The sequence below is a fragment of the Aestuariicoccus sp. MJ-SS9 genome (genome assembly GCF_032586235.1).
GTDB lineage: Bacteria > Pseudomonadota > Alphaproteobacteria > Rhodobacterales > Rhodobacteraceae > Aestuariicoccus.
Genome location: NZ_JAWHTD010000010.1, coordinates 54,785 through 110,242, shown reverse-complemented (window position 1 = coordinate 110,242; position 55,458 = coordinate 54,785). Strand labels below are relative to the sequence as shown.

Annotated in this window: 56 protein-coding genes and 1 pseudogene (1 of these 57 running past the window's edge); 29 read left to right on the top strand and 28 right to left on the bottom strand. The window is 66.4% G+C overall.

Features of this window, described 5'->3' with window-relative positions; genetic code table 11:
- Positions 1-159 precede the first annotated feature (159 nt).
- Positions 160-612 (bottom strand): iron-sulfur cluster assembly scaffold protein, encoded by a 453-nt coding sequence (locus RXV88_RS09795; protein WP_316292386.1) that lies wholly within the window; start codon positions 610-612, stop codon positions 160-162.
- 67 nt (positions 613-679) lie between these two features.
- Between RXV88_RS09795 and hisI the strand changes: the two genes are divergently transcribed.
- On the top strand, positions 680-1,045 hold the full coding sequence (hisI, locus tag RXV88_RS09790) for a phosphoribosyl-AMP cyclohydrolase (protein WP_316292385.1): 366 nt from the start codon (positions 680-682) through the stop codon (positions 1,043-1,045).
- On the opposite strand, the gene gluQRS is transcribed toward hisI, so the two are convergent.
- From gluQRS to RXV88_RS09770, 4 genes are read right to left on the bottom strand one after another with little or no spacing between them, the layout of a single operon-like run.
- Complete coding sequence (gluQRS, locus tag RXV88_RS09785; RefSeq protein WP_316292383.1) at positions 1,040-1,888, bottom strand: tRNA glutamyl-Q(34) synthetase GluQRS; 849 nt, start codon at positions 1,886-1,888, stop codon at positions 1,040-1,042. The two genes, hisI and gluQRS, sit on opposite strands and share 6 nt — an antisense overlap.
- Complete coding sequence (locus RXV88_RS09780; RefSeq protein ID WP_316292381.1) at positions 1,885-2,490, bottom strand: class I SAM-dependent DNA methyltransferase; 606 nt, start codon at positions 2,488-2,490, stop codon at positions 1,885-1,887. Before RXV88_RS09780 ends, gluQRS begins: the two co-directional genes overlap by 4 nt.
- Positions 2,491-2,503: 13 nt before the next feature.
- Positions 2,504-3,868 (bottom strand): methylenetetrahydrofolate--tRNA-(uracil(54)-C(5))-methyltransferase (FADH(2)-oxidizing) TrmFO, encoded by a 1,365-nt coding sequence (gene trmFO / locus RXV88_RS09775; protein ID WP_316292379.1) that lies wholly within the window; start codon positions 3,866-3,868, stop codon positions 2,504-2,506.
- A 42-nt stretch (positions 3,869-3,910) separates the two neighbouring features.
- A complete protein-coding gene (locus RXV88_RS09770) occupies positions 3,911-4,762 on the bottom strand; it encodes an enoyl-CoA hydratase (protein WP_316292411.1) in 852 nt (283 codons plus the stop codon).
- Between RXV88_RS09770 and RXV88_RS09765 the strand changes: the two genes are divergently transcribed.
- Positions 4,753-5,172 (top strand): PaaI family thioesterase, encoded by a 420-nt coding sequence (locus RXV88_RS09765; RefSeq protein ID WP_316292378.1) that lies wholly within the window; start codon positions 4,753-4,755, stop codon positions 5,170-5,172. The two genes, RXV88_RS09770 and RXV88_RS09765, sit on opposite strands and share 10 nt — an antisense overlap.
- 62 nt (positions 5,173-5,234) lie before the next feature.
- On the opposite strand, the gene RXV88_RS09760 is transcribed toward RXV88_RS09765, so the two are convergent.
- Entirely contained in the window at positions 5,235-5,459 is a 225-nt protein-coding gene (locus RXV88_RS09760) for a DUF1127 domain-containing protein (RefSeq protein WP_316292377.1), read from the bottom strand.
- Between the two features lie 98 nt (positions 5,460-5,557).
- Here RXV88_RS09760 and RXV88_RS09755 point away from each other — a divergent pair, with 98 nt between their 5' ends.
- The 4 genes from RXV88_RS09755 (at position 5,558) to RXV88_RS09740 (ending at position 8,808) form a co-directional block, all read left to right on the top strand.
- A complete protein-coding gene (locus RXV88_RS09755) occupies positions 5,558-6,967 on the top strand; it encodes a PLP-dependent aminotransferase family protein (protein ID WP_316292376.1) in 1,410 nt (469 codons plus the stop codon).
- 163 nt (positions 6,968-7,130) lie between these two features.
- Positions 7,131-7,589, top strand: coding sequence for a 50S ribosomal protein L13 (gene rplM, locus RXV88_RS09750; protein ID WP_316292374.1), 459 nt, complete (start codon positions 7,131-7,133; stop codon positions 7,587-7,589).
- 2 nt (positions 7,590-7,591) lie between these two features.
- On the top strand, positions 7,592-8,080 hold the full coding sequence (gene rpsI, locus RXV88_RS09745) for a 30S ribosomal protein S9 (RefSeq protein WP_316292373.1): 489 nt from the start codon (positions 7,592-7,594) through the stop codon (positions 8,078-8,080).
- A 71-nt stretch (positions 8,081-8,151) separates the two neighbouring features.
- The gene (locus RXV88_RS09740) at positions 8,152-8,808 is read left to right on the top strand and encodes a sulfotransferase family 2 domain-containing protein (protein ID WP_316292372.1); all 657 of its coding nucleotides are present in this window, start codon (positions 8,152-8,154) and stop codon (positions 8,806-8,808) included.
- Here RXV88_RS09740 and RXV88_RS09735 read toward each other — a convergent pair.
- The 8 genes from RXV88_RS09735 to guaA all read right to left on the bottom strand — a co-directional run bounded on the left by RXV88_RS09735 (position 8,805) and on the right by guaA (position 17,368).
- Positions 8,805-9,422 carry a TetR/AcrR family transcriptional regulator gene (locus tag RXV88_RS09735; RefSeq protein ID WP_316292371.1) on the bottom strand — a complete coding sequence of 206 codons (618 nt, stop codon included), beginning with the start codon at positions 9,420-9,422 and terminating at the stop codon, positions 8,805-8,807. The genes RXV88_RS09740 and RXV88_RS09735 overlap by 4 nt on opposite strands.
- Positions 9,415-10,284, bottom strand: coding sequence for a polyphosphate kinase 2 (gene ppk2, locus RXV88_RS09730; protein ID WP_316292370.1), 870 nt, complete (start codon positions 10,282-10,284; stop codon positions 9,415-9,417). Before ppk2 ends, RXV88_RS09735 begins: the two co-directional genes overlap by 8 nt.
- Before the next feature lie 119 nt (positions 10,285-10,403).
- The gene (locus RXV88_RS09725) at positions 10,404-11,366 is read right to left on the bottom strand and encodes an alpha/beta fold hydrolase (RefSeq protein WP_316292368.1); all 963 of its coding nucleotides are present in this window, start codon (positions 11,364-11,366) and stop codon (positions 10,404-10,406) included.
- Positions 11,367-11,393: 27 nt separating this feature from the next.
- Complete coding sequence (gene metA / locus RXV88_RS09720; RefSeq protein ID WP_316292366.1) at positions 11,394-12,335, bottom strand: homoserine O-acetyltransferase/O-succinyltransferase family protein; 942 nt, start codon at positions 12,333-12,335, stop codon at positions 11,394-11,396.
- A 141-nt stretch (positions 12,336-12,476) separates the two neighbouring features.
- Positions 12,477-13,331, bottom strand: a complete 855-nt coding sequence (locus RXV88_RS09715; RefSeq protein WP_316292365.1) for an ATPase — start codon at positions 13,329-13,331, stop codon at positions 12,477-12,479.
- A gap of 246 nt (positions 13,332-13,577) precedes the next feature.
- Positions 13,578-14,735, bottom strand: a complete 1,158-nt coding sequence (locus RXV88_RS09710) for an OmpP1/FadL family transporter (RefSeq protein WP_316292364.1) — start codon at positions 14,733-14,735, stop codon at positions 13,578-13,580.
- A gap of 109 nt (positions 14,736-14,844) precedes the next feature.
- Positions 14,845-15,720: a DMT family transporter gene (locus RXV88_RS09705; RefSeq protein WP_316292363.1), complete on the bottom strand. Its 876-nt coding sequence runs from the start codon at positions 15,718-15,720 to the stop codon at positions 14,845-14,847.
- 82 nt (positions 15,721-15,802) lie between these two features.
- The gene (gene guaA, locus RXV88_RS09700) at positions 15,803-17,368 is read right to left on the bottom strand and encodes a glutamine-hydrolyzing GMP synthase (protein WP_316292361.1); all 1,566 of its coding nucleotides are present in this window, start codon (positions 17,366-17,368) and stop codon (positions 15,803-15,805) included.
- Between the two features lie 50 nt (positions 17,369-17,418).
- On the opposite strand from guaA, the gene RXV88_RS09695 reads away from it, so the two are divergent.
- Both RXV88_RS09695 and RXV88_RS09690 read left to right on the top strand, forming a co-directional pair.
- Complete coding sequence (locus tag RXV88_RS09695; protein WP_316292360.1) at positions 17,419-17,760, top strand: Lin0512 family protein; 342 nt, start codon at positions 17,419-17,421, stop codon at positions 17,758-17,760.
- A complete protein-coding gene (locus RXV88_RS09690; protein WP_316292359.1) occupies positions 17,760-18,101 on the top strand; it encodes a Lin0512 family protein in 342 nt (113 codons plus the stop codon). Before RXV88_RS09695 ends, RXV88_RS09690 begins: the two co-directional genes overlap by 1 nt.
- Positions 18,102-18,105: 4 nt before the next feature.
- Here RXV88_RS09690 and RXV88_RS09685 read toward each other — a convergent pair whose 3' ends face one another.
- A complete protein-coding gene (locus RXV88_RS09685) occupies positions 18,106-18,276 on the bottom strand; it encodes a hypothetical protein (RefSeq protein WP_316292357.1) in 171 nt (56 codons plus the stop codon).
- Between the two features lie 79 nt (positions 18,277-18,355).
- Positions 18,356-18,541, bottom strand: a complete 186-nt coding sequence (locus RXV88_RS09680; RefSeq protein ID WP_316292355.1) for a hypothetical protein — start codon at positions 18,539-18,541, stop codon at positions 18,356-18,358.
- 199 nt (positions 18,542-18,740) lie between these two features.
- Between RXV88_RS09680 and RXV88_RS09675 the strand changes: the two genes are divergently transcribed.
- Positions 18,741-19,877: an alpha/beta fold hydrolase gene (locus RXV88_RS09675; protein ID WP_316292353.1), complete on the top strand. Its 1,137-nt coding sequence runs from the start codon at positions 18,741-18,743 to the stop codon at positions 19,875-19,877.
- 114 nt (positions 19,878-19,991) lie between these two features.
- Complete coding sequence (locus RXV88_RS09670) at positions 19,992-21,536, top strand: trimethylamine methyltransferase family protein (protein WP_316292409.1); 1,545 nt, start codon at positions 19,992-19,994, stop codon at positions 21,534-21,536.
- A gap of 39 nt (positions 21,537-21,575) precedes the next feature.
- On the opposite strand, the gene RXV88_RS09665 is transcribed toward RXV88_RS09670, so the two are convergent.
- Positions 21,576-21,866 carry a DUF6477 family protein gene (locus RXV88_RS09665; protein WP_316292352.1) on the bottom strand — a complete coding sequence of 97 codons (291 nt, stop codon included), beginning with the start codon at positions 21,864-21,866 and terminating at the stop codon, positions 21,576-21,578.
- 230 nt (positions 21,867-22,096) lie between these two features.
- Between RXV88_RS09665 and RXV88_RS09660 the strand changes: the two genes are divergently transcribed.
- Positions 22,097-23,215, top strand: a complete 1,119-nt coding sequence (locus tag RXV88_RS09660) for a DUF6456 domain-containing protein (RefSeq protein ID WP_410468813.1) — start codon at positions 22,097-22,099, stop codon at positions 23,213-23,215.
- A gap of 205 nt (positions 23,216-23,420) precedes the next feature.
- On the top strand, positions 23,421-24,371 hold the full coding sequence (lipA, locus tag RXV88_RS09655; RefSeq protein ID WP_316292348.1) for a lipoyl synthase: 951 nt from the start codon (positions 23,421-23,423) through the stop codon (positions 24,369-24,371).
- Between the two features lie 90 nt (positions 24,372-24,461).
- Here the strand turns inward: lipA and RXV88_RS09650 are convergent, their stop codons facing one another.
- Together RXV88_RS09650 and RXV88_RS09645 are read right to left on the bottom strand one after the other, a co-directional pair.
- Positions 24,462-25,349: a cytochrome c gene (locus RXV88_RS09650; RefSeq protein ID WP_316292346.1), complete on the bottom strand. Its 888-nt coding sequence runs from the start codon at positions 25,347-25,349 to the stop codon at positions 24,462-24,464.
- A gap of 9 nt (positions 25,350-25,358) precedes the next feature.
- Entirely contained in the window at positions 25,359-25,817 is a 459-nt protein-coding gene (locus RXV88_RS09645; RefSeq protein WP_316292344.1) for a cytochrome c, read from the bottom strand.
- A gap of 93 nt (positions 25,818-25,910) precedes the next feature.
- Between RXV88_RS09645 and RXV88_RS09640 the strand changes: the two genes are divergently transcribed.
- Positions 25,911-26,774 (top strand): LysR family transcriptional regulator, encoded by an 864-nt coding sequence (locus tag RXV88_RS09640; protein ID WP_316292343.1) that lies wholly within the window; start codon positions 25,911-25,913, stop codon positions 26,772-26,774.
- Here the strand turns inward: RXV88_RS09640 and RXV88_RS09635 are convergent.
- Both RXV88_RS09635 and hpt read right to left on the bottom strand, forming a co-directional pair.
- The gene (locus tag RXV88_RS09635; protein WP_316292341.1) at positions 26,764-26,949 is read right to left on the bottom strand and encodes a hypothetical protein; all 186 of its coding nucleotides are present in this window, start codon (positions 26,947-26,949) and stop codon (positions 26,764-26,766) included. The genes RXV88_RS09640 and RXV88_RS09635 overlap by 11 nt on opposite strands.
- Positions 26,946-27,488, bottom strand: a complete 543-nt coding sequence (hpt, locus tag RXV88_RS09630; RefSeq protein ID WP_316292340.1) for a hypoxanthine phosphoribosyltransferase — start codon at positions 27,486-27,488, stop codon at positions 26,946-26,948. Before hpt ends, RXV88_RS09635 begins: the two co-directional genes overlap by 4 nt.
- A gap of 69 nt (positions 27,489-27,557) precedes the next feature.
- Here hpt and RXV88_RS09625 point away from each other — a divergent pair, with 69 nt between their 5' ends.
- Positions 27,558-28,013, top strand: coding sequence for a type II toxin-antitoxin system RatA family toxin (locus RXV88_RS09625; RefSeq protein ID WP_316292339.1), 456 nt, complete (start codon positions 27,558-27,560; stop codon positions 28,011-28,013).
- A 242-nt stretch (positions 28,014-28,255) separates the two neighbouring features.
- On the opposite strand, the gene RXV88_RS09620 is transcribed toward RXV88_RS09625, so the two are convergent.
- The 4 genes from RXV88_RS09620 to RXV88_RS09605 form a co-directional block, all read right to left on the bottom strand.
- Positions 28,256-29,434 (bottom strand): ammonium transporter, encoded by a 1,179-nt coding sequence (locus RXV88_RS09620; protein WP_316292338.1) that lies wholly within the window; start codon positions 29,432-29,434, stop codon positions 28,256-28,258.
- Positions 29,435-29,590: 156 nt separating this feature from the next.
- Complete coding sequence (locus tag RXV88_RS09615; RefSeq protein ID WP_316292337.1) at positions 29,591-30,070, bottom strand: CinA family protein; 480 nt, start codon at positions 30,068-30,070, stop codon at positions 29,591-29,593.
- Complete coding sequence (locus tag RXV88_RS09610; protein WP_316292335.1) at positions 30,067-30,552, bottom strand: phosphatidylglycerophosphatase A; 486 nt, start codon at positions 30,550-30,552, stop codon at positions 30,067-30,069. The genes RXV88_RS09615 and RXV88_RS09610 overlap by 4 nt, the downstream gene beginning before the upstream one ends.
- Positions 30,549-31,679 (bottom strand): bifunctional 2-C-methyl-D-erythritol 4-phosphate cytidylyltransferase/2-C-methyl-D-erythritol 2,4-cyclodiphosphate synthase, encoded by a 1,131-nt coding sequence (locus RXV88_RS09605; protein WP_316292333.1) that lies wholly within the window; start codon positions 31,677-31,679, stop codon positions 30,549-30,551. The genes RXV88_RS09610 and RXV88_RS09605 overlap by 4 nt, the downstream gene beginning before the upstream one ends.
- Positions 31,680-31,853: 174 nt before the next feature.
- Here RXV88_RS09605 and dusB point away from each other — a divergent pair, with 174 nt between their 5' ends.
- The 9 genes from dusB to hflX all read left to right on the top strand — a co-directional run bounded on the left by dusB (position 31,854) and on the right by hflX (position 43,696).
- A complete protein-coding gene (gene dusB / locus RXV88_RS09600) occupies positions 31,854-32,837 on the top strand; it encodes a tRNA dihydrouridine synthase DusB (RefSeq protein WP_316292331.1) in 984 nt (327 codons plus the stop codon).
- Positions 32,834-33,919, top strand: coding sequence for a two-component system sensor histidine kinase NtrB (locus RXV88_RS09595; RefSeq protein ID WP_316292330.1), 1,086 nt, complete (start codon positions 32,834-32,836; stop codon positions 33,917-33,919). Before dusB ends, RXV88_RS09595 begins: the two co-directional genes overlap by 4 nt.
- Positions 33,919-35,289, top strand: a complete 1,371-nt coding sequence (locus tag RXV88_RS09590) for a response regulator (RefSeq protein ID WP_316292328.1) — start codon at positions 33,919-33,921, stop codon at positions 35,287-35,289. The genes RXV88_RS09595 and RXV88_RS09590 overlap by 1 nt, the downstream gene beginning before the upstream one ends.
- A gap of 85 nt (positions 35,290-35,374) precedes the next feature.
- Complete coding sequence (locus RXV88_RS09585) at positions 35,375-37,672, top strand: PAS domain-containing sensor histidine kinase (RefSeq protein ID WP_316292326.1); 2,298 nt, start codon at positions 35,375-35,377, stop codon at positions 37,670-37,672.
- Positions 37,665-39,080, top strand: coding sequence for a sigma-54 dependent transcriptional regulator (locus RXV88_RS09580; protein WP_316292325.1), 1,416 nt, complete (start codon positions 37,665-37,667; stop codon positions 39,078-39,080). Before RXV88_RS09585 ends, RXV88_RS09580 begins: the two co-directional genes overlap by 8 nt.
- Positions 39,081-39,159: 79 nt before the next feature.
- Complete coding sequence (trkA, locus tag RXV88_RS09575; protein WP_316292324.1) at positions 39,160-40,536, top strand: Trk system potassium transporter TrkA; 1,377 nt, start codon at positions 39,160-39,162, stop codon at positions 40,534-40,536.
- Positions 40,537-40,539: 3 nt separating this feature from the next.
- Positions 40,540-42,057, top strand: a complete 1,518-nt coding sequence (locus tag RXV88_RS09570; RefSeq protein ID WP_316292322.1) for a TrkH family potassium uptake protein — start codon at positions 40,540-40,542, stop codon at positions 42,055-42,057.
- A gap of 128 nt (positions 42,058-42,185) precedes the next feature.
- Positions 42,186-42,425 (top strand): RNA chaperone Hfq, encoded by a 240-nt coding sequence (hfq, locus tag RXV88_RS09565; RefSeq protein WP_316292320.1) that lies wholly within the window; start codon positions 42,186-42,188, stop codon positions 42,423-42,425.
- A 17-nt stretch (positions 42,426-42,442) separates the two neighbouring features.
- Positions 42,443-43,696, top strand: coding sequence for a GTPase HflX (hflX, locus tag RXV88_RS09560; protein ID WP_316292408.1), 1,254 nt, complete (start codon positions 42,443-42,445; stop codon positions 43,694-43,696).
- A 67-nt stretch (positions 43,697-43,763) separates the two neighbouring features.
- On the opposite strand, the gene RXV88_RS09555 is transcribed toward hflX, so the two are convergent.
- Positions 43,764-46,223 carry a penicillin acylase family protein gene (locus RXV88_RS09555; RefSeq protein WP_316292319.1) on the bottom strand — a complete coding sequence of 820 codons (2,460 nt, stop codon included), beginning with the start codon at positions 46,221-46,223 and terminating at the stop codon, positions 43,764-43,766.
- On the opposite strand from RXV88_RS09555, the gene RXV88_RS09550 reads away from it, so the two are divergent.
- Both RXV88_RS09550 and RXV88_RS09545 read left to right on the top strand, forming a co-directional pair.
- On the top strand, positions 46,113-47,216 hold the full coding sequence (locus RXV88_RS09550) for an NAD(P)-dependent oxidoreductase (RefSeq protein ID WP_410468814.1): 1,104 nt from the start codon (positions 46,113-46,115) through the stop codon (positions 47,214-47,216). The genes RXV88_RS09555 and RXV88_RS09550 overlap by 111 nt on opposite strands.
- A 451-nt stretch (positions 47,217-47,667) precedes the next feature.
- A complete protein-coding gene (locus tag RXV88_RS09545) occupies positions 47,668-50,460 on the top strand; it encodes a ribonuclease E/G (protein ID WP_316292316.1) in 2,793 nt (930 codons plus the stop codon).
- Positions 50,461-50,518: 58 nt separating this feature from the next.
- Here the strand turns inward: RXV88_RS09545 and RXV88_RS09540 are convergent, their stop codons facing one another.
- Positions 50,519-50,740 carry a sulfurtransferase TusA family protein gene (locus tag RXV88_RS09540; RefSeq protein ID WP_316292314.1) on the bottom strand — a complete coding sequence of 74 codons (222 nt, stop codon included), beginning with the start codon at positions 50,738-50,740 and terminating at the stop codon, positions 50,519-50,521.
- Positions 50,741-50,833: 93 nt separating this feature from the next.
- Here RXV88_RS09540 and RXV88_RS09535 point away from each other — a divergent pair, with 93 nt between their 5' ends.
- From RXV88_RS09535 to RXV88_RS09520, 4 genes are all read left to right on the top strand, one after another.
- On the top strand, positions 50,834-51,586 hold the full coding sequence (locus RXV88_RS09535) for a cytochrome c biogenesis CcdA family protein (RefSeq protein WP_316292313.1): 753 nt from the start codon (positions 50,834-50,836) through the stop codon (positions 51,584-51,586).
- Positions 51,587-51,659: 73 nt separating this feature from the next.
- Positions 51,660-52,889 carry a hypothetical protein gene (locus RXV88_RS09530; RefSeq protein WP_316292311.1) on the top strand — a complete coding sequence of 410 codons (1,230 nt, stop codon included), beginning with the start codon at positions 51,660-51,662 and terminating at the stop codon, positions 52,887-52,889.
- Entirely contained in the window at positions 52,886-54,256 is a 1,371-nt protein-coding gene (locus RXV88_RS09525) for a cytochrome P450 (RefSeq protein ID WP_316292310.1), read from the top strand. Before RXV88_RS09530 ends, RXV88_RS09525 begins: the two co-directional genes overlap by 4 nt.
- Positions 54,257-54,344: 88 nt before the next feature.
- The gene (locus RXV88_RS09520) at positions 54,345-55,247 is read left to right on the top strand and encodes a fructose bisphosphate aldolase (protein ID WP_316292309.1); all 903 of its coding nucleotides are present in this window, start codon (positions 54,345-54,347) and stop codon (positions 55,245-55,247) included.
- A 65-nt stretch (positions 55,248-55,312) separates the two neighbouring features.
- On the opposite strand, the pseudogene RXV88_RS09515 reads toward RXV88_RS09520, so the two are convergent.
- Positions 55,313-55,458 (bottom strand): annotated as a pseudogene (locus RXV88_RS09515) (transcriptional repressor); its annotated part runs 31 nt beyond the window's last position; the annotation flags it as partial.

Here is a 55,458-nt window from a genome sequence, read left to right as displayed (position 1 = left end):
CACGGGTCCGCTTGCGCATCACTGTCCCGATGCGTTTCGACCGACACTGCCTGTTCCGTCCCGTCCGGCCTGCCTGATCCCGGACTTTCAAGCGGCCCGGTCCCTGACAACAGACGCGCCACTGACCGCCGCCTCCTGTCCCGGAGCGCGGCGGTTTTTTTATGCGCTCTGCGCGGCCTCGGCCTGATGCGCGGCCTCGCTCGCGGCGTCGAGCGTCAGCAGAATCGACGCGTGGCGGTTCTTGTAGGCAGCGGCGGGGCGCAGAACCTCGAGCTCTTCGAACGGGGCCGAGGGGGTGGGGCCGTCGGATTTCAGCATCGCGCGCAATTCGTCGCGCGCCTGGGCGATCTGGTCCGCCGTGCAGCCCACGATCGCGGCCCCCACGACAGACGCCGCCGCCTGGCCCAGGGCGCAGGCCTTGACGTCCTGCCCGTAGTCCACAACGCGGCCGTCCGCCATCTTAAGATCGACCGTCACCGTCGACCCGCAGAGCGGCGAGCGTTTCTTGACCGTCGCGTCCGGGTCGCTCAGCCGTTCGGTGCGCGGCATGTCGGCGGTCAGCGCCAGGATGCGTTGCGAATAGAGCTTGATCAGATCGTTGTCGCCGGACATGGCTTTCCCTTTTGCGATGTCCCTCATATCTAGGGGCTGAGTTTACGGATGCAAAAAGGTTTTTGTCATGCCCTTCGACCCCGCGACTTTGGTCTATGACGACCGCGGCCTGATCCCCTGCGTCGCGCAGGACAGCGCCACGGGGCAGGTCCTGATGATGGCCTGGATGAACGCCGAGTCGGTGGCGCGCACGCTTGAGACCGGCCGCGTGACCTATTGGTCGCGCTCGCGCCAGGCCTTCTGGGTCAAGGGCGAAAGCTCGGGCCATGTGCAGGAACTGCTGGATCTGCGGGTCGATTGCGACCGCGATTGCCTGCTCGCGGTGGTGCGCCAGACCGGGCCGGCCTGCCATACGAATCGCCGCGTCTGTTTCTACACCTCGGTCACCGGCGGCGAGGAAACCGAGCTGATGGGGCCGGTCGCGTCGTCATAACCCGACCATCGCGCGGATGTCGGCGGGCGTCCGCCCTTCGGCGCGGTAGGTGGCGATGGCGCGGGCATCGTCGCGTTTGGCCAGCCGCCGCCCGGTCTCGTCGCGGATCAGCCGGTGGTGGTGGTAGACCGGCGTCGGCAGTCCCAACAGCCGTTGCAGCATCACGTGAATTGGTGTCGCGTCAAACAGATCCGCGCCCCGGATCACATGGGTGATGCCCTGCGCCGCGTCGTCCAGAACCACCGAAAGGTGATAGGACCCGACGAAATCCCGGCGCGACAGGACCACATCGCCGACCTCTTCGATCATTGTCTGGGCGGCGCGGTGGATCGGATCGGGGCGGGTCTCTTCGCGGAAAACGATATTGGGGTCAATCCTTTCCAGTGCTTTCCTCATGTCGATCCGCAAGGCTTCGCCGCCGGGTCGCCGGGGCGGGCGCGGTTTGTCGCGGCAGGTGCCGGGATAGACCAGCCCGTCGGGTCCGATCAGCGGCGGGTCACCCTCCTGCGGCGCGGCGGTGGCGGCGGCGATGTCGCGCCGGGTGCAGCTGCAGGGGTAAAGCAGCCCCGCGCCCCAAAGCCTGTCGAGCGCCGCCTCATAGGCGCCGACCCGTTCCGACTGACGCATGGGCGGCGCATCCCAGTCGATCTCCAGCCAGTGCAGATCGTCGTAGATCTGCGCCTCCCATTCGGGGCGTGATCGGGTGGTGTCGATATCCTCGATCCGCAGCAAGAATTGCCCGCCTTCGGACCGTGCGCGGTCATGCGCCAGAAGCGCGGAAAAGGCGTGGCCGAGATGTAGTGGGCCGGTTGGCGACGGGGCAAAGCGCGTGACGAATATCAATTTTTCTCAAGCACATAGACGGTTGCGTTCAAGTCGCGGCCGGGCAGGTGGGGTCCATGTTCGCGAAAACGTTCGGTGACCGTGCCGTCCGCCATCAGCGCTTCGACCCGAGCCTGATAGCTCGGATCCTCCAGCGTGTGGTCATTGAAGCTGAAGACGGTGAAACCGCCGGGCTCCAGCGCGTCGATGATGCGGTCCAGCACGGCCAAAGGCGCGGCCCCGGCGCCGATGACGCCGATGGCTGCAATGGCCGCGTAACCACGGGGCAAGGGATCATTGGCCTGCGTCTGCGACAGATCGCGGTAGAGGCCCTTGTCGCGGGCGATGGCAAGCATGTCGGGGGACAGATCCAGCCCGTCGATCACGGTAAAGCCGGCCAGGCGCAGCGCGAGCCCCGACAGGCCCGTACCGCAGCCGAAATCGAGGATGGGCGCGTTCGTGTCGGCCATGATCGCATGCAGGGCGGCGGCGCAACGGCCCGGTGTGGCATAGCCGTTTTCGGCAACTTCCGCCTCGTAACTCTTTGACCAGGCGTCATAAACCGCGCGCGTTTCTTCCGCCGTGCGGGCCGCGTAGACCTTGTCTAGAAAGCTGTCCGTCATGGGCGCAGCATAGTCATTCCGCCGCGGTTTCGTCCAGTGTCTGCGCGCCGAGCCAGGAAGACCACGCCGCTTTGGCGCGGTCGGTATAGGCCTTGTAGCGGTCCTTGCGCCCGCGCCGTCCACCTTTCAGACCGTCCACCGGGCGGAAGAGCCCGAAATTGACGTTCATCGGTTGGAAGGTTTTGGCCTCGGCCCCGCCGGTGATGTGGTGGATCAGCGCGCCGTGGGCGCTGTCCTGCGGCACTGTGGGCAGCACCTGCCCAAGTATCTCGGCGGCGGCCATACGCCCCGCAACGAGCCCCATGGCGGCAGATTCGACATAGCCCTCGACCCCGGTGATCTGGCCTGCGAAGCGGATGTTGGGCCGTGAACGCAGGCGCATCTGGGCGTCAAGCAGCGTCGGCGCGTTCAGGAAGGTGTTGCGGTGAATGCCGCCAAGGCGCGCGAACTGCGCGTCGATCAGTCCGGGAATCATATTGAAAACAGCCTTCTGCGCGCCGTACTTCATCTTGGTCTGAAAGCCGACGATGTTGTAGAGCGTCCCCAGCGCGTTGTCGCGGCGCAGCTGCACCACGGCGTGGGGTTTGACGTCGGGCGCATGCGGATTGGTCAGGCCTACGGGCTTCATCGGCCCGTGCCGCAGGGTTTCGCGCCCGCGTTCGGCCATCACCTCGATGGGCAGGCAGCCGTCGAAATAACCGGCGGTTTCACCTTCGTGAAACTCGGTCTTGTCGGCGGCCAGCAGCGCGTCGATGAAGGCCTCGTATTGATCGCGGGTCATGGGGCAGTTGATATAGGCCTTCTGCTCGGCCTCGGTCTCGCCCTTGTCGTAGCGCGACTGCCGCCAGGCGATGCTCATGTCGATCGTGTCGGCATAGACGATGGGGGCGATAGCGTCGAAGAAGGCCAGCGCCTCGGTCCCGGTCTCGGCGGCGATGGCGCGGCCGAGCGCGTCGGAGGTCAGCGGGCCGGTGGCGAAAATCCACTGGCCGCTGTCGGGAAGAGTGTCTATTTCCTCGTTCGAAATCCGGATGTTGGGATGCGAAGTTAAGGCATCCGTCACGGCTTGGGCGAACGGATCGCGGTCCACGGCGAGCGCACCGCCGGCGGGCAGGCGGTGGGCATGGGCGGTCTGCATGATCAGCCCGCCGGCTTGCAGCATCTCCCAATGCAGCTGCCCCACGGCGTTCTGTTCGTGATCGTCCGAGCGGAACGAGTTCGAGCAGACCATTTCCCCAAGGTTTCCAGTGCGATGCGCGAAGGTCTTCACCTTTGGGCGCATCTCGTGAATAACCACGTCGAGGCCGCGGTTGGCGGCCTGCCAAGCGGCCTCGGATCCGGCCATGCCGCCGCCGACGATATGCAATGTCTTGTCCATGACGCCCCTTTAGCGGCTGCGCGCCGCCTTGTCACGGGGGCGTCAGCTGCCCTGCCAGTCCGGCGGGCGCTTTTCGAGGAAGGCGGCGATGCCTTCCTCGGTGTCGCGCCAGAGCATGTTTTCGACCATGACCTCGCCGGTGAAGGCATAGGCCTGATCTAGCGGCATCTGCAGCTGGTCGTAGAAGGCGGATTTGCCGATCTTGACCGCGGCGGACAATTTCGCCGCGACCGTCTCGGCGAGCGCGACCGCGCTCTTCTCGAGGTCCTGCGGCGGGACGACGCGGTTCACCAGCCCCAGTTCGGCGGCGCGGGCGGCGTCGATGAAGGCGCCGGTGGTCAGCATCTCGAAGGCGTGTTTGCGCGGGATGTTGCGGCTGAGCGCCACCATGGGCGTCGAGCAGAAGAGCCCGATGTTGACCCCGTTGACGCCGAAGCGCGTGCCCTCGGCCGCGACGGCCAGATCGCAGGAGGCGACCAGCTGGCAGCCCGCGGCGGTGGCGATCCCGTGGACCCGGGCGATGACCGGCTGGGGCAGGGATTGCAGCCCCGTCATTACCCGGCTGCAGCGCTTGAAGAGATCGGCGAAATAGGCGCGCCCGCCGTCCTCGGCCTGCCGCCCGGCGGTCATCTGCTTGAGATCATGCCCGGCGCAGAACGCCTTGCCCGCACCCGACAGGATCACCGCGCGGATTTGGCGGTCGTCCTTGAGGGCGTCGATCTGCTCTTGCAGCGCGGCGAGCATTTCGTCGCTGAGCGCGTTCAGCCGTTCGGGCGCGTTCATGTGCAGATGCGCGATGTGGTCGGTGTCGGTGCGGTTGAGCAGGGGCATCTTGTTCTCCGGTCGTGTTTGGGTGAAGTCTAGCGCGAGCGCAGGAGGTGTGCATGCTGAAATTCACGATCCCCGAAATGGAGGCCTTTCTGACCGAGGTTTTCCCGCAGGTCGAGGGTATGTTCGGGATCGACCGGATGGATGCGGAACTGCTGGTGATGCGGTTGCATGCGCACGACCGGCATTTGCGGCCGGGCGGCACGGTGTCGGGCCCGGCGATGTTCAGCCTGGCGGATGTGGCGGCCTATGTGGCCACGATGGCGCGCATCGGGCGCGAGGCGCTGACGGTGACGACGCATTGTTCCATCGACTTCATGCGCAAGCCCGAGGCGGGCCGCGACGTGCTGGCCGAGGCGCGGGTGCTGAAGCTGGGGCGCAGCCTGAGCGTGACGGATGTTCTGCTGTATTCAGAGGGCGGGCGCGAGCCGGTCGCGCATGCGTCCTTGACCTATGCGATTCCGCCCCGGCGGTAAGGGCAAAAAAAGGGGCGCGGGAAGGCCCGCGCCCAGTCCAGGAAGTATGAAGGAGGCGGCAGTTATTGCCAGAACCACCGCCGGGATTCGACGAAGGCCGTCCGTCTGTCCAGCCCGACGTCGCGCAACAGATGATCGTCCAGATCGCCCAATGCCACGCGGGTGCGGTTATGCGTGCTCCACTTGGCGATGACCACGGCCACGCGCAGCGCCAGAACCGACAGGGCGGGCAGGCGGGGGGAAGCCGAGAGTGCGGCCAGCAGCGGGGTTTGTGTGGTCTGTGCCATGGGAAGCTCCTCGTGAATTGTATTGACACAATCGTACGCTCATCGGTACAAAGATACCGTACAATACGGATTGTAATGCTGTCGAGGTAAGCATTGTGATGGATACAATTCTGGATCTCTATGAGACCGAGGCCCATGGCCCGAAATACCGCGCCGTGGCCGAGGCGATCCGCCGGGGCGTGTCGCAGGGCCGGCTGGACGTTGGCGAACGGCTGCCGCCGGTGCGCGATCTGGCGTGGCGGCTGGGGATGACGCCGGGCACGGTGGCGCGGGCCTATACGATCCTGACCGACGAGGGCCTGCTGCAGGCCGAGGTCGGCCGCGGCACCTTTGTGTCGCAACCACGGCCCGAGCGCGGCGCCGACCCTTGGGTCGACGTCGATGCGGTGCCCCATGGCCAGGGCGGCGACGTCTACGAGGTCAATCTTGTTTCGCCGCATCTGCCCAATGTCGGGCAGGCGCGGCTGGTGCGAACGCTGCTGGCGCAGGTGGCTCAGGATCCGCCGTCTGGTATCATGCATTACCCGACCCACAGCGGCTGCTTGCCCGCCCGCGAGGCGGTCGCGCGGTATCTGTCCGAACCGGTGCTCGGGCGGTTCGGCGCCGAGGACGTGGTGCTGTCGCACGGCGGGCAAAGCGCGATCACGATGGTGATGCAGGCGGTGCTGGAGGGGCGGCGGCCCGTGGTGCTGATCGAGGAACTGGCCTATCCCGGCTTTCGCCGCGCGGCCGAGTTGATGCGCGCCGAGGTCGTGTCGGTGCCGATGGACGCGCAGGGGATGATTCCCTACGCGCTGGAAGAGATCGCGCGCCGCACCGGGGCGCAGCTCGTCTGCCTGTCGGCAGAGGTCCAGAACCCCACGCTGATCTGCATGCCCACCGCCCGGCGCGAGGCGCTGGCCGAGGTGGCGCGGCGGTGCGGCCTGCAGATCCTGGAGGACGATTGCTATCGCCTGGGTCCGGTGCACGGGCCCTCGTTTCGCGCGCTGGCGCCCGAGCGGGGCTGGTATGTGTCGTCGCTGTCCAAGGCCGTGACGCCGGCGCTTCGGTTCGGTTTCGCCATAGCCCCCGAGGAACAGGCGGCGCGGCTTCGGCGCGCGGCCGAGCACGGGTTCTTCGGTCTGGCGACGCCGATCACCGATGTGGCCGCGCTGCTGCTGAATCACCCCGACACGCCGCATCTGCTGCGGGAAGTGCGTCGCGCCGTGGCGGGCTATGTGCGCGCGATGGTCAACATCCTGGGACGCTACGATCTGAACTGGCGCGAGGACGTCCAGTTCGTCTGGCTGACCCTGCCCGCGGGCTGGCGCGCCAGCACCTTCGCCCGCGCCGCCGAGGCCGAGGGCGTCCGCATCCGCACGGCCGAGGATTTCGCCACCCGAGAAGGCGCGCCGCCCCATGCGGTCCGGCTGACGGTGAACGGCGGCGTGAGCCTGAAAAGCTTTGAGGCCGCGCTGGAACGGCTGCGGGTCCTGCTGGACAATCCACCTGAGCGGATCGCGGTGTGATTTTATGGGGTAAATAGATACCTATTTTGCAAGGCACTGAAATCTAATATAAAATTCGGGATTATCGCGCTTGACCGTGCGCGGGCGACGTTTATAACCCGCCCATCGGAATTTCGGCCGGGCCGTTCCCGCGCCTGAAACTTGAACCAAGGGTGACCCCACGATGAAAACCTTCTCTGCGACTCCGGCAGACATCGACAAGAAATGGATCCTGATCGACGCCGAGGGCGTCGTTCTGGGCCGTCTCGCGTCGATCGTCGCCACGCGGCTGCGCGGCAAGCACAAGCCGTCCTTCACGCCTCATATGGATATGGGCGACAACGTCATCATCATCAACGCCGACAAGGTCCAGCTGACCGGCAACAAGCGCCAGGAAAACTTCTACTGGCACACCGGCCATCCGGGCGGGATCAAGAGCCGCACCAAGGAGCAGATCCTGGAAGGCGCGCATCCCGAGCGTGTGGTCACGCAGGCCGTCAAGCGCATGCTGCCGGGCAACCGCCTGGCGCGCCGCCAGATGACCAACCTGCGCGTCTATGCCGGGGCCGAGCATCCGCACGAGGCGCAGTCGCCGGAAGTGCTGGACGTCAAGTCGATGAACAAGAAAAACACGCGGGTGTAATCATGGCCGATCAGATCAATTCTCTGGAAGAGCTGGCGGACGTCGCCGGTGTCGAAGCCACCCCCGAAGTCGAAGTCGCCCCGCGCGAGCCCGTGCGCGACGCGCTGGGTCGCGCCTATGCCACCGGCAAGCGGAAGGACGCGGTCGCCCGCGTCTGGATCAAGCCGGGCTCGGGCAAGGTGACCGTGAACGGCAAGGAGATGAAGGATTACTTCGCACGCCCCGTGCTGCAGATGATCCTGCGTCAGCCCTTCACCGTTTCGGGCACCGAGGACCAGTTCGACGTGATGGCGACCGTCAAGGGCGGTGGCCTGTCCGGCCAGGCCGGCGCGGTCAAGCACGGCGTGTCCAAGGCGCTGCAGCTGTACGATCCCAGCTTGCGCGGCGCGCTCAAGGCGGCGGGCTTCCTGACCCGCGACAGCCGTGTGGTCGAGCGTAAGAAATACGGTAAGCGCAAGGCGCGCCGGAGCTTCCAGTTCTCCAAGCGCTGATTTCGTTTGTCACGGAACATCGGGGGGCCGCGCATTCGTCGCGGCCCCTTTTGTTATTGAAGGGGCGGGCCATGCCGATCTGCAAAGCCGGAACCAGGCTGATCTATTTCGCGCATATTCCCAAGACCGGCGGGTCCAGCGTGGATGCCTATCTGCGCACCAAGGGGACGGTGTCGTTCCTGACGCCCGAACGCCCCGACGGGCTGGCCGCGACGCCGCAGCATCTGCACGAGGCGGTGATTTCGCAGCTTTTCGCGCCCGATTTCTTCGACGCGCGCTTTGCGGTGCTGCGCGACCCCGTGGCGCGGCTGATGAGCGAATTTCTGTGGCGGTCAGAGCCTTTGAAGCCGTTTCAGCGGCTCGCGCGGCCGTTCCGCGGCGGCAAAGCGCGTCGGATCAAGGTGGCGGGCGAAAAGCTGTCGCTGACCTTCGACGAATGGGTGCCTCGTGTGCTGGCCGCGCGGGACGCCGATCCCTGGATCGCCGACAACCACCTGCGTCCGCAGGTCGAGTTCATCCGCGAGGGCGACCAGCTGTTCGCGCTGGAAAACGGGCTCGATCCGGTCTTTCGCTGGATCGACGAGGTGACGGAAACCGCGCCCTCCGGAGGCGGGTTCTGGGAAAAGAAATCCTCTGGTCAGGCTTTAACGCCGTCCCGCAAGACACGGAAACTGATCGAGAAAACCTATGCCGAGGATGTAAGGCTGCACGCGCGTCTGCGCGCCTAGTGGTCCGGCTCGATCAGGCCGAGGCCGCGCAGATAGACCCCGATCCCGGACTCCAGCAATTCCTCGGGCGGAAACGGCGATTGACGCCCCGGTGAATTGCGCGCGAAAAGCTCGACCACCCCGTGGCTGAGCGCCCAGATATGGGCCGAGAACATCGCCGCCGGGGGGCGTTTTTCGGGCGGGATATGTTCGGACAATTGCTTTGCCGCGCGTTCCAGCGTGCCCCAGGCGCGGCCCGCCACATCGGCCAGTTCAGGCGAATGGTTGATCGAGATGCCGGATTCGAACATCGCGATGTAGTGGCCGGGATACTTGCGGGCAAAGGCCAGATAGGCGCGGCCCGTGGCCTCAAAGGCCGCCAGCGCCGAGGGCTGGCCGCTTTGAAAGGCGTAATCCATCACATCGACGAAAATCTCGTAGCCTTGGCGGGCGGCCTCGGCGATCAGGTCCTCGCGCCCGGCGAAGTGGCGATAGACGGCGGCGGGGGTGACGCCGGCCTGCTTGGCGGCCTCGGACAGGGTAAAACCGGTGGGGCCCTTCTTTTCGATCAGCTCGAGCGCGGAATCCACCAGCGCCTGGCGCAGATTGCCGTGGTGATAGCCGCGCTTAGGCATTCCACAGATCCGGGCCGCCGCAGATGCCGGGGTCGGGTGTGCCGACGGCGCGGGCGTCCTTGTTGGTATAGTCGAGCGCCGTCAGCACATGCCGGATCGCCTCGAGCCGGGCGCGTTTCTTGTCGTCCGAGCGGATGATCGTCCAGGGTGCGGCGTCGCTGTGGCTGCGCGTCAGCGTTTCCTGGATGGCGTCGCTGTAGGCGTCCCAGCGCGACAGGCCCTTGACGTCGATCGAGCTGAGCTTCCACTGCTTGAGTGGATCGCTTTCGCGTTTGAGAAAGCGGCGCAGCTGTTCGGCGCGCCCGACGTTGAGCCAGAATTTGAAGAGGTGAATGCCCTCGTCGACCAGCATGTCCTCGAAGCCCGTGACCTGGGTGAAGAAGTGTTCGCGCTGGTCGGGCGTGCAAAAGCCGAAGACATGCTCGACCACGCCGCGGTTGTACCACGACCGGTCGTAGAACACGATCTCGCCGCCCGCGGGCAGGTGGTCGATATAGCGCTGGAAATACCATTGCGTGGCTTCGGTTTCGGTGGGTTTCGACAGCGCCACCACCCGCGCGCCGCGCGGATTGAGGTTTTCGCGGAAGCGTTTGATCGTGCCGCCCTTGCCGGCGGCGTCGCGGCCCTCGAACACGATGGCGACGCGGGCGCCGGTGTCACGCGCCCAGGCCTGCATCTTGACCAGCTCGATCTGCAGCTTGTCCATGTCGCGCTGATAGGTCTTGCGCTTGAGCTCTTCGGAATAGGGGTAGGAGGTCGAAAGGATATCGTCCTTGTCCGCACGGCGGAGCGCGTTGCGCACCGCGTCCGGGGCGTCGTCGTTGAAAAAGGCGCTGATGGCGCCGTCGAAGGGGAGGGTCATATCGTGGGGTCCAAAACTGCTCGTCTTCTATGCAATATGGGATGTTAATGGGATTAACGCAAACGCCAAGCCCGTATCGGGGGGGAAGGTCCCAGGTCAAGCCCGGGACTGCGTTGCGCCTATTTCAGACCGGCGCGCCGGGCGGCCCGGTCGATGGCGGCGAGCGTTTCGCCGGGGGCGGCGTGGTGCGGCATGTGGCCGATGCCGGGCAGCACCGTGAGGTTGGCATTGGGCAAGAGCCCCGCAAGCGGGCCGGAATGGATCTGAAGCGGCACGGTGTCGTCAAGCGCGCCATGCAGCAGCTCGACCGGCAGGGTCAGGCCGTCGTAGCGCGACGACATGCGCACCACATGGGGGCGCAGGCTGTTGACCTGCCGGGCGTTGGCGCGCAGCGAGGACCGGCGCAGCGTCAGCCCGGCGCCGACATGGTCGATATAGCCCTCGGGCGGGGTCTGCGGCGCGAAGATGCCGCCGACCGCCGACTCGATCCTCTCGGACCCGGCGAAGGCGGTGATCACCGGCGGCACCACCGCGCCGCCGAAGCCCGTGCCCAGAACGGTGTATTGCGCCCCAAGCGCGCCCGGCCAGGGCATGGTCGCCCCGGCGAGGATCACCAGCGCCGCCGCCGGGTGATCCAGCCCCCAGGCCATCGCCACCGAACCGCCGTAGGAATGGCCCAGCACGATGGGGTTTTCCGCCCCCAGTTCCTTCGCGGCGCGGGAAAGGATGGCGGCTTGTTCCTGCGGGCTTTCGGCACGGGCATTGAAGGGGCGGGCGTAATCGGGATCGGTGCGATCCGAATAGCCCAGACCGGGGCGGTCGAAGGCGAAGACGCGGTAGCGGCCCTTCAGCCGGTCGACCAGATCGAAGGTGAAGTCGCGCAGATTGCCGCTGGCGCCGTGGATCAGCACCAGATCGGGGCCCGACCCCTCGACCAGCGCATGGATGCGGGTGCCGTCGATCTCGACGAATTCGCCAAGCGGGGGAAATCGGTCCTCGGCGCGCTCCTCGCGCGATTCGATACGCGATCCTAGGAAGACCGCGCAGCCCGACAGCGTCAGGATCAGGACAAGGCCCAGCATTTTCGGCACCACGGTTCTTTCCCCGGCTTACCGGCGCAGGTCGGTCTGCATCAGTCCGATTTGCGCGATATCGTACGGGGTGGTGAGATAGATCTCGGACAGCCAGTTGCCATAGAGAAGATGGGCGTGGCTGCGCCAGCGGTTCTGCGGCGTCTTCGAGGGATCGTCGTCGGGATAGTAATTTGCGGGCACGTTGATCGGCGTGCCGCCCGCCACGTCGCGGTCGTATTCCTGTTTCAGCGTGTCGCTGTCGTATTCCAGGTGGTTGAAGATATAGAGCGCGCGGTGGTCCGGATCCTCGACCAGGCAGGGGCCGGTCTGGTCGCTGTCGATCAGGATGCTCAGGCCCGCCGCCTCGATCTCGGGGCGGCGCAGCTCGGTCCAGCGGCTGACGGGGATGACCATGTCGTCCGAAAAGCCGCGCAGATAGGGCGAGGCGGGGGCGCAATTGCGGTGCCGGATGCAGCCGAAGGCCTTGTGATCCAGGAGATGCTTGGGAACGCCGTGGAAATAATGGATCATCGCCATGCCGCCCCAGCACACCCCGAAGGTTGCGTGTACGTTGGTCTGGGTCCAGTCGAAGACCTGGGTGAGCTCGTCCCAATAGGTGACATCCTCGAAAGGCAGATGTTCGATCGGCGCGCCGGTGATGATCAGCCCGTCGAATTTCTCGCCCGAGGCGGCGACCTCGGCGAAGGGGCGGTAGAAGGCCTCCATGTGCTCGGCGGCGGTGTTCTTGGTCAGATGTTCGGTCATGCGGATGAGCGAGAGCTCGATCTGCAGGGGCGTGGCCGCGATCAGGCGCGCGAACTGGTTCTCGGTCTGGATCTTCTTGGGCATCAGGTTCAAGAGGCCGATCCGCAGGGGGCGGATGTCCTGATGGCTGGCCGCGTCCTCGGGCATGACCATGACGCCCTCGTGGCTGAGGACGTCATAGGCGGGCAGATCGGCGGGCAGTTTGATGGGCATTCGCGGCTTCCTGTCTGGGGTGCAGAGATAGGCCAGCCCGGGGCCGTGCACAAGTCGGGCGGGGGATGATCCAGCGGCGCGCTTCCGCGCGCTTTCATTCCGGCAGTGGCCGGATGATCGCCCGGACGTTCGGGGCGGCGCCTAGGGCAGGGCGGAGGCGATCAGGTCGACGAAATCGGCCTCGGAGCGGACGGCGGCCACGTCGGCGGCCTCGAGTGTGATCCCCCAGTTCTTCGCCATCGCCTCGTAGAGCGGCTGGCGGTGCGCCAGTGCGCGGGCATAGGTCCAGCGGATAAAGGCATCGGGGTCGACATCGGCCTCGGCCGCGCCGGTCTCGTCCAGGTAATCCGCCCAGGCCTGGGCCAGGAAGTCGGGGCTGTAGGCCATGGGCTTGGGCGCGCGGTCGAAGCGGCGGATCAGCTCGGCGGTATGCGCCTCGGAGCCGCGGATCCAGACCATCAGCGCGCGCGACGCCAGATCGGACAGGATCGGGTCGTCGGGGTTTTCGGGATCGACCCATTCGCAGATCGACCCGCCGGTGTCGCAGACGAAATGCGGATAGCCATAGAGATCCTGCGCGCGGTCGATGAAATAGCCGGTGTCGAGCAGGGCCTGCATCTCGGCCCGGCGGAATTGCTCTTGCCGGCGCTGGTAGATGTCCATCGGCAGGCCGCCGCGCGACGGATCGCCGGGCTTGCCCAGATAGGCCGCGACGGGCGCGAGGTTGGAGAACGTGATGTTGGAACCGATGTAGATCGAGTCGGTCATCAGCAGATCGCGCAGGAACGGCACCTTCATCGCCTCGCGCTTGGCGTTGTCGGCGATGTATTCGCCCATGTAGCGGGTGCCGATGCGGTAGTCGATCGAGTAGTGAAACCAGTCGCCGCTGTCGCGCAACATGTTGGAGACATGGGTTTTCCCCAGCCCGGACATGGCGAAGAGAACGACCCGCCTTTGCGCCGCCGCGCGCCAGTCGCTGGCTGTCTGGTAAAGCATGAACGCAGGCCCCCATCCGGTCTTTTGCCCCGTGGTACGCGGGTCGGACGGTGCCGTCAAACGCTGGGTTTCGGGCCTTCCGGGTGCAAGGGGAGGCGTCCGGCGTCTGTGCCGAGGCCATCGCGAATGTTCTGGCGCCGGTCCGGTCCCCGGCGAAAGGGCAATGAAAAGACCCGCCGCCGGGGTGCGGCGACGGGTCTTGGTGATTTCCTCGACCGGCCCGGCGAACGCCCGGGCCGGGCCGGATCAGAACGTCACGCCGATCTTGAAGCCGACGCCGATGGCCGAGTTGTCCTCGAACGAGGCGGCGGGCGCGAAGGGTCCGACATCGGTTTCCGCATCGCCGACCCAGACGTAACGCACGCCGCCCGAGATCTCGATGTTGTCCTTGGTGTAGGAGGCGCCGACGCCCAGGCTCCAGTAGCCGTCGACCGGGCCGAGGTTCGACGCGAAATCGCCGTTCTGCGGCTCGTAGCCCACGGTGACCGACCCGGCCCAGTTTTCGTTGAACCGCCGCCCCACGCCCAGGCTGTAGCTGATGCGGTCGCTTTCGTACTCGACCAGCGCCGATCCGGCATCGCCCGCCAGAAGCCCGGTCAGGGTCTTGTATTCGGCGGGGGAGATGTCGAACTCGCTCCAGTTGACCCAGCGGACCGAGCCGAACAGCAGCGTGTCGGCGGCAATGCCGGTCTGAAATTCGAGGTTCACCGATTCCGGCGTGTCGATGTCGGTGCTGGACGACACCCCGAGCCCCAGGGCCGAGCTTTCGTTGATGTCGAGCGAATGCGAGATTTTGGAGTTGTAGGTAAGCGCCACGCGCAGCGCGATATCGGGCCGCTCGTAGGCCGCGCCGACCAGATAGCCCCAGCCGTCGTCCTTCTCGCCGACGACATCGTAGGGCGTGCCGGCCAGGGGGCCGGCGGGCAGGGTGATGTAGGGGATGAAGGCCTCGGCAGAGATCCTCTGGTAGCGCAGGCCGCCATGGACGCTGAAGGCGTCGTTGAACTTGTAACGCGCGACCGAGGTCAGGGCGCTGCTTTCGAATTCCGCGCTGGCGCCGCCGGCGAAATACCCGGTGCCGGCGTCGTATTCGATGCCCGCGCCGAACGGCTGGTCAAAGATCAGCGCCACCGAGAAACGGTCGCTGTAATCGTGCTTGAGCGCGCCGCTGAACTGCTGGTACGGCGTGATGGTTTCGCCGCTGTCCGCCCCGGCGGAGGAGAGGCCGATGTTGACGAGCTGGGTGCCCGACACCTCGGGCATGACCGAACCGAAGCTCAGCTCGGCGTAAGAGCCCGGCTTGTAGATCACGCCGATGGACTGGCCGGAGCGGTCGATGCCGCCCGCCTGAACCGCCGAGGCCGTGAGGCAGAGAGCCGCCACGCTTGTCAGTGTATGTTTCATTGTGTCCTCATCCCTTGGACGCTTTTCGCGTATGGCTCTTTCGTTAGCGGCACGGGTCCGATGCGGTCAATTTTTACGGTACGTCAGCTTTTCCGCGCGGAACGCAGCGTCACGTTTTTGTAACACGCGTGGCGCGAGTTTCCTGCAGGATATTGTAGTAATTGGCGGCAAAGATCACGGCGGCGCCCAAAAGCACCATCGGCTCGAGCGGTTCGGCGTAAAGCAGGACACCGACAATGGCGATGATCGGCAGGCGGGTGAAGTCGATGGGCATGACGACCGTGGCCGGGGCAAGCGACAGGGCGGTGGTCAGGCAGAAATGCGCCACCAGCCCGGCAAGGGCGATCAGAACCACCCAGGGCCAGCTTTCGGTGGCAGGCCAGGCGATGTCGCCGTCGATGCCGGCGCAGATCACCCCGAAGACGGCCTGCATCACGGTGAGATAGAAGAGGATGCAGGTGATGGTCTCGGTCCGCGTGAGCTTGCGGGTGAAGACGGCCGATCCGGCAAAGCAAACCGCGGCCAGCGCCGCGGCGACAAGCCCGATGTGGAAGGTCTCGGGGCTGGGACGGGTCACGATCAGGATGCCGACGAAGCCCATGGCGGCGGCGATGGCGCGGCTGCGGGTCAGACGCTCGCCAAGCACCAGCGGGCTGAGCACGATCACCCAGAGGGGCGAGGTGAATTCCAGCGCAAAGACCTGCGCCAGTGGCACGGCGGTGATGGCGTAGAACCACAGGTTCTGCCCGGCGAAATGCGACAGGTTGCGGATCAGGTGCAGACCGGGCTTGCGACGGCTGATCTGACCCAGCGCGCCGGTCGCGCCGCCGACCGCCAGCACGATGACGATGCCGATGAACGAACGGTACATCATGATCTCGAACGTATCGAGATCGAGGCTGACCGCGCGCCCCGCCACTGCCATCGAGGTGAACGAGGCGATGGCCCCGATCATCCACAGGCAGGCCTTGAGCGTCGGGTTCACGTCAGCGCTCCGTCGCCGCCGTTTTCTTGCAAAGAAAACGGACCGAAATCTTTGCAAGATTTCGGCCCCGGTGTCTGGCGGATCACTCCCATTCGATCGTGCCCGGCGGTTTGCTGGTGATGTCGTAGGTGACCCGGTTGATGCCCTTGACCTCGTTGATGATCCGCGTCGCGGTCTCGCCCAGGAAATCGTGTGTGAAGGGATAGTAATCCGCCGTCATCCCGTCGACCGACGTCACCGCGCGAAGCGCGCAGGCGTAGTCATATGTCCGCCCGTCGCCCATCACTCCCACGGTCCGCACCGGCAGGATGGCCACGAAGGCCTGCCAGATCTCGTCGTAGAGCCCGTGCTTGCGGATCTGGTCGATATAGACCGCGTCCGCCTTGCGCAGGATCTCGAGCTTTTCGCGGGTGATCTCGCCGGGGCAGCGGATGGCGAGGCCGGGCCCGGGGAAGGGATGGCGGCCGATGAAGCTGGAGGGCAGGCCGAGCTCGTGGCCGAGCGCGCGCACCTCGTCCTTGAAGAGCTCGCGCAGCGGCTCGATCAGCTTGAGCCCCATCTTCTCGGGCAGGCCGCCCACGTTGTGGTGGCTCTTGATCGTCACCGAAGGCCCGCCCGAGAACGACACGCTCTCGATCACGTCGGGATAAAGCGTGCCCTGGGCGAGGAACTCCGCCCCCTCGATGCCGTCGGCGTATTTCTGGAACACGTCGATGAAGAGCCCGCCGATGATCTTGCGCTTGGTCTCGGGGTCCGACACGCCGTCGAGCTTGCCGAGGAAAAGCTCCTGCTCCTCGGCGTGGATCACCTGCAGGTTCATGTGGTCGCGGAACATGCCGACCACCTCGTCGGCCTCGTTCAGGCGCAGCAGCCCGTGATCAACGAAGACGCAGGTGAGCTGGTCGCCCACCGCCTCGTGGATCAGCGCCGCGGCGACCGAACTGTCGACACCGCCCGAAAGCGCGCAGATGACCTTCTTGTCGCCCACCTGTTCGCGGATCTGAGCGACGGCCTGCTCGCGGTAGGCCTCCATCGTCCAATCGCCCGAGAAACCGGCGATGCGGATGAAATTCTCGTAAAGCGTCTTGCCGTTCGGGGTGTGGTGCACCTCGGGGTGGAACTGCACGGCATAGAAACCGCGGTCGCGGTCGGCGGTCACCGCGAAGGGCGCGCCGGGCGAGGTGCCCAGCACCTCGAAGCCCGGGGCGATCTCGCTCACGTGGTCGCCATGCGACATCCAGACCTGCTCGCGCTCACCCAGGAACCAGCCGGTCAGAAGGTCGGATTTGGTGTCGGTCGGTGCAACATAGGCGCGGCCGAACTCGGCGGTGGCGTGCTCGCCCGCCTCGACCTTGCCGCCGAGGTCCTGCATCATCACCTGCTGGCCATAGCAGATCCCCAGGATCGGCACCCCCAACTCATAGACCGATTGCGGCGGGCGCGGGGACCCCTCGCGCGTCACCGAATCGGGACCGCCGGAAAAGATCACGGCCTTGGGCGCGAAATCGGCCAGAAAGGCGTCGGTCACGTTCTGGTAGGGGTGGATTTCGCAATAGACGTTCAACTCGCGCAGACGGCGCGCGATCAGCTGCGTCACCTGGCTGCCGAAGTCGATGATGAGAAGGCGGTCATGCTGGGCTTGGGTCATGGCACCTGATAGGCAGGGCGGGCGGAATTGGCAATATGGGGAGAGCCGGGATGCGCCTGTTGACCGAATTTGGCATGGGGAGCTCGCTCAGGCGGGGCGATTACACCGAAGCCGCCCGGCGCGGGCTGCGTGACGCGCTGTGGCGCAATTCCATCAACGCGGCCGAGCTGATGGGGCGCGGCAAGGACGAGATGGTGCTGAGCGTGCGCGTGGGCGTCCAGAACCCCGGTGCGGTCGACAAGGCCGCGCTGGCTGCGGTCTTTCCCTATGGCCAGCCCGAGATCGAGGTGGTCCCGGGCGGGCTCGACATTCCGCGCCCCGAAGGCGAGGGGAATGCGACGGTGATCGCCAATGTGTCGATCTCGGTCTCTTTCCGCGACGAGGTGGCGTGATGCAGCGGCTGATCATCGAGATGGGCATGGGTGTGGACCTGCACGGGCAGGACGACACAAAGGCTGCGCGCCGCGCGCTGGAGGATGCGCTGCGCCATGCGGCGCTGCCGGTTCTGTCCCGGGTGCCCGAGGACCGGATCGAGGTTCAGGTGACCATCGGCGCGCAGCGTCCCGAAAAGGTCGATTGCGCGGCGCTGAAGGATCTGTTGCCGAGGGGCCGGGTGACCGTGACCGCCGTGCCGGGCGGTCTCGACGTCACCGACCCGGATACCGGGTCGGTTCAGGTCGTGGCCAGTGCTGCGGTCGAGGTCTTTCTGCCCAGACCCTTGCCCGAGGCCTGATCGCTCAGTCGCAAAAGAGGTTCACCAGCAGCGTGCCGACGATCCAGACCCCGAAGGTCGCGACGATCGTCGTGCCCGGGCTATACCAGCCGCCGACGAAACCGCCGAGCGCCACTACCACGCCGATCCCGCCGACAAGGCCCACGAGCTCTTTTTTCTTCTTGCGGAGGTCCATGCGCATTCCTTTCCGGTTTGTGCACAGACTGACCGCTTCCGCCGCTCCCTGCATTGATCTGGCGCAGAGCGCGGCTGGTTCAATGCCCGCCGGTCAGCAGGCCTCGCAGCCATCCGCGCGTTTGCGGCTGTTCGGGCTCAGGCGAGCCACGAAACATCCTATGCGCGGCCTCGCTGCGCTGTGCGCGGCCTCGGGCCATGTAATAGGCGGTGTCGATGGAGCCGTCGGGGCGCAGGCGGATCGAAGAGGTGTCGGGGCGTGTCATGGGATGTCTCCTTTTCAAGTCATGTCCTCATCTGACCACGGCCCGCCCCCCGGCGCTTGAAGACCGGCTTGCCGAGCGCTTCTGATTTGCTTGTGATCCGCTTGTGATTGGCGCTAGGCTCCAAGTCCCACCGGTTTCGGGACGATTTCGAGCGATGGAATTGCGGTTCGCCAATTGCTGCCTTGATCTGGAGCGTCACGTGTTTCGCCGTGACGGCGCGGAGGTGCATCTGGAGCCTCAGGTCTTTGACCTGCTGGTCCTTCTGGGGCGGCATGCGGGGCAGTTGGTGACCAAGGATACTCTGGTCGAAGAGGTCTGGCGCGGGCTGGCCGTGTCGGACGCCACGATCAACGCCCGCATCAGCGCGGCCCGGGCCGCCGTCGGGGACGACGGCAAGGCGCAGAGGGTGATCCGGACGATCCCGCGCCGGGGTTTTATCCTTCAGGCGGAGGTTTCCGGGGCGGACACGGTGGCGCGTTCCGAGGAAATGCAGACCGGTGAGCCGCTCGATATCCGTTATGCGCTGTCGCGCGACAGCAGCGCGATTGCCTGGACGTCCAACGGCGACGGCCCGCCGCTGGTCCGGATCAGCCATTGGCTGTCGCACCTCGAGATCGACTGGCAGGGCCAGATCTGGCGGCCCACCATCGAGCGGCTGTCACGGACCAACCGGGTGATCCGCTACGATCTGCGCGGCACGGGCCTCTCGTCGCGCGATGCGCCGCTGGAGGGGATCGACGGCTTTGTCGACGACCTGGAGGCGGTGATGGACGCCGCCGGTGTGGCGCAGGCCAACCTCTTTGCCGCGTCGCAGGCCGCCCCCGTGGCCATCGCCTTTGCCGCGCGCTTTCCCGAGCGGGTCGGCAAGCTGGTGATCGTGGGCGGCTATGCCGAAGGCCGCGTCTTTCGCCCGCCGCATGCCGAGATGGTGGACGAACCGACCATCCTGTCGATGATCCGCCTTGGCTGGGGCAAGCCGGGCAGCCCCTTCATGCAGGCGCTCTCGACGCTCTTTTTGCCCGACGGCACGCCCGAACAGATGGCCGAGATGGTGCATATGCAGCTTGCCACCGCCGACCCTGAGACCGCAGTGACCATGCGCAAGGTCATCGACCGCTTCCAGGTGCGGGACGATCTGCCCAAGGTCCGCGCGCCGACGCTGGTCTTTCACGCCCAGGACGACGCGATTCACCCGATCACACAGGGCCAGAGGATCGCCGCCGGCATTCCGGGCGCGCGTTTCGTCCGGCTGGAAGGGCGCAACCACATGCTCTTGCCGCAGGATCCCGCCTGGGGGCAGGTGATGGACATGACAGACCGGTTCCTGCACGGCTGAATGTCGCTTTTTCGTCCCAAAGGGCGCAATTCGGAAATCGGACATGCCAAGCTGGGCTATGTAGGGGCCACTGGCGGCGCAGGGGCCGCGGATTTGTCGTGGGAGACGGTCGAAATGACGGATGCAGCGGTTCGCAGACGGGCACGGGGCGGCGGCGGAGCCGCGCGGCGGGCGGAGCGGTCGGCCGTCAGCGTCGAGACCGCGCGCTATATCGAGCGCAACATCCCCAATTTCGAGGTGCTAAACGAAGAGGCGCTCGAGATCATCGAGGCCAATGCCGAGATCGTTCTGGAAGAGATCGGCGTCAACTTCGTCAACAACCCCGCCGCGCTGGCGCGCTGGAAAGACGCCGGAGCGGATGTGGAAGGCGAGCGGGTGCGGATGCCCAAGGGGCTCGCGCGCAAGCTTTGCGCCACCGCGCCCAGCCAATACACCCAGCACGCCCGCAACCCCGACCGCAGCGTCGTGGTGGGCGGCAAGAACCTGGTTCTGGCGCCGGTCTACGGCCCGCCCTTCGTACATGACGCCGAAAAGGGCCGCCGCTATGCCACGATGGAGGATTTCCGTAAGTTCGTGAAGCTGGGTTATATGTCCAAATGGCTGCACCATTCCGGCGGCACGGTCTGCGAACCCACCGACATTCCGGTGAACAAGCGCCATCTGGACATGCTGCAGGCGCATATGACGCTGTCGGACAAGCCCTTCATGGGATCGGTCACCGAACCCAGCCGCGCGCAGGACAGCGTCGAGATGTGCGAGATCCTCTTCGGCAAGGATTTCGTGCAGGGCAACACGGTGATGACGTCGCTGATCAACATCAACTCGCCGCTCACCTTCGACGACGTGATGATGGGCGCGCTCGAGGTCTTTGCCAAGAACAATCAGGCCTCGATCATCTCGCCCTTCATCGTCGGCGGCGCGATGGCGCCGGTCAGCGTGGCCGGCACGCTGACGCAGGTGCTGGCCGAGGTGATGGCGGGGATCGCCTATTCCCAGCTCATTCGCCCCGGCGCGCCGGTGATCTTCGGCGCCTTCGTCACCTCGATCGACATGAACAGCGGCGCGCCCACCTTCGGCACGCCCGAGGCCGCGCATGTGACCTATGGCGCGGGCCAGCTGGCGCGGCGCATGGGGCTGCCGTTCCGGTCGGCGGGGTCGTTCTGCGGATCGAAACTGCCCGACGCGCAGGCCGCCTACGAGACCGCCAACAGCCTCAACCTCGGCCTTCTGTCGGGCGTGAACTTCATGCTGCACAGCTGCGGCTGGCTGGAAGGCGGGCTGGTGTCGTCCTTCGAGAAATTCGTCATGGACGCCGACCAGCTGGGCGCGCTGCATCATTTGGCCAGGGGCGTGTCGGTGGACGAGAACGCCCAGGCGATGGATGCGCTGCGCGAGGTCGGGCCGGGCGGGCATTACCTGGGCTGCGCACACACCCAGGCCAATTTCAAGTCCGCCTTCTGGCGGTCGGAGCTTTTCGACTACAAGCCCTATGAAACCTGGAGCGAGGAAGGCGGGCGCGATACGATGGCGCTGGCCGGCGAACGGGTCAAACGCCTGCTCGATACCTACCAGCAGCCTGCGCTCGATCCCGGGATCGCCGAAGGGCTGCAGGATTACATCGACCGCAAGAAGGCCTCGATGCCCGACGCCTTCATGTAAGCGTTCCCCCGGCGGCGGCGAAGCGGTGCCGCCGCCGCGCTAGTCCGGCCGCGAGAGATGCAAGAGGCGCGCCTCGCCCATCATGGCGACCAGAACCTCGACATGGCGGCTGATGGAATAGCCGGCATTCTGCGCCACGCGCTGGGCGTCCAGATCGGACTCGATTTCGATCAACCGAACCAGCGCCGCCGCCGTGCGCGGCAGCGTCACCGTTCCCAGAACACGCCCGAGATGCGGATCGCGCCGGTAATCATGCGCGCCGATTCGAGCGGCGCGGATCAGCAGACGCGGGCGGCGCAGCGATTGCAGGATGCTGGAGATGTCTTTCATGGCGTGGCGTCCTTTGCTGATTCCCGCAGACGATGGCACGGCCCGCCAGGGTGTTGCGGCTGGCGCACTATCAGCGCACGGCCTGGAAAGAAGTGTTTATGATTTGGAAACAATCCTTGCCTCTGCACTTTTTTGTTAAGAATCAGGTAACTTGTTCGTCTTTAGGTTGTGGAAAAACCTTGGGATAACTCTGGGAAAAGCCTGAAATTTCGCAAAGGGGGATTGGTGGCATGGTGACTCACGCCAATATTGCAATGCCGGATCGTTGGCCCAACTGGGTGCCGCGGGACGCGCGCGCCTATCTTGCGCATATCGAGACGGGCCGGTCGATCCGGGCGCTTGCGCGGGATGCCGGATGTCATGCCTCGACCGTTCTCAGACAAGTGCGCAAGATCGAAACGCGGCGTGACGATCCCCTGATCGACGCCGCCCTTCGCCATCTCGGCGCATTCCGGCCCGGGCCTTCTGCCGGGTCGCCAGACGAGGATTCCGATCCGATGACGAAAAACCGACCCAACGACACCGCCCCGGTGGATGAGACCACTCTGACACGCGAGGCCCGGCGCATCCTGCGCAGGCTCTGCGAGCCGGGGGCCGTTCTGGCCGTCGCCGAGGGGCTGGAAAAGGCCACCGTGCTGCGCGACAGCGGCGACGGCGCGCCCACCAAGACCGCCGTGGTCGATGCCCCGGTGGCCGAGGCCATGGCGCTGAAGGAGTGGATCGCCTGCGACGCGCCGGGCCGGGTGTCGCGCTACCGCGTGACCGCGAGCGGACGCGCGGCGCTGAACCGGCTGATCGCCGAGCAGGAAAACCGCGTGCGCGGGTTTTCCGAGGCACAGGCCGGGTTCGAGACCGGGCGCGCCGCCGGCGCGGCGCTGGAAGAGGAGGATGCCTCGCCGCGCGTGCGCCGCCCGCGCTATGCCCTGGCCGAGAGCCCTTTGCTGGCCCTGGCGCGCCGGCGCGACCGCGACGGCACACCGTTCCTGTCGGACGGTCTGGTGGCTGCGGGCGAACGGCTGCGCGAGGATTTCGAACTGGCGCAGCTTGGCGGGCGGGTGCCGTCGAACTGGGAACAGATCCTGACCGTCTCGTGCCAGCCGCCGGAGGGCGCATCGCTCTCGGGCCCCGACGCGGCGCGGCTGCGCCTGGCGCGCGCGTTGGGCGAGCTTGGCCCCGGTCTGGCGGATATGGCGTTGCGGTGCTGCTGTTACCTCGAAGGGTTGGAAATGGCCGAAAAGCGCATGGGCTGGTCGGCGCGGTCGGGCAAGATCGTGCTGCGGATCGCCCTTCAGCGTCTGCGCCGCCATTACGACGCCGCGTGCGGGAACGGCGCGCAGATGATCGGCTGACCCGCGACAGATCGCAGCGCCCATATGGGCGTTGCGATCTGTCTGCGTTGCGGCACAAGTCGTTGATCCAGAACGCAAAGCCATCGGGGGTATTCCTCGGCGACGAGGATGCGGCCCTGCATGGCGGGTATGCGGATCTGGCGCTCCTTCCTGCTGTGGCCTATGGTAGGAGAGATGAACAAAAACCTTCGCGGGGAATACTAACGTGCGCGATCTCAAGATCCCGGAGCAACGCCATCCCGAAAAGGCGCATCGGCCCGACAATGCCCAGCCGAAGAAGCCCAAGTGGATCCGGGTGAAGGCGCCCGGCGGCGAGGGCTATAACGAAACCCGCCGCATCATGCGCGAGCACAAGCTGGTGACGGTCTGTGAAGAGGCGGGCTGCCCCAATGCCGGCGAATGCTGGGCGCAGGGCCATGCCACCATGATGATCATGGGTGACATCTGCACGCGCGGCTGCACCTTCTGCAACATCGCGACGGGGCGTCCGGACACGCTGGATGCGTTCGAGCCGGGCCGCGTCGCCGATGCGGTGCAGAAGCTGGGGCTGAACCATGTCGTTATCACCTCGGTGGACCGCGACGATCTGGAGGACGGCGGGGCCGAGCATTTTGCCCAGACCATCCGCGCCGTGCGCCACCGCTCGCCCGACACCACGATCGAGATCCTGACGCCGGATTTCCTGAAATGCGGGCCCGAGGCGCTGGAGGTGGTGGTCGCCGCCAAGCCGGACGTTTTCAACCACAACCTCGAAACCGTGCCGGGGCTCTACCCCGAGGTGCGCCCCGGCGCGCGCTATTTCCATAGCCTGCGGCTGCTGCAGCGGGTCAAGGAGCTGGATCCGGCGGTCTTTACAAAGTCGGGCATCATGGTCGGGCTGGGCGAGGACCGGCAATCGGTGCTGCAGGTGATGGACGACATGCGCGCGGCCTCGGTCGATTTCCTGACCATCGGCCAGTATCTGCAGCCCACGCCCAAGCACCACCGCGTCGACCGTTTCGTGACGCCCGAGGAATTCGCGGGCTACGAGAAATCGGCCTGGGGCAAGGGCTTTCTGATGGTGTCGGCCACGCCGCTGACCCGGTCGAGCTATCACGCGGGCGACGATTTCGCCCGGCTCCGCGCCGCGCGCGAGGCCAAGCTGGCCAAGGCCTGATCTCTTTAGGCAAAGGTTGCCAAAAGGTGCGCTTCCGCGCGCTTTCATTCCGGCAGTGACAGAGGCTACGCGTCTTTCGGGGCGGACGGCTCAGGGTGCGGGCAGAGCCTTGATATAGGCGGCGACCGCCGCGCGGTCCTCGGAGGGCAGTTTGGCGAAATTCTCGATCACCGAAACCATGTGGCCGCCGGCGCTGTCGAAATCGGGGGTAAACCCCGTCTCCAGGTAATAGACGATGTCGGTGGCCGACCAGGTGAATTGATCCGGGGTCAGCGGTGGAATGCGCCCGGTGCCCGACGGATTGGGCGCGCCCGCCATCCATTGCGCGCGGTCCAGCCCCCCCAGCGCATCGCGCGGGGTGTGGCATTCGCCGCAATGGGCCAGCGCCTCGACCAGGTAGCGGCCGCGCGTGAGTTCGGGCGTGGGCGTGTCGGTCATCACCCAATCGTCGCCGAGATAGAGTGCCTTCCAGACCCCGATGCTGCGGCGAATGTTGAAGGGAAAGCCGATCTCATGCGGCAGGCTGGGCGTGTCGCTGGCGGGCAGGGTCTGGATATAGGCCCAGAGATCGGCCACGTCGCGATCGTCCATCAGGCTGTAGGCCGTGTAGGGGAAGGCGGGGAAATAGTGCTTTCCTTGGGGCGAGGTGCCCAGCAGCACCGCCTGGGCAAAATCGCGCTGCGACCAGGCGCCGACGCCGTGGTCGGGGTCGGGCGAGATGTTGGGCGCGAGGAAGGTGCCGTAGGGCGAGGCGAACCGCTGCCCGCCGGCCAGAACCAGCTTGGCCTGGCCCTCGGCCCCGGGGGCGTAATGGCACGAGGCGCAACCGGCGGCGGTAAACACGGCCTCGCCGCGGGCGGCATCGCCCGTCACGTCGGCAAAAGCCGCCTCTGGCAAGGTTGCCGGGCGGGTGATCCAGAAACCGGCCCCGAGCGCCGCGAGGGCGATCAGGGCGAGCGTCGTCAGGATAGGGCGCATAGGCGCGGGTCAGTTGGCCGGTGCGCGGTGAGCGTCGTGGCAGGCCTTGCAGGTCCCGCCGACGGTGCCGAGCGCCGGGCCGAGCGCCGCCTGGCCTTCGCCGGCTGCGGCCTGCATGACCTTGGCCGCGTCGCCGAAGGCCGCCCATTTGTCCAGCACATCCGGCAAGTTGTCCCACATTTCGGCCTTGGCCCGGGTGCCTTCGATGTCCATCTCGCTGGAGCCCGCGGGCCAGAGCGGAGCCTGCCCGATCATCGACACCGCGACCAGCGTGTCGGCGGCGGCCTGCGCGGCCTCGGCGCTGTATTCGGTCTCGCCCTTCGCCATGGACCCGAGGATCCCGAGATTGATCGCCATGATCCGCATCTCGCCCTGCCGGGCCTTGAGCTGGGCCGAGTAATCCTGCGCAAAGGCCGTGCCGCCGGCCAGAAGGCCCACGATTGTGAGGGTCGTCAGCGTCTTTTTCATTGGGTCGCTCCCTGTAACTGAATACCGTAAGGGTAGTATGCGGCGCATGTTCGACAAATATATTCGTCAAGACCGCAGAAGGGGTGGCGATTCTTGCACAACGCCGATTGGGACGATCTGAAATTTGTGCTGGCGGTCGCCGATGGCGGATCGGTCAGCGCAGCGGCGCGGGCTCTGGGCGTCAATCACGCGACGGTTCTGCGCCGGGTGGCCGCGTTCGAGGCGGCGGCGGGCGGCCCGCTCTTCGAGCGCTCGGCGCAGGGCTATCGCCTGCGGCCCGACCGCGCGCCGGTGATCGACGCCGCGCGCGAGGCGGCGCGGGCGATGGCGCTGGTGGAACGCATGATGCAGGGCGCCGAGGGCAGCGAGGGCGCGGTGCTGCGCGTGACCTCTGTCGACAGCCTGTGCCTGACCGTGCTGCCTGCGGTCGTGGCGGCGGTGGCCGGGCGGATGGCGCCGGACCGGATCAGCCTTGTGTCGTCGAACCAGCAGCTCGACATGGCGCGGCTGCAGGCGGATGTGGCGGTGCGCCCGGCCGCGCAGTTGCCCGACGACATGACCGGCACCGAGGTGGCCAAGCTGCGTTTTCGCGTCTACGCCGCGCCGGGCGCGGGCGAGCGGTGGCTGGGGCTTTCGGGGACGCTTGGCGCGTCGCTACCCGGGCGCTGGCTGGCGGCGCATGTGGCGCCGTCGCAGGTCGGCGCGCTGGCCGACAGTTTCCCGGTGCTGCGGGCGCTGGCGCTTGAGGGTGAGGGGCGGGCGATCCTGCCCTGCGTTCTGGGCGACGATTGCGCGGGGCTGGAGCCGGTGGCTTGCGATATGCCCGACATCGCGGTGCCGATATGGGTCGCCTGTCACCGCGATCTGGCCGGCACGCCGCGGATCGCTTTGCTGGTAAAGCAGATCGCGGCGGCGCTGCGGCGCCACCGGTCACGGCTTGAAGGGATCACGGGCTGACGCGCAGCGGCGCACGGGTGCCGTCGACGCTTAGCGCTTCGGGCCAGCCGATCCAGCGTTCGACCGCATAAAGCGCGAGGCAGGCCGCGACGATGGCCAGCACCAGCTTGACCTTGCGCGGCGAGGGCGGGTGACGCGCCCACCGCGACATGCGCAACAGCTGCAGCCAGTTCATGCCTCGGGAAACCGCACCTTGCCGATATAGGGCAGGTTGCGGTTCCGTTGGGCAAAGTCGATACCATAGCCCACGACGAATTCGTCGGGGATCTCGAACCCGGTCCAGTCGGCGCGGACGTCGACCTCGCGGCGCGACGGCTTGTCCAGCAGCGCGATGGTGCGCAGCCGCGCCGGGTCGCGTGAGTTCAGCAGGCGGACGACATGGCTGAGCGTGTGGCCGGTGTCGACGATATCCTCGACCACCAGCACGTCGCGGCCTTCGATGGCGCCGCGCAGGTCCTTTAGGATGCGCACCTCGCGGCTGGATTCCATCGCGTCGCCGTAGGACGACGCCTCGAGGAAGTCGACCTCGACCGGCAGGTCGAGCTCGCGCACCAGATCGGCGATGAAGACGAACGACCCGCGCAAGAGCCCGACAACGACCAGCTTGTCGGTGCCGTCGAATTCGGTGCTGATCTCGCGGCAAAGCTCCTCGATCCGGGCGGCAATGGCCTTGGCCGAGATCATTTCGTGCACGACATAAGGACGCTGGGTCATGACTTTCCCTTGAATTTCCGGCCGCAGCATACGAAATGACGCGCCACTGTCATCACCAAAAGGGACGACATGCCGACGCATTCCGAAACCAGGACGCTGCCGTATACGGCGCAACAGATGTACGATCTGGTGGCCGATGTGGGCGATTATCCCAAGTTCCTGCCCTGGACGGCGGCGGCGCGGGTCCGCGCGCGCGAGGACAAGGGCGACCACGAAGTGATGCTGGCGGACCTGGTGATCAGCTTCAAGGTGTTTCGCGAACGCTTCGGCAGCCGGGTGGTGCTGTGGCCGGGCGAAATGAAGATCGACACCGAATATCTTGACGGACCGTTCCGGCACATGGTGTCGAAATGGGCCTTCCGCGATGTCGAGGGCGGGGTCGAGGTGTCGTTCTACGTGGATTTCGAGTTCAAGAACCGCATCCTGCAAGGCGCGGCGGGGATGTTCTTCTACGAGGCGATGCAGCGCATCGTGCGCGCCTTCGAACGCCGCGCGGCAGAGCTCTATGGGCCGGGGGCGCGGTAGGTTCTTTAACTTTTGGGGGTGCCGGGTGGAACGTGCCGCGACCGGCGCCTGCCCGTGGGATGGCGCCGCAACCTTTGTTCTCGGCGCTTTATGCCAGCCAAGTGATTGCAGCGAATGAGCGGCGCGCTGACGTCGCCAAAGCGCCAGCCCGCCGGGACGGGCAGGCGCTGGTCGCGGCGGCCTTTGGCCTTGATTCCGCGACATTTGGGGCGCTGAACTCAGGCAGCGCCCCTCAACCGCAATCAGCTGGCGTGGTCGTAGGCCCGCTCGCCGTGCACCATGATGTCGAGCCCGCTGTGCTCGGTCTCTTCGTCGACGCGCAGGGGCGTGATGGCCTTTGTCACGTAGACGATCACCAGCGTCACCACGATGGTGAACACGCCGACGATCACCAAGCTGCCCAACTGCGCGACAAAGCTTCCCGCGCCGAAGACCGCGATCATGATCGTGCCGAAGATGCCGCCGACGCCGTGCACCGCGAAGACATCCAGCGTGTCGTCGATCCGCAGCTTGTTGCGGATCGCGTTCACCGCCTCCTGGCAAAGCACGCCCGCCACGGCCCCGATGATCAGCGCCTCGATCGGCCCGACGAAGCCCGACGCGGGCGTGATCGACGCCAGGCCGGCAATGGTGCCCGTGACCATGCCCACCAGAGACGCCTTGCCGAACTTCACCCGCTCCCACAGCGCCCAGGTCAGCGACGCGGTGGCGGCCGAGATATGCGTCACCGTCAGCGCCATCGCCGCGCCGCCGTCGGCGGCCAGCTGCGAGCCGCCGTTGAAGCCGAACCAGCCAACCCAGAGCATGGCCGCACCGATCATGACATATCCGGGATTGTGCGGCGGCGTGGTGTCGTTCTTGCGGCGGCCCAGAACCACCGCGATGATCAGCGCCGCGATCCCGGCGGTTTCATGCACCACGATGCCACCCGCAAAGTCGCGCACGCCGGTGTCGCCAAAGATCCCGCCATCGGACAGGAACCCGCCGCCCCAAACCCAATGCACCACCGGCGCATAACAAAGCAGCATCCAGAGCGCCGAAAAGATCAGCACAAAGCCAAAGCCGATCCGTTCGACATAGGCGCCGACGATCAGCGCGGGCGTGATGATGGCGAATGTCATCTGGAAGGCAAAGAAAAGCACCTCGGGCAAGGTGCCCGACAGGCTGTCCGGCCCGACGCCCGCCAGAAAGGCCTTGCCCAGCCCGCCCCAGACCGCGCGGTCGCCGCCGAAGGCAATGGAATAGCCCGCCGCCAGCCACAGTATGCTCATCAGACAGGCGATGGCGTAGCAATGCATGAAGACGCTCAGCACGTTGCGCGCGCGGACCAGCCCGCCGTAGAACAGCGCCAGCCCCGGCAATGTCATGAAAAGCACCAGCGTCGTCGCCACTATGATCCAGGCGGTATCCGCTCCGTTCATCCGTCCCATCCTTTTTCGATTTGCGTTTGGCCGGGTGCAAAGCGCGAAACGAGCGCGGGAAAAAGCGGCAATTCCTGCGTAGGGCGCGTAAAATGCGGGCAGTTTTGATATTGATGAATTTATGGGCGCTTTAGCGACGCTGCGCCCGAAAAACGATCAGCTTTGAATCAGTGCGTCCCGAACCAGTTCGAGCGCGCGTTCCCGCGCCGCCGCCCGCACCTGATCGCGCCCCAGCGCGCCGTGATCGACGGTTTCGCTCTGCGTGCCGGCGGCGGTGGCCAGCGCATAACAGACCCGGCCTTCGGGCTTGAATTCAGACCCGCCCGGGCCCGCGATGCCGCTGATGGCCACGGCGATGTCGGCGCGGGCTGCGGCGCGCGCACCCTCGGCCATTTCGCGGGCGACCTCTTCGGACACCGCGCTGTGCGCGGCGAGCGTGGCCTCGGACACGCCCAGCATGTCGATCTTGGCGGCGTTGGAATAGGTGACGTGCCCACGCTCGAAGATTTTGGAAGAGCCCGGCAGGTCGGTCAGCGCGGCGGCCACCATGCCGCCGGTGCAGCTTTCGGCCGTGGTGACGGTCATCCCGCGCTGCCTGGCGCGTTCCAGGATCTCTTGCTGCAGCGCCTGGGTCACAGCATCACCCCATGACCGATGGCGGCGAGGACGATCACGCCCAGGGCGGCAAAGACCCCGGCGACCACGTCGTCCAGCATCACGCCCATCGGCCCGCCCATACGGTCGGCGCGGCCTATGGGGCCGGGTTTCCAGATGTCGAAAAGCCGGAAAAGGACAAAGGCCGCGATCCACCCGGGCCAGAGCCGGGTGATATCGGCCGACATGAGCATCGCACCGTAACTCACTGGAAAGAGTGCGATCCACTGGCCCGCCACCTCGTCGATCACGATCCACGACGGATCGTGATCCTCTTGACCCGCGGTGACCTTGGCGGTGGCGATATAGCCGCTGAGAAACACAAAGACCGTCAGGTTCAGCAACAGCCAGAAGCCGCCGATCTGGTGGATGCCCCAGGCCACCGGCAGGGCGGCGAGCGACCCCCAGGTGCCCGGCGCGGGCCGCAGGTAGCCGACGTAGAGGAATGAGGCGATGGCTTTCATGCGCGCACCAGCGTGGCGGTGGCGAGGGCCGCGATGCCCTCTTCGCGCCCCGTAAAACCGAGCCGCTCGGAAGTTGTCGCCTTGACCGACACCTGATCGGCGCGCAGCCCCATGATGTCGGCCATTCTGGCCGTCATATCAGCGGCATGCGGGCCGATCTTCGGGTATTCGCAGACCAAAGTGCAATCGACATTGCCCACCGCATAGCCTTTGTCGCGGGCTAGGCCCACCGCGTGGCGCAGGAAGATGTCGCTGGCCGCGCCCTTCCACTGCGGATCGGAGGGCGGGAAGTGCCGGCCGATGTCGCCCTCTGCCAGCGCGCCGTAGATCGCGTCGGTCACCGCGTGCATGCCCACATCCGCGTCCGAATGCCCGTCGAGCCCGCGCCCGTGTGGGATGCGCACGCCGCAGAGGATCACGTGATCGCCGCTCCCGAAGCGGTGCACGTCGTAGCCGTTGCCCAGGCGAATATCCATCTTTGTCTCCAACAGCGCGGCGGCGCGGGCGAAATCGCCCGGGCCGGTGATTTTCAGGTTGCGCTCGGACCCGGGCACGATGGCGACGTCAAGACCTGCGGCGCGGGCGACCTCGACATCGTCGGCGGCACCGCCCGGATGCGCCTTGTGCGCGGCCTGGATCGCCGCGAAATCAAAGCCTTGCGGGGTCTGCGCGCGGTAGAACCCGCTGCGGTCGCGGGTGCCGGTCACGCGGTCGCCGTCACCGGTCCAGAGCGCATCGGTCACCGCCAGCGCGGGGGCCGCGCCGGGGGTATGCGCCAGCGCTGCCAGAACCGCGTCGATCGTGGCGCGGTCGATGCAGGGGCGGGCGACGTCGTGGATCAGGACGTTTTTCGGTGGATCGGCGGACAGCGCCGCAAGGCCGTTGCGGACCGACGCCGCGCGGTCGGCCCCGCCGGCGGTCAGGATCACGTCGGTGCCCTCGGTCACCCGTTGCGCCAGCGCCATATCGTCGGGATGCACCACCAGCACGCGGGCGTCGAGATGCGCAAAGGCCCGCAGGGTCCACCAAGCGACCGGATGGCCCGCCACCTCTGCCCATTGCTTGGGCAGCGGTCCTCCGGCGCGGGTGCCGCGTCCGGCGGCGACGATCAATGCGGCTGTGGTCATGGCGATCCTTCCCAAGGTCATCTCTATGGCCTGCGCGAGCGCTGTGCAATTGCCCACAGGAATGTGCCCAAAAAATCGGCATTGCGTCATTCCTTGCCCGCAATCTCACCCGGAAACATTGAAGATACAGGGGCTGCGGGTTACCTCAGACCAATCTGCACAAGGATTAAGCTTTTGCAATTCCTGCTGGGCGACCTGCCTGTCACGCCTCCCGTTCTGCTGGCTCCGCTGGCCGGAATCACCGATTTGCCCTTTCGCAATCTGGTGAGCCGCTTTGGCGCGGGGCTGGTGGTGTCGGAGATGATCGCCAGCGGAGAGTTCCTGACAGCGCGCCCCGGAACCCGCGAAAAGGCCGAGCTGGGTGCAGGGATCGAGAACACCTCGGTGCAGCTTGCGGGCCGCGATGCGCCGGCCATGGCCGAGGCGGCGCGCCGGGTCGAGGCGATGGGCGCGCGGGTGATCGACATCAACATGGGCTGTCCGGCCAAGAAGGTGACGGGCGGCTATTCGGGATCGGCGCTGATGCGCGATCCGGACCACGCGCTGCGGCTGATCGAGGCGGTCACGGGTGCGGTGGGCGTTCCGGTCACGCTCAAGACCCGGCTGGGATGGGACGACGATTGCCTCAACGCGCCCGATCTGGCGCGGCGCGCCGAGGCGGCGGGGGTGCGGATGATCGTGATCCACGGCCGCACACGCTGTCAGTTCTACAAGGGCCGGGCCGACTGGGCCGCGATCCGCGAGGTCAAGCAGGCCGTGAGCGTTCCGGTGATCGCCAATGGCGATATCGTCGACGCAGGCACGGCCCGCGCGGCGCTGGCGGCGTCGGGCGCGGATGGCGTGATGGTCGGGCGCGGGGCGCAGGGCGCGCCCTGGCGGCTGGCCGAGATCGCGGCGGCGCTTTACGGCACTCCGGCCCCGGAGATCCCCGAGGGCGACACGTTTATCGACATGGTTTCAGAGCATTACGAGGCGATGCTGACCTTCTACGGCGCCGATCTGGGCAACCGCTGCGCGCGCAAGCATCTGGGCTGGTACATGGATCGGGCCGCGACAGGCCCCGCGCTGCGCAAACGCGTGCTGACGACGCGCGATTCGTCCGAGGTGCTTCGGCTCTTGCCCGACGCGCTGGCCTGCGCGCAAAGGGTGGCGGCATGAACCAGGCGCTTGAAACCCAGCTCTGGTCGTCGCTGCCGGTGCCGGCGATCCTGATGGACGCCGACGACCTGATCGCCGACATGAACCCGGCGGCCGAGGGGTTCATGAACAACTCGGCCAAGTGGCTGGTGGGCCAGCCCGTGTGGGACCGTCTGGCGGTCGATGCGCCGCTGGAAGAGAACCTCGCCCGGGCCCGGGCGCAGGGCACGCCGCTTTTCGTCAACGATGTCGACGTCGGCACGGGCAGCCGTCCCCCGCTGGTCTGCAACCTGCAGATCGCGCCGTTGCAGGGGCAGCCCGGCTGGATGATCATGCTGATCAGCCCGCGCGAACTGGCCGGGCGCATGACGCAAAGCCATTCGGTCAAATCGGCGGCCAAATCGGCCATCGGCATGGCCGAGATGCTGGCCCACGAGATCAAGAACCCGCTGGCGGGCATCACCGGGGCGGCGCAGCTTCTCTCGATGAACCTGAGCAAGGACGATCTGGAGCTGACCGACCTTATCGTCACCGAATCGCGCCGGATCGTGAAACTGCTGGAGCAGGTCGAGCAATTCGGCAATCTCAGCGCGCCCGAGCGCCGCGCGGTCAATATCCACGACGTGCTGGACCGCGCGCGCCGCTCTACCCAGCTGGGGGTCGGCGCGCATATGAAGATCGTCGAGGATTACGACCCCTCGCTGCCCTTGGCGCATGGCGACCCCGATCAGCTGTTGCAGGTGGTGCTGAACCTCTTGCGGAACGCGTCCGAGGTCGCGGATCAGAAGGCCGGCGGCACGATCCGCCTGCACACGTTCTATGAACACAGTTTCCGGATGCGCCGGGCCGATGGCTCCGGCCAGTCGCTGCCGCTTCAGATCGAGGTGATCGACGACGGACCGGGGCTTCCGCCCGATATCAAGGGCGATATCTTCGACCCCTTCGTATCGGGCAAAGAGAACGGCACCGGGCTTGGCCTGGCGCTGGTGAGCAAGATCATTTCCGACCATGACGGCTGGATTTCGGTGGACAGCGTGCCGGGGCGGACGGTGTTCCGCATCTCGCTGCCGCTGGCCCCGCGGGAAGAACAGGAGAACGACTGATGGATGGCACGGTTCTGGTTGCAGATGACGACCGCACGATCCGCACGGTTCTGACCCAGGCGCTGACGCGCGCGGGCTGCAAGGTGCACGCGACCTCGTCGCTGACCACGCTGATGCGCTGGGTGGGCGAGGGCAAGGGCGATGTGGTGATCTCGGACGTGGTCATGCCCGATGGTAACGGGCTCGAGATGCTGCCGAAGATCGCGCAGGACCGGCCCGGTCTGCCGGTGATCGTGATCTCGGCGCAGAACACGATCATGACGGCGATCCAGGCCGCCGAGGCCGAGGCCTATGATTACCTGCCCAAGCCCTTCGATCTGCCCGATCTGATGAAACGCACCGCGCGGGCGCTGGAAACCAGCGCGCGCAGCCCCCGGCGCGAAGATCCGGTCGAGCAGGTGGACGGGCCCGAGGATCTGCCGCTGGTGGGCAAGACCCCGGCGATGCAGGCGCTCTACCGTCTGGTGGCGCGGGTGATGAACACCGATCTGCCGGTGCTGATCACCGGCGAAAGCGGCACGGGCAAAAGCCTGATCGCCCGCGCGATCCACGATTTTTCCGACCGGCGGACCCTGCCTTTCGTGACCGTGACCGGCGCGGATCTGTCCGATCTCGAGGGCCCCGCGCGGGTGCTGGCGCGGGTGCGCGGCGGCACGCTCTTGATCGACGAGATCGGCAATATCGAGGACGAGGTGCAGGCGCGCATCGTGCGGATGATGGATGTGCCGGGCGAACACGTGCCGCGCTTCATGGCCACCAGCCAGGGCGATCTGGCCCACGCGATGGAGGCGGGCCGCGTGCGCAAGGATCTGTATTACCGGCTGGGCGGGGCGACCCTGGCGGTGCCGTCCCTGCGCGAACGGGTCGAGGATATCCCGCTGCTCAGCGAGCATTTCCTGATCCGGGCCGAACGCGAGGGCGCGCCGAAACGCTGGTTGTCCGAGGACGCCAAAGAGCTTTTCCGCGCCTACAGCTGGCCCGGCAACGTGCGCCAGCTGGAAAACGCGGTGCGGCGGCTGAGCCTGACCAGCCGCGCCGACGAGATCACCCGCCCCGAGGTCGAGGCGGTGCTGGGCAACCAGCCCGACACCGGCCCGATCCTGCGCGGCGGCGACAGCGAAAAGCTGGGCGCGTCGGTCGCGCGGCACCTGCGGCGGTATTTCGACCTGCACGGCACGATGTTGCCGCCGCCGGGGCTTTACGGCCGGATCCTGCGCGAGGTCGAGGCCCCGCTGATCGAAATCGCCCTGGATGCAACCGGCGGAAATCAGGCCAAATGCGCCGATTTGCTGGGCATCAACCGAAATACGCTCCGCAAGAAGATCACCGATCTCGATATTCAGGTGACACGGCGCCGCAAACTGATGTAAAAGGGCCACAGAATTGTGGCCGCGCTGCCGATGGCGGTGAAGAGACCACAAGATATGGCGGTCCGTCGCGTCGTGCGACACATCAATGCGGGGGTTGGCTGTGGCCACTCGGGCACGCAGGTTAGATTGGTCCCGGCTGAGCCGGTTGCGCCGGCAGCGCCGTGTGCAGAACGCGGCGACCATCGGGCTGGTGGTTCTGGGCCCCGTGCTGGCGGTGGCCACTTTCCTGATTCTGGGACCGCTGGACAGCGGGCCGGGTGCGCAGCTCAGCCTGCGGCTGATCCTGCTGGCCGACCTCGTTTATGTGCTCTTGCTGGCCGCATTGGTGCTGGCGCGGGTGGCGCGGATGGCGGCCGACCGGCGCGCGCAATCGGCGGGATCGCGGCTGCACCTGCGGCTGACCGGGGTCTTTGCGCTGATGGCGCTTTTGCCGACGGTGACGGTGGCCGTCTTTGCCGTGCTTACGATCAACATCGGGCTCGAGACTTGGTTTTCCGAACGGGTGCGCAACGTCGTCGGCGCGTCGCTGGCCGCGGCAGAAGTCTACGAACAACAACAGAGCGACGGTCTGATCGAGGACACCCGCACGCTGGCCGGGTTCATCTCGGCCAACCGGCGCGCGGGGTTCGTGGCGGATGGGGGCGCGTTGCGGCAAGTGCTCAGCCAGGGGCAATCGCAGATCCAGCGCGGCCTGCGCGAGGCCTATGTGATCGACGGCGCCGGAGAGATCAGGGCGCGCGGCGAACGCTCTTATCTCTTTGATTTCGAACGCCCCGACACGGACGCCTTTCAAGAGGCGCGCGATGCCGGGGTGGTGCTGATCAAGGACTGGCCCAACAACGAATTGCGCGCGCTGGTGCCGCTGTCGGCCTTTGCCGACCGCTATCTCTATGTCAGCCGCGAGGTCGACGGGGGCCTTCTGAACCTGCTCGACGAAACGCAAGAGACCGCGCGCTTCTATCAGCAGCAGGAGGACGACCGGGGGCGGGTGCTTTTCGACTTTGCGCTGCTCTATCTGGGCTTTGCTGTGCTGATGATCCTGGCGGCGACCTGGCTGGGTCTGTGGTTCGCCGAGCGGCTTGCGCGCCCCGTGGGGCGGCTGACGGGGGCGGCGCAGCGCGTCGGCGCGGGCGATCTGGACGTGCAGGTGATCGAGGAAGAGGGCGACGACGAGATCGCAATGCTGGGCCGCTATTTCAACCAGATGACGCGCCAGCTGAAGGGCCAGCGCGAGACGCTGGTCGAGAACACCCGCCAGATCGAGCGCCGCCAGCGGCTCTTCAACTCGGTTCTGACCTCGGTCACGTCGGGGGTCGTCGGGCTGGATACCGAGGGCAAGGTGACCTTTGTCAACCGCTCGGCCGAGCGGCTGCTGGGCTGGCAGGAAACCCGGCACGCGGTGCCGATCATCGTGTCGGTGCCCGAGTTCGGCCCGCTCTTTGAGCGGCTGCGCGACGGCGGGCTGGAGGTGGCGCAGGACGAGGTCAAGGTCAGCCGCGAGGGGCGGCTGGAAAACCTGCTGGTCCGGGTGTCGACCCGGCGGCGGCAGGACGGCAGCCTCGAGGGCTACGTGGTGGCCTTCGACGACGTGACCGATCTGGTCAGCGCCCAGCGGATGGCCGCCTGGGGCGACGTTGCGCGGCGCATCGCGCATGAGATCAAGAACCCGCTGACGCCCATTCAGCTTTCCGCTGAACGCATCAAGCGCAAGTTCCGCCGCCAGCTGGACGACGAGAGCGCCGACAGTCTCGACCAGATGACCGAGGTCATCGTGCGCCAGACCAACGATCTGCGCCGCATCGTCGACGAATTCTCGAAATTCGCGCGGATGCCCGAGCCCGACCGCAAGCCCGAGGATGTGGGCGATCTGCTGGGCGGCGCGGTTCTGCTGCAGGAGTCCGGCCAGCCGGAGGTGCGGTTCACAACGGCGATCTCGGACGCGCCGATGCCGGCCGAGCTGGATGCGACCATGGTCGGGCAGGCGCTGACCAACCTTATGAAGAACGCGGGCGAAGCCATTGAAAGTTATATCGAAACCGGCACAGCGCCCGAGGGTTTTCAGCCCGCCATCCGCGTCGAGGCGGAGGTGGTCGACAACCGCGCCGAGATCCGGATCATGGACAACGGGATCGGCCTGCCCGAAGACCGCGCGCGGCTCTTCGAGCCATACGTGACGACGCGCGAAAAGGGCACCGGGCTGGGCCTGCCCATCGTCAAGAAGATCATCGAAGACCATGGTGGCACGCTGACGCTCGACGACGCGCCGCCGTTCGGCGACGCGGACCACGCGGGCGCGATGGCCGTCGTGCGCCTGCCGCTGAGCATGGCGCATTCCATTCAAACGCAGACAGACGCAGAGGCAGGTGAGGGGCAAGATGAGTGACATTCTGATCGTGGACGACGAACGCGATATCCGCGGGCTGATCGGGGATATCCTGGAGGACGAGGGATTTAGCACGCGACTGGCGGGCAATTCCTCGGAAGCGATGGCCGAGATCAACGCCGAGGCGCCGGCGCTCTTGATCCTCGATATCTGGCTGAAGGACAGCAAGATGGACGGGATCGACATCCTCAAGGCCGTCAAGCGTGACAATCCGGACGTGCCGGTGGTGATCATCTCGGGGCATGGCAATATCGAGATCGCCGTCGCGGCGATCAAGCAGGGGGCCTACGATTTCATCGAAAAGCCCTTCAACATCGACCAGCTTTTGGTGGTGATCCGGCGGGCGATGGAAACCAGCCGCCTGCGGCGCGAGAACCAAAAGCTCAAGCGGCGTGAGGCCGACGTGGCCGAGATGGTCGGCGACAGCCCGGCCTTCCGCGCGCTGGTCGGCCAGCTCGACAAGGTCACCAAGTCGAACGGGCGGGTGATGCTGACCGGCCCGGCGGGCAGCGGCAAGGAGGTGGCGGCGCGCTACATCCACGCCCATTCCAACCGCGCCGGCGCGCCGTTTGTCACCGTGAACTGCGCCGGCGTCGCGCCCGAGACCATGGAAGAGGTGCTCTTTGGCCGCGAAACCCCGGATCGCGGCGTCGAGCCGGGGCTGCTGGAACAGGCGCATGGCGGGGTGATCTATTTCGACGAGGTGGCCGACATGCCCACCGGCACCCAGTCGAAAATCCTGCGGGTGCTGGTGGATCAGCAATTCACCCGGGTCGGCGGGGCCGACAAGGTGCGGGTCGATCTGCGGGTGATCTCGTCGACCAACCGCGACCTGCAGGCCGAAATCGACGCGGGCCGCTTCCGGCAGGAATTGTTCCACCGGCTCAACGTGGTGCCCATCGCGGTGCCGAGCCTTGCCGACCGGCGCGAGGACATACCGACCCTGGCCCGGCATTTCATCGAGGTCTGCAACAAGACCCAGGGCCTGCCCCTGCGCGAGCTGGGCGAGGACGCGGTTGCGCTGATGCAGACGATGATCTGGCCCGGCAACGTGCGCCAGCTGAAAAACCTGATCGAACGGGTGCTGATCCTCGGCGACAGCGGCGGCGAGATCGAGGCCCGCGAACTGCCGCAGGACAACACCGCGCCCGAGACCGGCGAGGATCGCGTGGTGCTGTCGGGCACGCTGGCCACGCTGCCGCTGCGCGAGGCGCGCGAGGCGTTCGAGCGCGAATACCTGCTGACCCAGATCAACCGCTTTGGCGGCAATATCAGCCGCACCGCCAGCTTCGTTGGGATGGAGCGGTCGGCGCTGCACCGCAAGCTCAAGTCGCTGGGCGTGGTGACCGGCCAGAAATCCGGCGCGCGCGTCGCCCGGGTCGATGACGAGATGCACGAAACCTCGTGACCGCGCCCGCCCCGCGGCAAGCGTTGACCGCGCCGCGCGCCCGTGCCATGCCAAAGGTCGAAACGGTTGAGGATCGGCCATGAAGGTCATCATTTGCGGCGCGGGCCAGGTGGGCTGGCAGATCGCGCGCCATCTGTCGGGCGAACGCAACGACGTTACGGTGGTGGACAACAATCCCGACCTAGTGCGCCGCGCGACCGACACGCTGGACGTTCAGGGCATCGCCGGTTTCGCCTCTTACCCGGATGTGCTGGACCGGGCGGGCGCGCGCGACGCGGACATGATCATCGCCGCCACCCATTCGGACGAGGTCAACATGGTGACCTGTCAGGTGGCGCATTCGGTCTTTGCGATTCCGCGCAAGATCGCGCGGCTGCGCGCCCAAAGCTATCTGACGGCGATCTATTCCGACCTCTACCGCCGCGATCACATGCCCATCGACGTGGTCATCAGCCCCGAGCGCGAGGTGGCCGAGGCCGCCTTGCAGCGGCTTTCGGCCCCGGCGGCCTTCGACACCGAGATTTTTCTCGACGGCAAGGCGCAGTTGCTGGGCCTGACGATCGACCAGGATTGCCCGGTGGTGAACACGCCGCTGCGCCAGCTGACCGACCTTTTCTCGACCCTGCGGTCGGTGGTCGTGGGGGTGCGTCGCGAAGGCACGCTCTTTGCGCCGGAATCGGGCGACCAGCTTTTCGTCGGGGATTCGTGCTATGTGATGGTCCACCAGGACGACATCCGCCGCACGATGGAGATTTTCGGCAAGTCGCTGCGCAAACAGGAACGGGTGGTGCTGGTGGGCGGCGGCAACGTCGGTCTGGCCGTCGCGCGCGAGCTTGAGGCAAAAGAGGACCGCATCCGCGCCAAGGTCATCGAGAAGAACCGCAAATGCGCCGAACGCGCCGCCGAGATGCTGGAGCGTACCATCGTGCTGCATGGCGACGGGCTGGATTCGGGGCTGCTGAACGAGGCCGGGATCGACCGGGCCGATGCGGTGCTCTGCGTCACCGACGACGACAAGACCAACATGCTGGCCGCGGTGCGCGCCAAGGCCGAGGGCTGTCCCTTCGCCATCGCGCTGATCAACGATCCCACGCTGGTGCCGCTGATGGAGCCCCTGGGCATTGACGCCTATATCAACCCGCGCGCCACCACCGTCAGCTCGATCTTGCGCCATATCCGGCACGGGCGGGTGCGGGCGGTCTATTCCATTGGCGATGCCGAGGCCGAGGTGATCGAGGCCGAGGTCCTGTCGACCTCGCCCATCGCCGGCAGCAAGATCCGCGACATCGACTTTCCCGAAGGCGTGCTGGTCGGCGCCGTGATGAAGGACGGCAAGGTGGAAAAGCCCACTGGCGGGCTGCGCATCGACGAGGGCGATCTGATCGTCATCTTCGCCATGTCGAAGGACGTCGCACAGGTGGAACGCCTGCTGCAGGTGTCGATCGATTTCTTCTGACGGATGGTACGGCGTTTTCTGACCCTTCCGCTGTTCCTGATCCTGGCCGGGATCGGCTCGGTCTCGATGATCGCCCCGGCGGTCTTTGCACTGCGGATCGAGGCCTTCCACGACGCGCGCAGCTTTTTCTATTCCGGGCTGGTGGGGCTGATTCTGACCACGCTGGTGGGCATCGCCATGTCGACGCGCCCGGCCTCGGATTCGCCGCTCAAGCAATTGCTGACGCTGCTGGCAGCCTTCGCGATCCTGCCCGCCTTCCTGGCGGTGCCGTTCTACGAGGCGGTGCGCAACACGACCTTTGTGAACGCCTATTTCGAGATGGTGTCGTCCTTCACCACCACCGGAGCGACGCTGTTCGACGCCGACCGGCTGTCGGGGCCCGAGCACCTCTGGCGCGCGCAGGTGGGCTGGATGGGCGGGCTGCTGATGTGGATCGCCGCGGCGGCGATCCTGGCGCCGCTGACGCTGGGCGGGTTCGAGGTGACGGCCATCGGCGAGCCCGGCCAGACCCCGGTCTCGGGCGAGGCGCGGGGCGATATCTCGGGGCCGGCGCAGCGGCTGGCACGCTCGGCCCACACGCTGATCCCGGTCTATGCCGGGCTGACGCTGTCCATATGGATCCTGCTGCTGGTGCTGGGCGACACACCGCTGGTGGCGCTTTGCCACGCGATGTCGGTGATGGCCACCTCGGGGATCACGCCGCTGGCCGACCTGGGCCAGAGCCAGAGCGGCATCGCCGGCGAGATGGTGCTGTTCTGCTTTCTGTTCTTCGCCCTGTCGCGGTCGACCTTTTCCACCGACACCGGGGCGAACAGCTGGCGCGGGTTCTGGCAGGATCCCGAATTCAGGCTGGGCACGCTGATCGTGCTCTTGGTGACGCTGCTGCTCTTTTCGCGTCATTTCGTTGCGGCGCTGGATTTCGGCGACGACGAGGGCGCCCTGCAGGCGCTGCGCGCGCTTTGGGGCGGGGTGTTCACCTCGCTGTCGTTCCTGACCACCACCGGTTTCGTCAGCGCCGACTGGGGGGCGGCGCAGAACTGGTCCGGCCTGCAGACCCCGGGCCTGATCCTGTTGGGCCTGGCGATGGTGGGCGGCGGCGTGGCCACGACCGCCGGCGGGGTCAAGCTCTTGCGGGTCTTCGCGCTTTATCTCAACGGGCTGCGCGAGATCGAAAAGCTGGTGCATCCGTCCTCGGTGGGCCGCACCGGCGTGATGGGCCGCCGCATCCGCAAGGAAGGCGCCTTTATCGCCTGGGTCTTCTTCATGCTCTTCGCGCTGACGCTGGCGGCGGTGACGATGCTGCTGGCGTTACTGGGCGTGCCGTTCGAGCCGTCATTCGTGCTGGCCATCGCGGCGCTGACCAACACTGGCCCGCTGATCGGCATTTCCGCCGCCGAACCGGTCGAGCTCTTGCGGCTGGGAACAGAGGCCAAGGCGCTTCTGGGGGCTGCGATGGTGCTGGGGAGGCTTGAACTTCTGGCGCTGATCGTCATGCTGACACCGGATTTGTGGCGCAACTGACGCGAACGCCCGCGCCCGCCCGCCGACGCGTGCTTTTGGGGTGGAAACTCCGGGCATGGCGATACATACTTTGTCAAGGATTGGGGCACCCGGATAGAGGTGCGTGAAGAAATAAAAAAGGCTTTTCAATGGCTTCGGACAGACAAAACCTGCAAGATGCGTTCCTTAACCATGTTCGCAAGACCAAGGTTCCGGTGACGGTGTTTCTGATCAACGGGGTGAAATTGCAGGGCGTCATCACGTGGTTCGACAATTTCTGTGTTCTGTTGCGCCGTGACGGTCAGTCGCAGCTGGTCTACAAGCATGCAATCTCTACGATCATGCCTGCGCAGCCGATCAACCTTTACGACGGTGAAGACTCGAATTGAACGACACCGCGGCGCATGTGACCCGCGCCTGGGTCCTGCATCCTGACATCAAGACGGACCGCGACCGGCGGCCCGCCGACATGGCTCTGGAAGAGGCCGTGGCGCTGGCCGAGGCGCTGCCCGACCTCACGGTCGTGGGCGGCGTTGTGGTGCCCTTGCCCAAGGCCCATGCCGGGATGCTCTTCGGGTCGGGCAAAATCGCCGAGCTCAAGGCCCAGTTTGAGGCGGACGAGATCGAGCTGGTGCTGGTCGACGGCCCGGTCACGCCGGTCCAGCAGCGCAACCTTGAAAAGGCCTGGGGCGTCAAGCTTCTGGACCGCACCGGCCTGATCCTCGAGATCTTCAGCGACCGCGCCGCCACCCGCGAGGGCGTGCTGCAGGTCGAGATGGCCGCGCTCAGCTATCAGCGCACCCGGCTGGTGCGCGCCTGGACCCACCTGGAACGCCAGCGCGGCGGGCTCGGCTTTGTCGGTGGCCCCGGCGAGACCCAGATCGAGGCCGACCGCCGCGCCATCGACGACCAGCTGGTTCGCCTGCGCCGCCAGCTCGACAAGGTGGTCAAGACCCGCTCGCTGCACCGCGCCGCCCGCGCCAAGGTGCCTTATCCCATCGTTGCCCTGGTGGGCTACACCAACGCCGGCAAATCCACGCTCTTCAACCGGCTGACCGGGGCCGAGGTGATGGCCAAGGACATGCTCTTTGCCACGCTCGACCCGACCATGCGCGCGGTCAGCCTGCCGACCGGCATCGAGGTGATCCTCAGCGACACGGTGGGCTTCATCTCGGATCTGCCGACCGAACTGGTCGCCGCCTTCCGCGCCACCCTTGAGGAAGTGCTGGCCGCCGATCTCATCGTGCATGTGCGCGACATCAGCCATCCCAACACCGCCGAACAGGCTGAGGACGTGCGCGCGATCCTGACCTCGCTCGGCGTGGCCGAGACCACGGCGCAGATCGAACTCTGGAACAAGATCGACCTGCTCGACCCCGAGGCCCGCGCCGCCGCATTGGCCCGCGCCGCGCGCGAGGATGATATCTTCGCGGTCTCCGCCGTCACCGGCCAGGGGCTCGACGCCTTCCTTCAGGCCGCCACCCTCAAGCTCGAAGGCGAACGGCGCACCGAAACCCTGACGCTCCGCTTCGATCAGGGCCGCAAACGCGCCTGGCTTTACGACAAGGGGCTGGTCGAGGCGGAAACCCAGACCGACGATGGCTACGACATCACCGTCCGCTGGGCCGCAAAGGACGCTCGCGCCTTCGCGAAACTCTGATCTTCATCTGGTCAAAAATATCCCGGGGAGCGCGAGGGGCAGCGCCCCTCGCTCCCGTCCCCGAAACCTACTCCGACACCAGCCGGGTCACGCCCACGGCCGCCGCCCGCGCCAGATCCACATCCAGCGACATCGGAATATATTCCCCGCGCCGCCAGAGCTGCCCCAGATCGTCATAGTGCCGCGACAGGAAATGCCCTGATTGCCCGGTGGCGCTGATAAAGACCGACGAATCGGGATCGGCGAAATCGTAGACGCCGCGGTAGCCAGCGCCGTGCACGTTCAGGAACGGATGCGGGTCGCGCCCCGAGGTCCGGCCGCGCTGCAGCGTATGATCGCCGCCCGAGGTGCTCTGACGGATGTTCACGAAATACCGCAGCACCGGCACCTCGCCCAGCACCTCGTGGTCGTGCGTGGCCTGATGCGCATCCCCCCAGCGCAGCGATTCCAGCGCCGTGCCATAGGTCTCGCCGATCCAGACCAGCGCGTCGTCCAGCGCCAGCCGCGCCAGATCGGTGCAGGTCTCGACCGCCGCCGACTGGCGGATATCGCACCAGGCGCCCGCCCCGTCCACGTCGCGGTAGACCCGCTCGATGAAAAGCGGCTCGACATGGTCGAACTCGTCCGCCAGCGGGCCAAGATCGTCGCGGATCAGCCTGTCCTGCAGCGCCCGCAGCCAGGCGGCGTAAAGCAGCGGCTCGGGCAGATGTTCGTTCATCTCGCCGTTCCAGTTGGCCAGCAGCTCCAGCGCGCGCTGGCGCTGGCGTTCGGGCGTGCCCTCGGGCGCGGCCTCGCCGGTGAACCACAGATCCGCGCCGATCAGCGGCAAGAGCGCGCGCGCGGCCACCGACACCGTGTCGAGCTGGCCTTCGATGAAACTGTCGCGGGTGTGCACCTCGCGCCCCTGCATCAGCCCCTGCCAGCGCATCACCCGCTGGCTGTCGCCCCATTCGAAACTGACATGCAGCGGGAAGGGGCGGTCGACGATCTTGTTGTTGGTGTTGCCGACGATCCCGCCCGAGGGTGCGATGAATTCGGGATTTGCCGAATAGGGCAGCACCCCCTGCCAGCGGTTCGTGGCGATCCAGCCGGGCGCGGGCAGGCGGCCCTGGCTCTGGTGTCCGGCGTCGCGGCGCGGCATCGCGCCCACCAGCTTCATGCCGATCGTGTCGGCGTCGATCAGGGTCAGGTTCTGCGCCGGGGCGACATAGGCCTCGGCGGCGGTCAGCGCCTCTTCGACGCCACCGGCGCGCATCAGCCCGATGGCCGCGCTGATGGAACTGTCGCGCGGGCTGAGCGCTGTCCAGGACAGCGCCGCCACATGGCCCGGCGGGGTGATCGCGGCCAGATCGAACCGGGTGCCCGGCAGCACAGGGCCATTGTCGGTCCAGCGCAGGGTGACGGTGATCGGAGCCTGATCCTTGATCTCGATGATCGACTTGCGGGTGACAAACCGCTTCCAGCCGTCGGGGGTGCGGTATTCCTCGGGGTTGTCGGGGTTCAGCTCTTCGATAAAGAGATCCTGATCGTCCAGATAGGACGACGTCAGCCCCCAGCCCAGCTTTTCGGACCGGCCCACCATCAGCGCCGGAATGCCCGGGATCGAGCCGCCGATCACGCCGCCGGTGCTCAGTTGCAGCCGGGCCAGATACCAGGTCGAGGGTGCGGTAAAGCCCAGATGCGGATCGTTGGCCAGCAACGTGCCGCCATTGGCCGACCGCGACGGCGCCGCCGCCCAGGCGTTCGACGCCCCGGCCAGACCGCGCTGGGGCACCGGCCAGAGGAACTGAGGCGCGGGCGCCGTGGCGGCGTAGCGGGGCGCTTGCGGAAAGAGGCTTGCGTAGTCGGGCAGGGCGGCCACGCCTTGCCCCGGAATGTCCGGCAGAAGGTCGGGCAGACGCGACGGATCCGGCAGTTGCAGCGAAGTGCGCGCGCGCAGCACCTCGTCCTGCAGGTGCCCGGCGAGTTGCAGCGCCATCAGCTTGACGATGGCGATCGAATCCGCCGGCTGCCAGGGCGAGAGCGGCGCGCCAAATAGGAAGAACTCCGGCGCGCCGCGGCCGAGGCTGTCGGCGTTGATCTCGGCGATGCGGGCGTTGACGCCTGCCGAATAGGCCTCCAGCGCGTCGAGGGTAAAGGCATCCTGCGACGCCACCGATTGCACCGCCAGCGGATAAAGATCGAGCCTGCGCAGCAGCTTGTCTGTCTCGGCGGTGCGCGCGCCGAAAACCTCGGACAGACGCCCCTGCGCGGTGCGCCGCAGCAGCGTCATCTGCCACAGCCGGTCCTGCGCATGGGCGTAGCCCAGCCCGAAAAACGCGTCGCGGTCCGACGACGCCAGGATATGCGGCACATTGGAATTGTCGCGCACGATCTCGACATCGGCGGTGATCCCGCCGACCGCCAGCGTCTTGTCATAGTCCGGCAGCGACCGCGAGCCCAGGTAATAGACGATCAGCGCCGCCAGAACACTCAGCGCGATCGCAGCGCTTGCCAGCCGGACCAGCCATCGAAACAGAAATGCCATGACGCCTCTTTTCACAGGCCGATTGCCGTTGCGCTGGACCTAACGCGCCCGTCCGCCCTTGCCAAGAGCACGGCATCGCGCCAGAACCGAAGGCGACAGGAAAAAGAGGAGAGCGAGAGCATGGCAAAAGTTGCGTTTCTGGGGCTGGGCGTGATGGGCTACCCGATGGCGGGGCATCTGCAAAAGGCCGGTCACGAGGTGACGGTTTATAACCGCACCGCCGCCAAGGCCGAAAAATGGGCCGCCGAATACGGCGGCGCGCATGCGGCCACCCCGGCCGAAGCGGCCAAGGGGGCCGAATTCGTGATGGCCTGCGTCGGCAACGACGACGATCTGCGCGGCGTCTGCCTGGGCGAGGACGGCGCGTTTGCGGGCATGGACGCGGGCAGCGTTTTCGTCGATCACACCACGGTGTCGGCCAAAGTCACCGCCGAGCTTTACGGCGTCGCCAAGGAGGCGGGCATTTCCTTTGTCGACGCGCCGATCTCGGGCGGGCAGGCGGGCGCTGAAAACGGCGCGTTGTCGGTGATGTGCGGCGGCGATCAGCCCGCTTACGACCGCGCCGAGCCGGTGATCGACGCCTATGCCAAGCTTTGCCGCCGCATCGGCGACAGCGGCGCGGGCCAGATGACCAAGATGTGCAACCAGATCGCCATCGCGGGGCTCGTGCAGGGGCTCTCCGAGGCGCTGCATTTCGCCGAGAAGGCCGGGCTGGATGGCCGCGCGGTGGTCGAGGTGATCAGCCAGGGCGCCGCGGGCAGCTGGCAGATGGCGAACCGCTACGAGACGATGCTGGACGACCATTTCGTACATGGCTTCGCGGTGGACTGGATGCGCAAGGACCTGAACATCTGCCTCTCGACGGCGGACGAGAACGGCGCCAGCCTGCCGGTCACGGCGCTGGTCGACCAGTTCTACAAGGACGTGCAGAAGATGGGCGGCGGCCGCTGGGACACCTCGAGCCTGATCCAGCGCCTGCGTGCCGCCGGCTGACACTTGGCCGGGCCGCCGCCGGGCGGCCCTTCCGGCGCCCGCGCGGCGCAGATTGCATACGATTGACCATTGTCTTTTCTGTCACGCTGACATTATGTTGTGATCTATGCGCGGTCGTTCACCGACCCGCGAAAAAGAGTTTCGCTGACCTTGGATACCGCAGGCATCGCCTGAGCCAGGCCAGACCGATCGGGCCGAAAGGCCATTCACGTGCGCCCGGATCGCTTTTTGCGGCGGGTGAAAAATGGGCGCCCCGGGCCGCAAGACCCGGAGAGCGTCGGAGAAGAAACGCGATGACGCGCGCGACGAACCTGAGGCACGAGAGACAAGACAAATCGTCTTGCCGTGCCCGTTTACACGGTTCAGCGCCCGATCTCGCCCTGACAAGACACGTCCCAAACGCGCTGCGCCCGCCTGGGCGCGGGGCCGTTCGGTCGTGCAAACGGACAACATGGCAAAGAAAATGCTCATCGACGCCACCCACGCGGAAGAGACCCGCGTCGTGGTGGTGGACGGAAACAAGGTCGAGGAATTCGATTTTGAATCCGAAAACAAGCGCCAGCTCGCTGGCAACATCTATCTCGCAAAGGTAACCCGGGTCGAACCGTCGCTTCAGGCGGCCTTCGTCGATTACGGCGGCAATCGCCACGGGTTCCTGGCGTTCTCGGAAATCCATCCGGATTACTACCAGATCCCCGTCGCCGACCGTAAGGCGCTGATGGAGGAAGAGGCGGCCCTGGCCGAGGCGCAGTCGCGCGAGGAAGAAGAAGACAAAAAGCCCAAGCGCTCGCGCTCGCGGCGCGGCGGCGCGTCGAAGGCCGAAAAGACCTCCAGCGGCGACAAGAGCGTCAGCACGGAAGCCGGTGAAATCAAGGGGATGGAAACCATCGACCTTGAAGAGGGCGAAACGCTCAACGAGGCCGGCGAAGAGGGCGAAGGCCTGTCGCCGATGGAAACCGTCGCCGAAACCCCGGTCGAAGAGCCCGCGGACGACAGCGCCGAAGAGGCCTCGGCTTCGTCAGAAGCAGAGGCGGATGAGGTGCCCGCTGCCGAGGACGACAGCGACGACGAGGATACGCACAAGGGCAAGGACGCCTCGGCGCGCGACGAAAACATCGAATCGGTGGCCGACGACGACACCGAGGAAGACATCCGCCCGCCGCGCAAACCGCGCCCGCGCCGCTACAAGATCCAGGAGGTCATCAAGGTCCGCCAGATCATGCTGGTGCAGGTGGTCAAGGAAGAGCGCGGCAACAAGGGCGCTGCGCTGACGACCTACCTCAGCCTTGCAGGCCGCTACTGCGTGCTGATGCCCAATACCGCCCGCGGCGGCGGGATCAGCCGCAAGATCACCAATGCCGCGGACCGCTCCAAGCTCAAGGAAATCGCCAATTCCATCGAAGTGCCCAAGGGCGCGGGGCTGATCATCCGCACCGCCGGCGCCAAGCGCACCAAGACCGAGATCAAGCGCGATTACGAATACCTTTTCCGCCTGTGGGAGCAGATCCGCAAGCTGACGCTGGAATCCATCGCGCCGGCCAAGATCTATGAAGAGGGCGACCTGATCAAACGCTCGATCCGCGATCTTTATAACCGCGAGATCGACGAGGTTCTGGTGGAGGGCGAGCGCGGCTACCGCATCGCCAAGGACTTCATGAAGATGATCATGCCGTCCCACGCCAAGAACGTGAAACATTACGTCGACCAGATGCCGCTCTTCGCGCGCCACCAGGTGGAATCGTACCTGTCGGCCATGTTCAACCCGACGGTGCAGCTGAAATCCGGCGGCTATATCGTGATCGGCGTGACCGAGGCGCTGGTGGCCATTGACGTGAACTCGGGCCGCGCCACCAAGGAAGGCTCGATCGAGGAAACCGCGCTCAAGACCAACCTCGAGGCCGCCGACGAGGTGGCCCGCCAGCTGCGCCTGCGCGACCTTGCGGGCCTGATCGTGATCGACTTCATCGACATGGACGAGCGCAAGAACAACGCCGCCGTCGAGAAGCGGATGAAGGACCGGCTCAAGACCGACCGTGCGCGCATCCAGGTCGGCCGCATCTCGGGCTTCGGCCTGATGGAGATGTCGCGCCAGCGCCTGCGCCCCGGCATGATCGAGGCGACGACCCAGCCGTGCCCGGCCTGTCACGGCACCGGCCTCATTCGGTCGGACGACAACATGGCGCTGTCGATACTGCGCCAGATCGAGGAAGAGGGCGTACGCCGCCGCTCGCGCGAGGTGCTGGTCAAATGCCCGGTGGGCATCGCCAACTACCTGATCAACCAAAAGCGCGAACACGTGGCCCAGATCGAGGCGCGCTATGGTCTGTCGGTGCGGATCGAGGGCGATGTGCACCTGGTCAGCCCGGATTTCTCGATGGAGAAGTTCAAGACCGCGACCCGCTCGGTGCCCGAAGTGGCGGCACCCGTGGTGTCGGTGGACACCTCGCTGATGGACCAGATCGACGAAGACGCCGCCGAGGCCGAGGAGGACGAAGCGCCCGAAGCCCCCGGCCAGCCGCCGGCCAGCGAAGAGGGCGATGGCGGCAAGCCCAAGAAGCGCCGCCGCCGCCGCCGCCGCTCGCGCTCGAAATCGAAGGAAAGCGCGGAGGAGGGCAACGGGTCGTCGTCTGACGAGAACGGCTCGGCTGACGAGAGCGCTGCGGAGGAGCCCGCGGCAGAGGTCGAGGCCGCAGCAGAGACCACGGCCGAGCCGGCCGAAGGCGAGGCTGCCGAGGCCGACAGGCCAAAGGCCAAGTCGACCCGGTCGCGCAGCCGCTCGCGCTCGTCCAAGTCGCGCAAGGAAGAAGAGGCCACCGTCGCCGAGGAGGCCGTGACCGCCGACGCCGTCCAGAGCGCCGAGGCCGAAGCGCCTGCCGCCGCCGAGGCCCCTGCCGAAGCGCCCGCCGCCGAGGCCCCCGAGGCTGAAGCGCCCGCGGCGGAAGAGCCGGAAAAGCCCAAGCGCAAACCGCGCACGCGCAGCCGGAAAAAGGCCGAACCCGCGCCGGAGCCCGAAGCGGCCGAATCCGCGCCTGAGGTGACCGAACCTGCAGCCGAAGCGCCTGCGGAGCCCGCAGCGGCGGAACCCGCCCCGGCGCCGGAACCTGCCCCGGCGCCGGAACCCGCGCCCGCGCCGGAACCGGCCGAAGCCGAAGCGCAGCCCGAGCCGCAGGAGGCAGTGGTCGAGACGGCGGTCGAAGAGGAATCCAAGCCCAAGAAACGCGGCTGGTGGTCGCTGGGCCGCTGAGCCGGACCTGAATATCCATGCAAGCGCCCGGTGCCGACAGGCCCCGGGCGTTTTGCGTTCAACCCTTGCGGATGACCCAGATAATGGCCGCGCCGTCTTCGGTCTGGGCCTCGATGATGTGCCCGGCCTCGGTGCAGAAGTGTGGCACGTCGACGATCGCCGCCGGATCGTCGGTCACAAGGCGCAGGGTCTCGCCCGGTTGCAGGGCAGACAGGCGCTTGCGCGCCTTCAGCACGGGCAGGGGGCAGAGCAGGCCGGTGGCGTCGAGATCGTGGGTCATGGCGGCAGGCTTAGGCAATGTATTACAGAGTGTCCACAACGTTGTGACATAAGGTCAGGTGACGCCAGTCGCGGGCTGGCATAAGAGTGTTCCATGTTCGGAATCGAAATCATCGACGCCAGTCTTGCCCCGGCGATGGCGGTGGCGCTTTTCGCGGGGGTGATCTCGTTCCTGAGCCCTTGCGTGCTGCCCATCGTGCCGCCTTATCTGGCCTATATGTCCGGCGTCAGCCTGGCCGAAATGGAGGCTGGGGGCGCGGCGCGCCGCAAGGCCATCGTGGCGGCGCTGTTTTTCGTGCTGGGGCTGTCGACGATCTTTATACTGCTGGGGTTCACCGCCTCGGCGTTCGGCATGTTCTTTTTGCAAAATCAGGTGCTTCTGGCGCGTATTTCAGGTGCGGTGGTGATCCTCTTCGGGCTGCATTTCCTTGGGGTCTTCCGCATCCCCTTCCTCGACCGCGAGGCGCGGATGGATGCGGGTGATGCCGGAGGATCGGCCTTTGGCGCCTATATTCTGGGGCTGGCTTTCGCCTTTGGCTGGACCCCCTGCATCGGCCCGCAGCTGGGCGCGATCCTGAGCCTTGCGGCCTCGGAGGCGTCGGTCGCGCGGGGCACCGTGCTGCTGGGGGTTTATGCCGCCGGGCTTGGGTTGCCGTTCCTTTTGGCGGCCATATTCCTGACCCGGGCCATGGGGCTGATGCAGCGCATCAAGCGGCATATGGGGCTGATCGAGAAGGTCATGGGGCTGCTGTTGGTGGCAGTGGGGCTGGCGCTGCTGACGGGTGCGTTCACCACGTTTTCGTTCTGGCTGCTGGACACGTTTCCGGCGCTGGGGGCGCTTGGCTGATTGTTTCAGCCGCCGCCACAGTCTTGCCGGATTGGGATGATAAGCGCATTCTCGGGGCAAGAGGAACCAGAGCATGGCAGAGCAGAGTCAGGATGTGCGCCGTCGCCGGGTGTTCTACATCCCGGGATACGACCCGATTCATCCCCGCCGCTACCGCGAGCTTTACCGCAAGGAGGGCGCCGCGCAGGCCGGGATCAGCGGCTATGAGATCGCGCTGAAGCCCAAGACCACCAAAGGCCCTTACGGCTGGCATGTGGACGCGCGGATTGGCGGGGCCGAGGTGCAGGCGGATGTCGAGGTGCTGGTCTGGTCGGATATCGTGCGCCAGAGCATGTCGACCTCTATCCCCGCGACCTATTGGCAGCTGGTTCGCACGGCTTGGGAATATATCGGCACGGGCGCGATGCGGCGGTTGATGATGCTGCGCAAGGGGCCGGTGATCGCAGCGCTTTATCCCATCGGGATGCTGCTGTTTCAGCTTCTGGTGGCGGTGCTTTTGGGCTGGGCGGGGTTCGCGGTGGTGGGGGTCCTCGGCCCCTGGCTGGGCCTCGTCGCGACGGCGCTGGGGCTTGGTGTCTGGGCGGGGATCGTGGTCGTGGTGTTGCGCTGGTTCCAGGCCAGGGACGGCAAGCTTTTCGCCTATTACCTGATGCATGACTATGCCTATTCGGCGCGTTATCGCGGCGCAAATCCACCCGAGCTTGAGGCGCGGATGGCCGAGTTCGCCGAGACCATCGCGGCGGCGCTGAGGGACGATGTCGACGAGGTTCTGGTGGTGGGCCACAGCTCGGGTGCGCATCTGGCGGTGTCGATCCTCGCCGATCTCATCCGCGCGGGCCGGGTGCCCGCGAACGGCCCGGCGCTGGCGTTTCTGAGCCTCGGCCAAGTGGTGCCGATGGTGTCCTTCCTGCGCCGCGCCGACCGGCTGCGCGCCGATCTGCGGTATCTCAGCGCCCGCGAAGAGCTGACCTGGGTCGACGTGACCGCCCCCGGCGACGGCTGCGCCTTTGCGCTTTGCGATCCGGTGGCGGTGTCGGGGGTGGCGCCCGAGAACAAGAAATGGCCGCTGGTCTTTTCGGCGCAGTTCACCAAGTCGCTGTCGCCCGAGAGGTGGGCCGAACTGCGCTGGCGGTTCTTCCGGCTGCATTTCCAGTATCTCTGCGCCTTCGACCGGCCGCTGGATTACGATTATTTCCAGATCACCGCCGGGCCCGTGACTTTGGGCGCGCGCTATGCCGGAAGGCCACCGTCTGCCAGCCGGATCGATGTGCCGGCGTCGAAATTCACCAGCGTGGCGGCATGATCCCACCCAAGCCGCCGTCGCGGCCCGACAAGGTGTCGCTCTGGCGTTATGCGCGGCTCTTTCGGGCCGACATACTGTCGGCGCAGCCCGCGCGGCTTTACCGCGCCTGGATGGCCGAGTTTCGCACGCCGTTCTTCCGGTCGTATCTGCTCAACCAGCCCGATCTGGTGAAGACCGTGCTGAAGGACCGGCCGCGCGATTTTCCGAAATCCGACCGGATCGGCGAGGGGCTGCGGCCGCTGCTGGGGCAGTCGGTCTTTCTAACCAACGGCGCGACATGGGAGCGGCAGCGTCGGATCATCGATCCCGCGTTCGAGGGCGGTCGCCTGCGCGCCACCTGGCCCGCGATGTTCGCCGCCGCGCAATCGGCGCGGGCGCGGCTTGCGGCGCGCGCGGGCGAGGTGGTCGAGATCGAGGAGCAGACCAGCCATGCGGCGGCGGATGTGATCTTTCGCACGCTCTTTTCGATCCCCATCGAGGATCGCGTGGCGCAGGACGTGTTCCGCGAATTCCGCGCTTATCAGCGCACCCAGCCGATCCTGAACCTTGCGGCCTTTGTCCCGCTGCCGCGCTGGATGCCGCGGTTTTTCCGGCGCGACACGAGGGCGGCGGCGCGGCGCATCCGGGGGCTGATCGGAGAGCTGACCGAGGCGCGGATGAAGGCGATCCGCGCAGGGACCGCGCCGGAGGATTTGGCGACCAAGATCATGACCACGCCCGACCCCGAGACCGGCGAGACCTTTACCGCCGGGGAAATGGTCGATCAGGTGGCGATCTTTTTCCTGGCCGGGCACGAGACCAGCGCCAGCGCTCTGGCCTGGGCGCTTTATCTGCTGGCCACGCATCCCGAGTGGCAGGAGAGAGTGGCGCAGGAGGCGCAAAACCTGACGGAGGATTTCGCCAGCCTGTCGAACCTGCGCGTGACGCGGGACGTGTTCCGCGAGGCGCTGCGGCTTTATCCGCCGGTGCCGATGATGGTGCGCGAGACCACGCGGGCCGAACGCTTTCGCGACCGGGTTATTCCGAAAGGCGCGCAGATGGTGCTGAGCCCCTGGCATCTGCACCGGCACGAACGGCTGTGGGAGAACCCGGACGGTTTCGACCCCGCCCGCTGGGGCACCGACAACGGCCGGTCTTGCGCGCGCGAGGCCTATATGCCGTTCTCGGCCGGTCCGCGTGTCTGCACGGGGGCCGGTTTCGCCATGGCCGAGGGGGTTCTGTTGCTGGCGCTTTTGCTGCGGGATCTGCGGGTCGAGGCGCTGCCCGAACGGGTTCCCGAGCCGGTTGCGCATCTGACCGTCCGGGCGCGGGGCGGGATTTGGCTGCGCATCACGCCCCGCAAGGCCCATGTTAGCGACGAAGGTTAGCGATAACCCCGCGCGCGACGGCTAGGCGCGGGGCTGTGCATAAGGTAATCCTTTGGACGATCATGGATTTCAAAGGGTGGAGCGAAAGATGGGAACCGATCCGGACGTGACGGCAAAGCAGGCCGAGCAGATGCGCAGCGCCAGCGGCTTCATCGCCGCGCTGGACCAGTCGGGCGGCTCGACGCCCAAGGCGCTGCGGCTCTACGGCGTCGAGGAAAGCGATTACGCGGGTGACGAAGAGATGTTCGCCGAGATCCACGCGATGCGCGCGCGCATCATCACCGCGCCCTGCTTTACCAACGACAAGGTGATCGGCGCGATCCTGTTCGAGCGCACCATGCGCGGCGAGATCGACGGCAAGCCGGTGGCGCAGCTGCTGTGGGAGGACCGCGGGATCGTGCCGTTCCTCAAGATCGACAAGGGTCTGGAGGAAGAAAAGGACGGCGTGCAGCTGATGAAGCCGATGCCGGGTCTGGCCGATCTGCTGGCCGACGCGAACGGGTTCGGCATCTTCGGGACCAAGGAACGGTCGGTGATCCAGTCGGCCAATCAGGCGGGGATCGAGGCTGTGGTGGGCCAGCAATTCGCGGTGGCGCGGACGGTGCTGGACGCGGGGCTGATCCCTATCATCGAGCCCGAGGTCAACATCCATTCCGAGACCAAGGCCGAGGCCGAGGCGATGCTGAAGGCCGCGATCCTGACCCATCTGGACCGGCTGGGCGAGTGCGAGGAGGTGATGCTCAAGCTGACGATCCCGAGCGAGGACGGGCTTTACGACGATCTCGCCGATCATCCGGGGGTGATGCGGGTCGTGGCGCTGTCGGGCGGCTATTCCACCGACGAGGCCTGCGAGCGTCTGGCGCGCCAGCCCAAGATGATCGCGTCGTTCTCGCGCGCGCTGACCGAGGGGCTGTCGAAGCAGCAATCGGAGGCGGAGTTCAACGCGGCGCTGGGGGCCAATATCGACAAGATCGCGGCGGCGTCAGGCTGATCTGGTTTCGGCGCCTGCGGCGCCGACCGGAGTGGGGGGCCAGCCCCCCACACCCCCCGGGATATTTATGGATCAGTGAAGGGGGCGCGGGGCGCTATTTTTTTGGACCGGGCGCCGTAGAGGGTGCGGCGGTGGCCCTTGAGACGGTCGTCCAGATTGCTTGCGATCTTTTCCTGCAGGGCCTCGATTTCCGGGACGAGAAAATCGATCA

Bases quoted from the DNA above. Each gene is read 5' to 3' on its own strand.
- RXV88_RS09795 (WP_316292386.1), bottom strand. From the start codon at position 612: ATGTCCGGCGACAACGATCTGATCAAGCTCTATTCGCAACGCATCCTG.
- hisI (WP_316292385.1), top strand. From the start codon at position 680: ATGCCCTTCGACCCCGCGACTTTGGTCTATGACGACCGCGGCCTGATC.
- RXV88_RS09780 (WP_316292381.1), bottom strand. From the start codon at position 2,490: ATGACGGACAGCTTTCTAGACAAGGTCTACGCGGCCCGCACGGCGGAA.
- trmFO (WP_316292379.1), bottom strand. From the start codon at position 3,868: ATGGACAAGACATTGCATATCGTCGGCGGCGGCATGGCCGGATCCGAG.
- RXV88_RS09765 (WP_316292378.1), top strand. From the start codon at position 4,753: ATGCTGAAATTCACGATCCCCGAAATGGAGGCCTTTCTGACCGAGGTT.
- RXV88_RS09760 (WP_316292377.1), bottom strand. From the start codon at position 5,459: ATGGCACAGACCACACAAACCCCGCTGCTGGCCGCACTCTCGGCTTCC.
- RXV88_RS09755 (WP_316292376.1), top strand. From the start codon at position 5,558: ATGGATACAATTCTGGATCTCTATGAGACCGAGGCCCATGGCCCGAAA.
- rplM (WP_316292374.1), top strand. From the start codon at position 7,131: ATGAAAACCTTCTCTGCGACTCCGGCAGACATCGACAAGAAATGGATC.
- rpsI (WP_316292373.1), top strand. From the start codon at position 7,592: ATGGCCGATCAGATCAATTCTCTGGAAGAGCTGGCGGACGTCGCCGGT.
- RXV88_RS09740 (WP_316292372.1), top strand. From the start codon at position 8,152: ATGCCGATCTGCAAAGCCGGAACCAGGCTGATCTATTTCGCGCATATT.
- RXV88_RS09735 (WP_316292371.1), bottom strand. From the start codon at position 9,422: ATGCCTAAGCGCGGCTATCACCACGGCAATCTGCGCCAGGCGCTGGTG.
- ppk2 (WP_316292370.1), bottom strand. From the start codon at position 10,284: ATGACCCTCCCCTTCGACGGCGCCATCAGCGCCTTTTTCAACGACGAC.
- RXV88_RS09725 (WP_316292368.1), bottom strand. From the start codon at position 11,366: ATGCTGGGCCTTGTCCTGATCCTGACGCTGTCGGGCTGCGCGGTCTTC.
- metA (WP_316292366.1), bottom strand. From the start codon at position 12,335: ATGCCCATCAAACTGCCCGCCGATCTGCCCGCCTATGACGTCCTCAGC.
- RXV88_RS09715 (WP_316292365.1), bottom strand. From the start codon at position 13,331: ATGCTTTACCAGACAGCCAGCGACTGGCGCGCGGCGGCGCAAAGGCGG.
- RXV88_RS09710 (WP_316292364.1), bottom strand. From the start codon at position 14,735: ATGAAACATACACTGACAAGCGTGGCGGCTCTCTGCCTCACGGCCTCG.
- guaA (WP_316292361.1), bottom strand. From the start codon at position 17,368: ATGACCCAAGCCCAGCATGACCGCCTTCTCATCATCGACTTCGGCAGC.
- RXV88_RS09695 (WP_316292360.1), top strand. From the start codon at position 17,419: ATGCGCCTGTTGACCGAATTTGGCATGGGGAGCTCGCTCAGGCGGGGC.
- RXV88_RS09690 (WP_316292359.1), top strand. From the start codon at position 17,760: ATGCAGCGGCTGATCATCGAGATGGGCATGGGTGTGGACCTGCACGGG.
- RXV88_RS09685 (WP_316292357.1), bottom strand. From the start codon at position 18,276: ATGGACCTCCGCAAGAAGAAAAAAGAGCTCGTGGGCCTTGTCGGCGGG.
- RXV88_RS09680 (WP_316292355.1), bottom strand. From the start codon at position 18,541: ATGACACGCCCCGACACCTCTTCGATCCGCCTGCGCCCCGACGGCTCC.
- RXV88_RS09670 (WP_316292409.1), top strand. From the start codon at position 19,992: ATGACGGATGCAGCGGTTCGCAGACGGGCACGGGGCGGCGGCGGAGCC.
- RXV88_RS09665 (WP_316292352.1), bottom strand. From the start codon at position 21,866: ATGAAAGACATCTCCAGCATCCTGCAATCGCTGCGCCGCCCGCGTCTG.
- RXV88_RS09660 (WP_410468813.1), top strand. From the start codon at position 22,097: ATGGTGACTCACGCCAATATTGCAATGCCGGATCGTTGGCCCAACTGG.
- RXV88_RS09650 (WP_316292346.1), bottom strand. From the start codon at position 25,349: ATGCGCCCTATCCTGACGACGCTCGCCCTGATCGCCCTCGCGGCGCTC.
- RXV88_RS09645 (WP_316292344.1), bottom strand. From the start codon at position 25,817: ATGAAAAAGACGCTGACGACCCTCACAATCGTGGGCCTTCTGGCCGGC.
- RXV88_RS09635 (WP_316292341.1), bottom strand. From the start codon at position 26,949: ATGAACTGGCTGCAGCTGTTGCGCATGTCGCGGTGGGCGCGTCACCCG.
- hpt (WP_316292340.1), bottom strand. From the start codon at position 27,488: ATGACCCAGCGTCCTTATGTCGTGCACGAAATGATCTCGGCCAAGGCC.
- RXV88_RS09625 (WP_316292339.1), top strand. From the start codon at position 27,558: ATGCCGACGCATTCCGAAACCAGGACGCTGCCGTATACGGCGCAACAG.
- RXV88_RS09620 (WP_316292338.1), bottom strand. From the start codon at position 29,434: ATGAACGGAGCGGATACCGCCTGGATCATAGTGGCGACGACGCTGGTG.
- RXV88_RS09610 (WP_316292335.1), bottom strand. From the start codon at position 30,552: ATGAAAGCCATCGCCTCATTCCTCTACGTCGGCTACCTGCGGCCCGCG.
- RXV88_RS09605 (WP_316292333.1), bottom strand. From the start codon at position 31,679: ATGACCACAGCCGCATTGATCGTCGCCGCCGGACGCGGCACCCGCGCC.
- RXV88_RS09595 (WP_316292330.1), top strand. From the start codon at position 32,834: ATGAACCAGGCGCTTGAAACCCAGCTCTGGTCGTCGCTGCCGGTGCCG.
- RXV88_RS09590 (WP_316292328.1), top strand. From the start codon at position 33,919: ATGGATGGCACGGTTCTGGTTGCAGATGACGACCGCACGATCCGCACG.
- RXV88_RS09585 (WP_316292326.1), top strand. From the start codon at position 35,375: ATGCGGGGGTTGGCTGTGGCCACTCGGGCACGCAGGTTAGATTGGTCC.
- RXV88_RS09580 (WP_316292325.1), top strand. From the start codon at position 37,665: ATGAGTGACATTCTGATCGTGGACGACGAACGCGATATCCGCGGGCTG.
- trkA (WP_316292324.1), top strand. From the start codon at position 39,160: ATGAAGGTCATCATTTGCGGCGCGGGCCAGGTGGGCTGGCAGATCGCG.
- RXV88_RS09570 (WP_316292322.1), top strand. From the start codon at position 40,540: ATGGTACGGCGTTTTCTGACCCTTCCGCTGTTCCTGATCCTGGCCGGG.
- hfq (WP_316292320.1), top strand. From the start codon at position 42,186: ATGGCTTCGGACAGACAAAACCTGCAAGATGCGTTCCTTAACCATGTT.
- RXV88_RS09555 (WP_316292319.1), bottom strand. From the start codon at position 46,223: ATGGCATTTCTGTTTCGATGGCTGGTCCGGCTGGCAAGCGCTGCGATC.
- RXV88_RS09545 (WP_316292316.1), top strand. From the start codon at position 47,668: ATGGCAAAGAAAATGCTCATCGACGCCACCCACGCGGAAGAGACCCGC.
- RXV88_RS09540 (WP_316292314.1), bottom strand. From the start codon at position 50,740: ATGACCCACGATCTCGACGCCACCGGCCTGCTCTGCCCCCTGCCCGTG.
- RXV88_RS09535 (WP_316292313.1), top strand. From the start codon at position 50,834: ATGTTCGGAATCGAAATCATCGACGCCAGTCTTGCCCCGGCGATGGCG.
- RXV88_RS09530 (WP_316292311.1), top strand. From the start codon at position 51,660: ATGGCAGAGCAGAGTCAGGATGTGCGCCGTCGCCGGGTGTTCTACATC.
- RXV88_RS09525 (WP_316292310.1), top strand. From the start codon at position 52,886: ATGATCCCACCCAAGCCGCCGTCGCGGCCCGACAAGGTGTCGCTCTGG.
- RXV88_RS09520 (WP_316292309.1), top strand. From the start codon at position 54,345: ATGGGAACCGATCCGGACGTGACGGCAAAGCAGGCCGAGCAGATGCGC.